The 56,597-nt window shown below is 71.9% G+C and carries 49 protein-coding genes and 1 pseudogene (1 of these 50 only partly in view); 28 read left to right on the top strand and 22 right to left on the bottom strand.

Annotated features, from left to right (window positions below):
* Positions 1-370, bottom strand: the 5' end (the start) of a protein-coding gene (locus ADK54_RS45150) for an AraC family transcriptional regulator (RefSeq protein WP_053728646.1). Its footprint begins 377 nt before the window's first position; 370 of the gene's 747 nt are visible here — the first part of the coding sequence; the start codon lies at positions 368-370; the stop codon falls past the left edge of the window.
* Positions 371-499: 129 nt separating this feature from the next.
* On the opposite strand from ADK54_RS45150, the gene ADK54_RS28795 reads away from it, so the two are divergent.
* Complete coding sequence (locus ADK54_RS28795; RefSeq protein ID WP_053728645.1) at positions 500-1,675, top strand: MFS transporter; 1,176 nt, start codon at positions 500-502, stop codon at positions 1,673-1,675.
* Between the two features lie 6 nt (positions 1,676-1,681).
* Here ADK54_RS28795 and ADK54_RS28790 read toward each other — a convergent pair whose 3' ends face one another.
* The 4 genes from ADK54_RS28790 to ADK54_RS28775 form a co-directional block, all read right to left on the bottom strand.
* Positions 1,682-3,241, bottom strand: coding sequence for a bifunctional phosphatase PAP2/diacylglycerol kinase family protein (locus ADK54_RS28790; RefSeq protein WP_053728644.1), 1,560 nt, complete (start codon positions 3,239-3,241; stop codon positions 1,682-1,684).
* A gap of 51 nt (positions 3,242-3,292) precedes the next feature.
* Complete coding sequence (locus tag ADK54_RS28785; RefSeq protein ID WP_053728643.1) at positions 3,293-3,670, bottom strand: DUF488 domain-containing protein; 378 nt, start codon at positions 3,668-3,670, stop codon at positions 3,293-3,295.
* Positions 3,671-3,815: 145 nt separating this feature from the next.
* Positions 3,816-4,952, bottom strand: a complete 1,137-nt coding sequence (locus tag ADK54_RS28780; protein WP_420717416.1) for a hypothetical protein — start codon at positions 4,950-4,952, stop codon at positions 3,816-3,818.
* A gap of 219 nt (positions 4,953-5,171) precedes the next feature.
* Complete coding sequence (locus tag ADK54_RS28775) at positions 5,172-6,128, bottom strand: TIGR01777 family oxidoreductase (protein ID WP_053728642.1); 957 nt, start codon at positions 6,126-6,128, stop codon at positions 5,172-5,174.
* 184 nt (positions 6,129-6,312) lie between these two features.
* On the opposite strand from ADK54_RS28775, the gene ADK54_RS28770 reads away from it, so the two are divergent.
* The 3 genes from ADK54_RS28770 to thrS all read left to right on the top strand — a co-directional run bounded on the left by ADK54_RS28770 (position 6,313) and on the right by thrS (position 8,625).
* The gene (locus ADK54_RS28770) at positions 6,313-6,825 is read left to right on the top strand and encodes a DUF5709 domain-containing protein (protein ID WP_053728641.1); all 513 of its coding nucleotides are present in this window, start codon (positions 6,313-6,315) and stop codon (positions 6,823-6,825) included.
* A gap of 29 nt (positions 6,826-6,854) precedes the next feature.
* A complete protein-coding gene (locus ADK54_RS28765) occupies positions 6,855-7,103 on the top strand; it encodes a type B 50S ribosomal protein L31 (RefSeq protein WP_053728640.1) in 249 nt (82 codons plus the stop codon).
* 283 nt (positions 7,104-7,386) lie between these two features.
* Positions 7,387-8,625: a threonine--tRNA ligase gene (gene thrS, locus ADK54_RS28760; protein WP_053728639.1), complete on the top strand. Its 1,239-nt coding sequence runs from the start codon at positions 7,387-7,389 to the stop codon at positions 8,623-8,625.
* Here thrS and ADK54_RS28755 read toward each other — a convergent pair.
* The gene (locus tag ADK54_RS28755) at positions 8,618-10,780 is read right to left on the bottom strand and encodes a tetratricopeptide repeat protein (RefSeq protein WP_053728638.1); all 2,163 of its coding nucleotides are present in this window, start codon (positions 10,778-10,780) and stop codon (positions 8,618-8,620) included. The two genes, thrS and ADK54_RS28755, sit on opposite strands and share 8 nt — an antisense overlap.
* Positions 10,777-11,988, bottom strand: a complete 1,212-nt coding sequence (locus ADK54_RS45145; RefSeq protein ID WP_053728637.1) for a hypothetical protein — start codon at positions 11,986-11,988, stop codon at positions 10,777-10,779. The genes ADK54_RS28755 and ADK54_RS45145 overlap by 4 nt, the downstream gene beginning before the upstream one ends.
* An 837-nt stretch (positions 11,989-12,825) precedes the next feature.
* Here ADK54_RS45145 and ADK54_RS28745 point away from each other — a divergent pair.
* From ADK54_RS28745 to ADK54_RS28710, 8 genes are all read left to right on the top strand, one after another.
* Positions 12,826-13,704 (top strand): glycerophosphodiester phosphodiesterase, encoded by an 879-nt coding sequence (locus ADK54_RS28745; RefSeq protein ID WP_053728636.1) that lies wholly within the window; start codon positions 12,826-12,828, stop codon positions 13,702-13,704.
* 96 nt (positions 13,705-13,800) lie between these two features.
* Positions 13,801-14,793 carry a dihydroxyacetone kinase subunit DhaK gene (gene dhaK, locus ADK54_RS28740; protein ID WP_053728684.1) on the top strand — a complete coding sequence of 331 codons (993 nt, stop codon included), beginning with the start codon at positions 13,801-13,803 and terminating at the stop codon, positions 14,791-14,793.
* Positions 14,794-14,815: 22 nt separating this feature from the next.
* On the top strand, positions 14,816-15,412 hold the full coding sequence (dhaL, locus tag ADK54_RS28735; protein ID WP_053728635.1) for a dihydroxyacetone kinase subunit DhaL: 597 nt from the start codon (positions 14,816-14,818) through the stop codon (positions 15,410-15,412).
* Positions 15,409-15,822: a PTS-dependent dihydroxyacetone kinase phosphotransferase subunit DhaM gene (locus ADK54_RS28730; RefSeq protein ID WP_053728634.1), complete on the top strand. Its 414-nt coding sequence runs from the start codon at positions 15,409-15,411 to the stop codon at positions 15,820-15,822. The genes dhaL and ADK54_RS28730 overlap by 4 nt, the downstream gene beginning before the upstream one ends.
* Before the next feature lie 123 nt (positions 15,823-15,945).
* Positions 15,946-16,737 carry a PIG-L deacetylase family protein gene (locus ADK54_RS28725; protein ID WP_053728633.1) on the top strand — a complete coding sequence of 264 codons (792 nt, stop codon included), beginning with the start codon at positions 15,946-15,948 and terminating at the stop codon, positions 16,735-16,737.
* Between the two features lie 90 nt (positions 16,738-16,827).
* Positions 16,828-18,849, top strand: a complete 2,022-nt coding sequence (locus ADK54_RS28720; RefSeq protein WP_053728632.1) for an FAD-dependent oxidoreductase — start codon at positions 16,828-16,830, stop codon at positions 18,847-18,849.
* Between the two features lie 28 nt (positions 18,850-18,877).
* Positions 18,878-19,447, top strand: coding sequence for a PadR family transcriptional regulator (locus ADK54_RS28715; protein ID WP_053728631.1), 570 nt, complete (start codon positions 18,878-18,880; stop codon positions 19,445-19,447).
* Positions 19,448-19,531: 84 nt separating this feature from the next.
* The gene (locus tag ADK54_RS28710) at positions 19,532-19,966 is read left to right on the top strand and encodes a MarR family winged helix-turn-helix transcriptional regulator (RefSeq protein WP_053728630.1); all 435 of its coding nucleotides are present in this window, start codon (positions 19,532-19,534) and stop codon (positions 19,964-19,966) included.
* Positions 19,967-19,979: 13 nt separating this feature from the next.
* On the opposite strand, the gene ADK54_RS28705 is transcribed toward ADK54_RS28710, so the two are convergent.
* Positions 19,980-20,543, bottom strand: a complete 564-nt coding sequence (locus ADK54_RS28705; RefSeq protein ID WP_053728629.1) for a helix-turn-helix domain-containing protein — start codon at positions 20,541-20,543, stop codon at positions 19,980-19,982.
* Between the two features lie 135 nt (positions 20,544-20,678).
* On the opposite strand from ADK54_RS28705, the gene ADK54_RS28700 reads away from it, so the two are divergent.
* From ADK54_RS28700 to ADK54_RS28690, 3 genes are all read left to right on the top strand, one after another.
* Positions 20,679-21,815: an aryl-sulfate sulfotransferase gene (locus ADK54_RS28700; protein ID WP_053728628.1), complete on the top strand. Its 1,137-nt coding sequence runs from the start codon at positions 20,679-20,681 to the stop codon at positions 21,813-21,815.
* A complete protein-coding gene (locus ADK54_RS28695; protein ID WP_234392235.1) occupies positions 21,812-23,143 on the top strand; it encodes a uracil-xanthine permease family protein in 1,332 nt (443 codons plus the stop codon). The genes ADK54_RS28700 and ADK54_RS28695 overlap by 4 nt, the downstream gene beginning before the upstream one ends.
* Before the next feature lie 81 nt (positions 23,144-23,224).
* A complete protein-coding gene (locus ADK54_RS28690; protein ID WP_053728627.1) occupies positions 23,225-25,126 on the top strand; it encodes a potassium channel family protein in 1,902 nt (633 codons plus the stop codon).
* A gap of 7 nt (positions 25,127-25,133) precedes the next feature.
* On the opposite strand, the gene lysA is transcribed toward ADK54_RS28690, so the two are convergent.
* Positions 25,134-26,468, bottom strand: a complete 1,335-nt coding sequence (lysA, locus tag ADK54_RS28685; RefSeq protein WP_053728626.1) for a diaminopimelate decarboxylase — start codon at positions 26,466-26,468, stop codon at positions 25,134-25,136.
* 315 nt (positions 26,469-26,783) lie between these two features.
* Here lysA and ADK54_RS28680 point away from each other — a divergent pair, with 315 nt between their 5' ends.
* The 3 genes from ADK54_RS28680 (at position 26,784) to ADK54_RS28670 (ending at position 28,720) form a co-directional block, all read left to right on the top strand.
* On the top strand, positions 26,784-27,347 hold the full coding sequence (locus ADK54_RS28680) for a universal stress protein (RefSeq protein ID WP_234392234.1): 564 nt from the start codon (positions 26,784-26,786) through the stop codon (positions 27,345-27,347).
* A 115-nt stretch (positions 27,348-27,462) separates the two neighbouring features.
* Positions 27,463-28,239 (top strand): GNAT family N-acetyltransferase, encoded by a 777-nt coding sequence (locus tag ADK54_RS28675; RefSeq protein WP_053728625.1) that lies wholly within the window; start codon positions 27,463-27,465, stop codon positions 28,237-28,239.
* Positions 28,240-28,312: 73 nt separating this feature from the next.
* Positions 28,313-28,720, top strand: a complete 408-nt coding sequence (locus tag ADK54_RS28670) for a VOC family protein (protein WP_053728624.1) — start codon at positions 28,313-28,315, stop codon at positions 28,718-28,720.
* Here ADK54_RS28670 and ADK54_RS28665 read toward each other — a convergent pair.
* Positions 28,717-29,025, bottom strand: a pseudogene (locus ADK54_RS28665) (DUF6328 family protein); the annotation flags it as partial. The gene ADK54_RS28670 and the pseudogene ADK54_RS28665 overlap by 4 nt on opposite strands.
* Positions 29,026-29,082: 57 nt before the next feature.
* On the opposite strand from ADK54_RS28665, the gene ADK54_RS28660 reads away from it, so the two are divergent.
* The 5 genes from ADK54_RS28660 to ADK54_RS28640 all read left to right on the top strand — a co-directional run bounded on the left by ADK54_RS28660 (position 29,083) and on the right by ADK54_RS28640 (position 34,460).
* Complete coding sequence (locus ADK54_RS28660; RefSeq protein WP_053728623.1) at positions 29,083-29,571, top strand: NUDIX domain-containing protein; 489 nt, start codon at positions 29,083-29,085, stop codon at positions 29,569-29,571.
* 151 nt (positions 29,572-29,722) lie between these two features.
* Positions 29,723-31,036 (top strand): ROK family transcriptional regulator, encoded by a 1,314-nt coding sequence (locus ADK54_RS28655; RefSeq protein ID WP_053728622.1) that lies wholly within the window; start codon positions 29,723-29,725, stop codon positions 31,034-31,036.
* Positions 31,037-31,332: 296 nt separating this feature from the next.
* A complete protein-coding gene (locus tag ADK54_RS28650; RefSeq protein WP_053728621.1) occupies positions 31,333-32,703 on the top strand; it encodes a family 2B encapsulin nanocompartment shell protein in 1,371 nt (456 codons plus the stop codon).
* Positions 32,690-33,958, top strand: a complete 1,269-nt coding sequence (locus ADK54_RS28645; protein WP_078966707.1) for a cysteine desulfurase — start codon at positions 32,690-32,692, stop codon at positions 33,956-33,958. The genes ADK54_RS28650 and ADK54_RS28645 overlap by 14 nt, the downstream gene beginning before the upstream one ends.
* 154 nt (positions 33,959-34,112) lie before the next feature.
* Positions 34,113-34,460, top strand: a complete 348-nt coding sequence (locus ADK54_RS28640; protein ID WP_159047926.1) for an SH3 domain-containing protein — start codon at positions 34,113-34,115, stop codon at positions 34,458-34,460.
* Positions 34,461-34,931: 471 nt separating this feature from the next.
* Here the strand turns inward: ADK54_RS28640 and ADK54_RS28635 are convergent, their stop codons facing one another.
* On the bottom strand, positions 34,932-35,288 hold the full coding sequence (locus tag ADK54_RS28635; RefSeq protein ID WP_053728619.1) for a hypothetical protein: 357 nt from the start codon (positions 35,286-35,288) through the stop codon (positions 34,932-34,934).
* Between the two features lie 182 nt (positions 35,289-35,470).
* Here ADK54_RS28635 and ADK54_RS28630 point away from each other — a divergent pair, with 182 nt between their 5' ends.
* Positions 35,471-37,594 (top strand): NPCBM/NEW2 domain-containing protein, encoded by a 2,124-nt coding sequence (locus tag ADK54_RS28630; RefSeq protein ID WP_420717413.1) that lies wholly within the window; start codon positions 35,471-35,473, stop codon positions 37,592-37,594.
* Between the two features lie 101 nt (positions 37,595-37,695).
* On the opposite strand, the gene ADK54_RS28625 is transcribed toward ADK54_RS28630, so the two are convergent.
* Genes ADK54_RS28625 through ADK54_RS28615 form a run of 3 tightly spaced genes read right to left on the bottom strand, consistent with a single transcriptional unit; the run spans position 37,696 to position 40,023 of the window.
* Positions 37,696-38,403 (bottom strand): class I SAM-dependent methyltransferase, encoded by a 708-nt coding sequence (locus ADK54_RS28625; protein WP_053728618.1) that lies wholly within the window; start codon positions 38,401-38,403, stop codon positions 37,696-37,698.
* A gap of 31 nt (positions 38,404-38,434) precedes the next feature.
* Entirely contained in the window at positions 38,435-39,232 is a 798-nt protein-coding gene (locus ADK54_RS28620) for a lysophospholipid acyltransferase family protein (RefSeq protein ID WP_107090640.1), read from the bottom strand.
* Positions 39,229-40,023, bottom strand: coding sequence for a GNAT family N-acetyltransferase (locus ADK54_RS28615; RefSeq protein WP_078966706.1), 795 nt, complete (start codon positions 40,021-40,023; stop codon positions 39,229-39,231). Before ADK54_RS28615 ends, ADK54_RS28620 begins: the two co-directional genes overlap by 4 nt.
* A gap of 326 nt (positions 40,024-40,349) precedes the next feature.
* Here ADK54_RS28615 and ADK54_RS28610 point away from each other — a divergent pair, with 326 nt between their 5' ends.
* Positions 40,350-41,828 carry a peptidoglycan D,D-transpeptidase FtsI family protein gene (locus ADK54_RS28610; protein ID WP_053728617.1) on the top strand — a complete coding sequence of 493 codons (1,479 nt, stop codon included), beginning with the start codon at positions 40,350-40,352 and terminating at the stop codon, positions 41,826-41,828.
* Positions 41,829-41,860: 32 nt separating this feature from the next.
* On the opposite strand, the gene ADK54_RS28605 is transcribed toward ADK54_RS28610, so the two are convergent.
* From ADK54_RS28605 to ADK54_RS28585, 5 genes are all read right to left on the bottom strand, one after another.
* On the bottom strand, positions 41,861-42,880 hold the full coding sequence (locus ADK54_RS28605; RefSeq protein WP_053728616.1) for an alpha/beta fold hydrolase: 1,020 nt from the start codon (positions 42,878-42,880) through the stop codon (positions 41,861-41,863).
* A 252-nt stretch (positions 42,881-43,132) separates the two neighbouring features.
* Positions 43,133-44,320 carry a M6 family metalloprotease domain-containing protein gene (locus ADK54_RS28600; protein WP_053728615.1) on the bottom strand — a complete coding sequence of 396 codons (1,188 nt, stop codon included), beginning with the start codon at positions 44,318-44,320 and terminating at the stop codon, positions 43,133-43,135.
* A gap of 57 nt (positions 44,321-44,377) precedes the next feature.
* A complete protein-coding gene (locus tag ADK54_RS28595) occupies positions 44,378-45,646 on the bottom strand; it encodes an alpha/beta fold hydrolase (RefSeq protein WP_053728614.1) in 1,269 nt (422 codons plus the stop codon).
* A 23-nt stretch (positions 45,647-45,669) separates the two neighbouring features.
* Positions 45,670-47,052 (bottom strand): aldehyde dehydrogenase family protein, encoded by a 1,383-nt coding sequence (locus tag ADK54_RS28590; protein WP_053728613.1) that lies wholly within the window; start codon positions 47,050-47,052, stop codon positions 45,670-45,672.
* 153 nt (positions 47,053-47,205) lie between these two features.
* A complete protein-coding gene (locus ADK54_RS28585; RefSeq protein ID WP_053728612.1) occupies positions 47,206-48,114 on the bottom strand; it encodes a dihydrodipicolinate synthase family protein in 909 nt (302 codons plus the stop codon).
* Positions 48,115-48,504: 390 nt separating this feature from the next.
* Here ADK54_RS28585 and ADK54_RS28580 point away from each other — a divergent pair, with 390 nt between their 5' ends.
* Positions 48,505-49,953 carry a hydrolase gene (locus ADK54_RS28580; protein WP_107090639.1) on the top strand — a complete coding sequence of 483 codons (1,449 nt, stop codon included), beginning with the start codon at positions 48,505-48,507 and terminating at the stop codon, positions 49,951-49,953.
* Positions 49,954-49,993: 40 nt separating this feature from the next.
* Here the strand turns inward: ADK54_RS28580 and ADK54_RS28575 are convergent, their stop codons facing one another.
* Entirely contained in the window at positions 49,994-51,244 is a 1,251-nt protein-coding gene (locus tag ADK54_RS28575; RefSeq protein WP_053728611.1) for a cytochrome P450, read from the bottom strand.
* 316 nt (positions 51,245-51,560) lie between these two features.
* Between ADK54_RS28575 and ADK54_RS28570 the strand changes: the two genes are divergently transcribed.
* Together ADK54_RS28570 and ADK54_RS28565 are read left to right on the top strand one after the other, a co-directional pair.
* Entirely contained in the window at positions 51,561-52,631 is a 1,071-nt protein-coding gene (locus ADK54_RS28570; protein ID WP_053728610.1) for an esterase-like activity of phytase family protein, read from the top strand.
* Between the two features lie 79 nt (positions 52,632-52,710).
* Entirely contained in the window at positions 52,711-53,649 is a 939-nt protein-coding gene (locus tag ADK54_RS28565) for a DUF4436 family protein (protein WP_078966705.1), read from the top strand.
* Between the two features lie 86 nt (positions 53,650-53,735).
* Here the strand turns inward: ADK54_RS28565 and ADK54_RS28560 are convergent, their stop codons facing one another.
* Entirely contained in the window at positions 53,736-55,958 is a 2,223-nt protein-coding gene (locus ADK54_RS28560) for an NADP-dependent isocitrate dehydrogenase (RefSeq protein ID WP_053728608.1), read from the bottom strand.
* Between the two features lie 128 nt (positions 55,959-56,086).
* Positions 56,087-56,293 (bottom strand): cold shock domain-containing protein, encoded by a 207-nt coding sequence (locus ADK54_RS28555; RefSeq protein WP_053728607.1) that lies wholly within the window; start codon positions 56,291-56,293, stop codon positions 56,087-56,089.
* Positions 56,294-56,597 lie beyond the last annotated feature (304 nt).

Below are 56,597 nucleotides of genomic sequence, written 5' to 3'. Positions count from 1 at the left end.
GCAGCCGCTTGCCCTCGGGGCTCTCGTCGTCGGGCGAGCGGGTGTGGGCCAGGAGCAGCTCGCGAAGCAGTGGGCCGACCATGAGCACGGTGGGCGCGTCCAGACCCAGCGGGTTCTCGTGGGCGGCGATGCCCATGAGGTGCAGTTCGAGCCTGCCGTGCGCCCGGTGGGAGTGCACGGTCCCGGCCGGCACCCAGATCGCGCGCGTGGCGGGGGCGACCCACGTCCCGGCCTCGGTCGTGACGGCGAGGACGCCGTGGCTCGCGTAGACGATCTGGTGGTCGTCGTGCCGGTGCGCGTCGATGCTGTCCCCCGGCGCCATCTGCTGGGCGCGGGTGGGGGCGACAGGGGTGTGGCGGATTTTCGGCATTGCTTGGCAATTTATCGGAAGCGGGACAGCGGCGCACCCGGTGATGATCGGGCTGTGCCGAAGAAACAGCAGCGTGGTGAGCGCGTGGGCGGGACGTCCGGGCGGGGTGGGGGGCTGCTCCGCGGTCCGGTGTTCCTGCTGGCGGCGGGGCATTCCTGTGTCGATGTGTATCAGGGTGCCGTCGCGGCCCTGGTGCCCTTCTTCGTCGCCGAACGCGCCTACTCCTACGCCGCCGCGTCCGGCATCGTGCTCGCCGCCTCCCTGCTCTCCTCCGTGGTCCAGCCGCTGTTCGGCGCACTCACCGACCGGTGGGCGCTGCCGTGGCTGCTGCCCGTCAGTACGGCCGTGGCCGGGGCCGGCATCGCGCTGAGCGGCACCGGCGGCGCGTATGCCACGACCTTGGCGATGGTCGCCGTGTCGGGGGTCGGGGTGGCCGCCTATCACCCCGAGTCCGCCCGGGTGGCCCGGCTCGCGAGCGCCGGGAGCCACACCGCGATGGGCTGGTTCTCGCTCGGCGGCAATCTGGGCTTCGCGGCCGCGCCGCTGCTCGTGGCCGGGGTGGTCGGAGTGGGCGGGCTGCGCGCGGCGCCGCTGCTCGTGGTGCCGGCCGCGCTGGGCAGCGTGCTGTGCGTGCTCGCGCTGCGCGCGATACGGGGCACCGGGCAGGCCGCGGCCCGCGGCGTACGGGCGGTGGGCCGCGACGACCGGGCCTCGTTCGTGAAGCTGTGCCTGGCCGTGATCTGCCGCTCCCTGGTCTTCGTGGGCCTGAGCGCGTTCGTCGCGCTGTACGCCCGCCAGCGCGTGAGCAGCGCTCAACTGGCGGGCTCCGCCGCCCTGTTCGTGCTGTACGCGGGTGGCGCGGTGGGCACGGTGGTGGGCGGCGGGCTCGCGGCGCGCTGGGACCGGGTGCGGGTGGTGAACTGGTCGTACGCGGCCGCGGTGCCGGCCGTCGCCGGGGTCGTGTTCGTACCGGGCCCGGCGTTCTACGTCTTCGTCGCGCTGACCTCGGCCGCGCTGTACGTGCCGTTCTCGTTGCAGGTGACGCTGGGTCAGGACTATCTGCCCACCCGGATCGGCACGGCGAGCGGGGTCACCCTCGGCCTGACGGTGAGCGTGGGCGGTGTGGCCAGCCCGCTGATCGGGGCCGCGGCGGACGCGACCTCGCTGGGGACCGCGCTCGCCCCGCTGATCGCCTTCCCGGCCCGGGCCTGGCTGCTCACCCGCACCCTGCCGGAACCCGCACCGCCGGAGCCGGACGCTCCGGCGCCGGGCGTCGCGAAGTCGCTTGTCCCGCACGGCAGTTGACGACCATCAAGGTGCCGTCCTCGCTCCGATCGCGGTGGCTCCGGCGGCGATGGCGGCCGTCGCGGTGCGGGCCCGCTGGGCGATCTCGTCCTGGGGGTCGGCGGGGCTGTACACGACGAGCACCCGGTCCGCCTTGTCGAGGCGCAGGGCGTCCGGCGCGGCCGCGGTCTCGCCGTCGTACGCGAGGGTGTTGACCTCGTCGAGGCCGGTGAGGCGGACCGACCGTACGCGTTCCGCGCGGTAGACGTGCGAGCGGCGCAGCGCGCCCACGAGCGCGCAGACGGCGAGGCGGGTGCGGGCGAGCCGCGCCTCGGCGTCGACGGTCCGCAGGTCGATGAGGCCCTCGTCGAGGCGGGGCCGGTGCGAGGGGGCGAGCCCTTCGGGCTGGTAGTGGCCGTTGCCCGCGAACAGCAGCCACAGCGACCGCGGGCGGCCGTCGATCCGCAGGCGTACAGGGGTGGCGGTGCGCAGCACCCGGACGAGGGCGATGGCGGCGGCCGGCCACTTGCCGATCCGGTCCTCCATGCCTTCGCGCATCCGGACCAGGTCGGGGTAGAGGCCGATGCTGAACGTGTTGAGGAAGGCGGCGACGTCCTGGCCCGCGTCGTCGCGGACCCGGGCCAGGTCGACGCGGATCGCCTCGCCGTGTTCGACGGCGTACACGGTGTCCTCGAAGGCGGCGACGCCCGCGTCGAGGGCGAAGTGGTTGAGGGTGCCGCCGGGGAACACCGCGAGGGCGAGGCCGGCGCGGGCGGCGCGTTCGCAGGCCGCGTTCACGGTGCCGTCGCCGCCGCACACACCGAGCACTCCGGCGAGTTCGCCCGCCCGGGCGACGGCTTCGTCGAGGAGCTCGCCCAGGTCGTCGCCGGGCCCCCGTTCGACGATCTCGGCCTCGGGCAGCAGCAGCCGCAGGTGCTCCGGCGCGGGCAGGCGGCCCGGAACGCCTTTGCCGGAACCGCCGTTGACGACCACGACGAGGCCCTGGCCGCGTTGCAGGGCGGGCGCGGCGGCGCGGGTGTGCAGGGGGTGGAGGGGCTGCGGCCGGGGCGGCCACCAGTAGCAGGTGACGGCGGCCGCGGCCATGCCGAGCGCGCAGCCGGCCAGCACGTCGCCCGGGTAGTGGACGCCGACGTAGACCCGGGAGAACGCCACGGCCGCGGCGAGGGGGGCGAGCAGCGCCCCGTACCGGGTGGACTCCAGGGCGACGCCGGTGGCGAAGGCGGCGGCCGAGGCGGAGTGCCCGGAGGGGAACGAGGTGCTGCTCGGCAGCTTCGCCAGGCGCCGCACCAGCGGGACGGCGTCGATGACCGGGCGGCGACGCCGGGTCGCGTACTTGGCGACGGTGTTGGTGGTGAGCGAGGCCAGCGCCAGCGCGCCGATCCCGCGCCGGGCGGCCCGGCGGGCCGTGGGCCCCCCGGCCACCGTGAGCGCGGCCGCCGCGGCGAACCACAGCCGCCCGTGGTCGGCGGCGTGACTGAGGCGGGGCAGCACCTGCTCGGCGCCGGCCAGCTTCGCGGTGGCCACGCGCTCGAACCAGCGGCGGTCGACGGCACCCATCCGGAACATCGGTGACATGCCCCCTGCCTAGCCCGGATGACACCGGTCCGCCCGCCGGACTCACCCGGACGGGCGGCCCCGCTTCAGGGCCGCCACCAGCGTCGGCACATGGCTGTGGTCGATGTCCTTCACGGCGGTGACCAGGGTGACGGCGCGGCCCTCGGCCAGGTCGCGCAGCCGGTCGAGCGCCTGCACCGGTTCGGGCTCGGCGAGTTCGGCCTCGTACCGCTTCTGGAACTCGGGGTAGCGCGTGCGGTCCTCGTGGTACCAGCGGCGCAGTTCCGTCGAGGGGGTGAGTTCCTTGGGCCACTCGTCGACGGCCGCGCGCTCCTTGGACAGGCCCCTGGGCCACAGCCGGTCCACCAGGACGCGTACTCCGTCGCCGTCCTCGGGCGGGTCGTAGACCCGGCGGACCCGCATCGTGCGCTTTCCCGGCATGGGTGTCTCCTAGGGCGTCGTCTCCCCCGTGCTGCCAACAGCCCAACCCTGTCAACAGCGCACCGATTCGGCGACCGACGACAAAGGCGGCCCGATCGTCTCGGGCCGCCCTGGGAGCCCGTGTCCGATGCCGAGGTGCGCGGCGTCAGACGCCGACGGCCTCTTCGATCTCCTCTTCCTCTTCGGCCTGTTCGGCCTCGTCGGTGAGGGCCGCGGCGGAGGGCGCCACCTCTGCGGCGGGCGCCGTCTCGGCAGGGACGGCGGCCCGGGCCCGGCGGCGTTCGACCAGCCCCGCGACCGCCATCACGGCGAGGCCGAGGACCAGCCAGGTGGCGAGCACCCACACGTCGCGGGCGAGGCCGTGGCCGCCGAAGTAGACCAGGTCGCGGATGCCCTCGACGAGGCCCGCGCCGTTCCAGAAGGCATGCAGAGTGCCGAAGAAGCCGTTCTGCAGCTCGGGCCGGAACAGGCCGCCGGAGCTCGTGAAGTTGAGCATCACGAAGAGCACCATCACGGCGAGCGTGGTCCAGCGCTTGAGGAAGGTGTGGAGCCCGGCGCCGAGGAAGAGGATGCCCGCCGAGTACAGCCAGGACATCGCCCACACTCCCCACAGGCCGTGGTCGACCAGGTGGAACAGCGGTCCCGCGAAGGCCGCGCCGATCACCGAGACCGCGAAGGAGACCCCGGTCACCAGCGCCGCCCGCAGCTTCAGCGAGAGCCCGGCGCCGGCCGCGCCGAGCGCCGCGACGGAGGCGTACGAGCCGATGCTCACGGCGATGAGCAGGAAGAAGATGCCCGAGCCCGTCGGGTCGCCGGAGACCGGCGGTACGACGTCGGTGACCTTCAGGGGGACGCCCTGGGCGCTCGCCACCGGGGTGAAGACCTTCTCGACGGCGGTGGCGCTCATGTCGGAGCCGGCCGAGGCGACGATGAGCTCGGGCGCCTTCGAGTTCAGGACGTAGGCGCCGGAGATGTCCCGGTGCTTGAGCTGGTCGACGGCGGTGCCGCGGTCTGCGACGGTGCGCACGTCGAGCTTGTCGCCCGCCTCGTCCTTCACCGTCTGCGCGAACACCTTGGCCTCGGGGCCCGCCCCGACGACCGCGACCGGCAGGTGGTGCGGCTCGGGGGTGGCGAACGCCCCCAGGTAGGCGAGTCCCATGCCGAGGCACATCAGCAGCGGGGTGATCAGATGCGTGAGGACGTGCCGCAGCGCGGGATTCGACGGCGCCGTACGCGCGTCGCCCGGCGTCGCGACCCGTCCGGCCTTGTGGCCTCCGGACATGACAGGACCCTTCTGATCGGACCCACGGTCGGGACGGCCGCGAACCCAATGGTTGGCTTTTACAACTCCTATGAGTTGTACTATACAATCATTTCCTCGGAGAGGCCACCTCGGTGGCGACCCGGGCCCCGCATCGCCGAGATGAGCCACACCTTCCCAGGGTCTGGCGGTCCTCGCGGGCTTCGCGACGAAGGTCGGCCAAGTACCGCGCAGGACGGGCTAGTTGGCGCTCCGGCGCTCGTCCCGTACCCGCCGGACCAGGTCGGCGGCCGCCCCCGCCCACTCCGCGTGCTCAAAGGTGAACCCCGCCTCCAGGAGGCGCCCCGGCACCACCCGCCGGCTCTTCAACAGCAACTCCGTGTCCGAGCGGAGCGCGAACGCGCCGAGCTCGGCCATCCACTTCGTGGCGGGCAGCCCGACCGGGACGCCCCACGCGCCGCGCAGGGCGCGCATGAAGGCCCGCTGCGGGAGCGGAGCCGGGGCGGCCAGGTTCACGGGGCCGGTGAGGTCGTCGCGCGCGACGAGGAACTCGACCGCCCGCACGAAGTCGCGGTCGTGGATCCAGGACACGTACTGCCTGCCGCCCGCGACCGGGCCGCCGAGCCCGAGCCGCGCCATCTTCAGGAGTACGTCGAAGACGCCCTCGCGGTCGGGGCTCATCACCATCGCGGAGCGCAGGGCGACCTTGCGGGTGTCCGGCGTGCGGGCCTGCTCCTGGGCCGCCTCCCACGCCTTGGCGATCTCGACGCTGAACCCCCAGTAGTCGGGGACGTCCGGCTCGGCGCCGCCCACGATCCCGGTCGCCTCGTCGTTGGCCGCGTCGAAGCGGTGGGCGTACACGGTCGCGGTGCTCATCTGGAGCCACACCTTCGGGGGCCGCGCGGCGGCGCCGATCGCCTCGCCGACGATCCGGGCGGAGCGCACCCGCGAGTCCATCATGGCTCGCAGGTTCGCCTCGGTGTAGCGGCAGCTCACGCTGCGGCCGGCCAGGTTGATCACGACGTCGCTGCCGTCGACGACGTCCACCCATGCGCCGAGCGTCTCGCCGTCCCAGCCCACCTCGCGCTCGCGGCGCGGCCGCCGGGTAAGGATCACGACGTCGTGGCCCGCGGCGGTCAGCGCCCGGTCCAGGATCGCGCCGACCTGCCCGGTTCCGCCGGGAATCACTATCTTCATTGCGCCCCCTCGATCATGAGCGCAACCCTAGCGCACCGACTTGAACGCGTTCAAAGAACCCCTGCGGTCACCCGGGTGGCTCGCGTGCGGTGGTGACGGGAGGCCGGGCGAGCCGAGACTGGAGGCGGCTGCCGGATCCGACCGAGCGGCGTGCGAGCCACTGGTCGCAACCCAGGAGGTAGCCGTGGTCGACAGTGAGGCGTGGGGGGACGACGTCTATCAGCCCGACGGCTCCGAGGTACAGGACGACGAGGGCATCCTGAGCGCCGAGGACACGCTGCTCGACGACGGCCCCGCCGACCCCCTCGACGTGGGCTACTCGCCGCCGGAACGGCCCTGGGCCGTGGAGCGCGACGGGGTGACGGCGGCCGAGCGGCTGCACGGCGAGAGCCTCGACCAGCGCCTGGCCGACGAGGTCCCGGAGGTGTCCGACGCCGACGGCGACGGCATGGGCGACACCTCGGACACCGACGGGGAGCCGCGCGACATCGAGGTCGGCGGCGCCCGCGCCGGACGGCTCGTCGCCCCCGACGAGGGAGCGCACCCGGACGACGAGACCCGGATGCTCGCCAGGGACGTGGGCATCGACGGCGCGGCTTCCTCTGCCGAGGAGGCCGCCATGCACATCGTCGACGAGGACGACCTCGACGACCTCGACGGCTTCGAGGCCCCCGCCCGCACCGAATCGGGCGACTGAAACCCGCTGACCGAAACCCCGGAGCCCCCATGCAGCGTGACAAGCAGCCCTCGTACCAGCCGGTCGTCTTCCGCGACAAGGCCGCCGGGTTCGCCTTCCTGACCCGGTCGACCGCGACGAGCGAGGAGACGATCGACTGGGACGACGGGAACACGTACCCGGTCATCGACGTGGAGATCTCCGCGGAGAGCCACCCCTTCTACACCGGCAAGGCCCGGACGGTGGACACGGAGGGGCGGATCGCCCGCTTCGAGCGCCGTTACGAGGGCAAGGAGTGACCCGAGCGGCCCGGTGCGTCAGGGCCTCCCGCCGCCCGGGACGGCCGCCGGAACGGGGTGTCGATCCCGCTGCCGTGGCGGCACCGGAGAAATAGGGAGGCGCGCGCCCCGCCGGGGCTGTTAGCTTCACCGGCATGAGCAAGCGTGCGGCTGTGCAGTGGACGACGACGCCGGAGAGTGTCCCGGCGCGCTGACAGCTGTGTACGTCAAGAGCCCCGGGGCGAGTGGCCCCGGGGCTCTTCCGTGCGGTCACCCGTCCCACGAAGACCGCGAGGAGCCCCCCGTGCACGACCACCGCAAACTCGGCCGCGAACTCGACCTGTTCGACACCGACCCGCTGATGGGGGCCGGACTGCCGTACTGGCTGCCGGACGGCGCGGCCGTGCGGCATGCCCTGGAGGAGTACGTCCGCGAGACCGAGCGGCGGGCCGGATACCGGCACGTGTACTCGCCGGTGCTCGGCAAGCGCGAGTTGTACGAAATCTCCGGGCACTGGTCGCACTACAGCGAGGACATGTTCCCGCCGATGGACCTGGGCGCGGAGCAGGTGGTGCTGCGCCCGAGCCTGTGCCCCCACCACGCCCTGATCTACCGCTCACGCGCCCACAGCTACCGTGAACTCCCGCTTCGCATGGCCGAGTTGGGCGGGATGTACCGCTCGGAGCTCTCCGGTGTGCTAGGCGGTCTGACCCGGGTGCGGGCGATCCAGCTCAACGACGCCCACATCTTCTGCACCCTGGAGCAGGTCGCCGAGGAGGCGCGGGCCGCGCTCGACCTGATCGGCCGCGCGTACGCGACCCTTGGCATCCGCCCGGCCCGCTACCGCCTCTCGCTGCCCGGCCCGGGCGGCAAGTACGTGGCGGGCGCCGAGATGTGGGAGCGGGCCGCCGCCCTGCTGACCGAGGTGCTCGACGCCAGTGGGGTGCCGTACGAGTCCGTCGAGGGCGAGGCCGCGTTCTACGGCCCGAAGATCGATGTGCAGATCGCCGACGCGGCGGGCCGCGAGGCGACCCTGTCCACCGTGCAGGTCGACTTCCATCAGCCCGAGCGGTTCGATCTGTACTACATCGGGCCGGACGGCGGCAAGCACCGGCCGGTGATGGTCCACCGCAGCATCATCGGCAGCATGGAACGCGCCGTCGCCCATCTCATCGAGCTCCACGGCGGCGCTTTCCCCGCCTGGCTGGCGCCCGTTCAGCTGGTGGTGGTGCCCCTCTCCGAGGCCGAGGTGAACCAGGCCGCCGAGCTCGTGGCGCGGGCCGTCGCCGACGGCCTGCGGGCCGAGCTCGCCGGACCGGAACAGGGCTCCCTGGGCGCCCGCATCCGGGCCGCCCGGCTCGTCCCGTACCAGGCGGTGATCGGCGCCCGGGAGGCTGCGGCGGGCGAGGTCGCCCCGCGGCTGCGCGACGGCCGCCGCCCGGACGCCCTTCCGGCCGCGGAACTCCTCCGGCGCATCGGCGCCTTCGTGGCTGCGCGGAGCCCCGAACTCTGGGACGAGGCGGGCGAGTTGGCCATCAGCTGAGGGCGTCGGTGCGCAACTGGATCTCCTTGGCGTACGGGGAGGTTCCGTCCGGGCCGTAGGCGGCGAGGTGTGCCCGCCAGTCGGCGAGCGCGCCCTCGCCGTCGCGCAGGGCCAGGCGGCTGAGCCCGCGCCGGTAGAGGACGTCGGGGTCCTGTCCGGCGAGGGCCGCCACCGCGATGTCGAGGTCCGCCAGGGCGCGTTCGTGCTCGCCGAGGTCCTGCAGGGCGATGGCGCGGTTGGCCCGTAGTTCGCCGTCGTCCAAGAGCCGGATCGCCTCGTCGAGGTCGGATACGGCCAGCGCGGGGCGGCCCGCCGTGTGGGCGAGGACGGCGCGGTTGGCCCAGGCCGCGACGAAGCCGGGCTCGGTGCGCAGGGCCGCCGAGTAGCTGGCGTAGGCGCCTGCCGTGTCACCGGACTCGGCGAGCAACGAGCCCTGTGCGGCCAGGAGTTGGGAGTTTCCGGGGTCGAGCGCGAGGCCCTGCTCGATGTCGGCGGCGGCCCGCTCGTGCTCGCCGCGCGCCAGGAGCAGGTCGGCGCGGTGCACGAGCGATTCGAGGTGGCTCGGCTCCACTTCGAGCGCGTAGTCCAGGTCCCGCAGCGCCTCCTCGTCCCGGCCGAGTTCGCGCAGCAGGTCGGCGCGGTTGAAGTGGGCCTCGTGGAACGGCGGGGTCAGCCGGATCGCGGCGGCGTAGTCCGCGAGCGCCTCGTGGTGCAGGCCCACGGCGCGGCGCTGCGCGGCCCGCTCGAAGTAGTAGTCGCCGTAGTCCGGGTCGCGGCGGATCACCTCGTCGTAGTCGGCGATCGAGGCGGTGTGGTCGCCGCGCGCGCCACGCACCTGGGCGCGGTTGTACAACAGCACGGAACGGTGCAGGAGTTGCTCGTCGGGCCCGAAGTCGGCGTCGGTGATGGCGATCGCCTCCTCCACGAGGGCGAGCGAACCGTCGACGTTGCCCCGGTGCAGCTCGACGAGGGCGCGCGCGTTGCGCATGAACGCCCTGACCAGGACCCGTCGTTCGGGGTCGGGGTGGACGTCGGCGATCCCGATCGCGGTGTTGACCCAGGCGAGCGCCAGGTCCTCGTCGTGGGCGCCCTTGGGCAGGAAGCGGGTGTAGAGCATCGCCATGAGATAGCTGGTTCCCATGTGCGCGTCGGCGTCGGTGGTCATCCGCCGTATCTCGTCGAAGTAGCCGACGGCCTCGTCGCCGCGCCCCAGATAGGACAGGCAGGCGCCGGTCTTGTGGGTGAGCGTGCGGTACGTCATCGAGTCCTGGCCGACGGGGATGAGCCGGCGGCCGCGCAGCGCGAGCTCGATCACGGCCTCGTAGAAGCCGAGCGCGAAGCAGGAGTTGACGGCTTCGGACAGGGCGGCGAGACCCGCGCCCGCCGGGTCGGTGCCGTGTTCCAGGTGGTACGGGATGGCGCCGTGCCGCAGGGTCGGCTCGTCGAACGCGGCCAGCTCGGCGGCTCGGGCGGTGTGTCGCCGGGCCCGCTCCTCGGGTTCGAGCTTCGCGTACGCGGCGAGGAGCGCGGGGTCGCGGCTTGTGCCGTCGGAGTCGATGAACTGCTGCGCGGCGTCGGCCGTCCCTGTCCGAAGTTCCGCGCGCTCCGGCCGCTTCGGCACCCGGGTCGCATGGTTCTTCAGCGCCCGCCCGAGCGCGTCGTCGGCCGGGCCCTCGTGCTCGACGACCACGGTCAGCTCGGCGGGGTCGCAGCGGCGCAGCAGGACGGCGACGAAGTCGCGGTCGGTGGGGTCGGCCCCGTCCAGGTCGCGGAAGGCGACGACGACTCCCCCGGGATGTTTGACACGGGCCCAGTCCATGAGGAGTTCGGCGGCGCCGTGGGCGAGCCGCAGCGCGCGGGTCGCCGGGTAGAACCGGGTGCGCTCCTTGACGCCCGCGAGGTTGGTGAGGGTCTGCGGCGCCTGAGGGACGAGCGGGGTGACCTCCGGGGCGAGCGCGATGACCTCGGTCGCCCGGCGGGCCACCAACTCACCGTGTTCCGGGATGAGTTCGGGAACAATGTGGCGCAGCAGGGTGCCGCCCGCCGTGTACGGTCCGCGCAGCCGGCGGTGGCAGGGGACGGTGAGGTGCGCGGCAGGCGGTCCGTCGGACGCCGGGGCTTCCGCGTCGGCCCAGTAGTGGCGGGGCGAGGTCATGTCAGTGCTCCTTGGCGTGAGTTCTTCCGGGTCCGGGCACGCCGGTCCCGCAGCGTGACGAAGATCAGCAGGCCGATCTGGAACGAGGTGATGGCCACGAATCCCGCGGCGTCCACGAGGTCGGACGTCGTAGTCAGCGGGTTGGTGAAGCGGTCGACGGCCGTCGACCAGAAGTGCCAGGCGGTAGGGATCGCCGCCCACGCGAGGCTGCCCAGCGAGAAGCCGTAGCCGGACACGAGGACCGGCGCGTACCAGCGCGCCATCGCCCGGTCGCGGTCCGACCATTGCGTGTCCGGCCGGGGCGGTTCGCGGCGCAGCAGCCACCGAAATCCGCTCCGGAGACGGAAGCGGGCGGCGCCCTGCACATCCGTACAGCGCAACGCGTTGTTCAGGACGTAGTAGAGGTCGGTCTCCAGATAGAACATGAGCTGCCAGATGAGCCGCACCACACAGGTGAAGGCGACCGCGAGGCAGAACTTGTGGATCCAGGCGGGAATTCCGTGACCGGCCAGTTCCACCGAAAGAAGAGTGAGCATCGAAAAGAGGACGACGTCGGCGAGCATTCCGGCGAGGAACGGCAGATAGCGTCGGCGCCTTTCGACGCTGAGCAGGGAGTCGAGGCGGGTCTCGGCGACCAGGTAGTAGAGCCGTCGGCCGATCCCGAGCGTGGAGGGGAGCCCGAGCCTGCGCCCTGCGAGGGTATGAAATCCCTCGTGGATCAAAATGCACGGGATCACCGTCACGAACAGCGCGATGGGGATCAGCGAAATGTGGCCGGTGAAGAACAGATTGCGGTACGAGGGCCTCAGTTCCGGCGCCCGGACCATCGCGGCGACGGCGGCCGCCGTCAGCGTGGCGTAGAGGAACCAGGCGGGCCGGGAGAACGCGGCCGCGCCCAGACGCTGCCAGCGGATCGGCCCCAGCACCAATTCCTGTGCCGCCTCGCCGCGCAGAAATCGAAGGTCTTCGAGGGCCGCCAGGAAGTCGGCCATGTCGAGGCGCTCCCCGCAGGTCCGCTCGTACCAGGCGGCGGCGTCGGGGACCGGGACCCCGGCGCCGAGCAGCCGCAGGACCTGCGCGCCTTCTTCGGGAAAGACCGCGTACGAGCCGATGTCGGGCCGCCCGACCATGACGCCGTCGGGCTCGGCCACCATCGTGAGTGTGTGGAGGCGGACCGTGGGGCCGCCGCCGGGAACCAGCGCGCTCATGCGGTGCGCACCCTTCTGTTCTGCTCCGCGAACCGAGGCGGAGCCGGAGCCGGACCCCCGGTGAGGACCCGGCTCCGACCGGATGTCACTGCTGGGCGCACAGGTAGTAGCAGGCGGTCGTCAGGCGGATCGGACCGGCCTTGCGGATCGACATCTTCTTCATGGATTCCCCTCCTCTCATCGGTCGTGGCGCATGGAATCGCGCGAGGCGCCCGCAATGGGGCACGGGTGCGGCGCCGGTAGGGATTTCCCTGGTGGGCACGAGTGAATTGCCATGAATACGCGAATGGCGGATCGGGGCGGTCTCACGAAGTCGTCGACGATTTTCGACGACCAGCCGCCGACGATGCCCGAAGACCAGATTCCCCCGTTCACCGACCCAATCCACAGCATCCGGTGGGTACTTGACGGTGTCAACCAGGGAACGGGAACGTCCGCATTTTCGCCCGACCGGGCCTTTTGGATAAATGCGTGGTCCGTATCAACACCAGCTGCCGAAATGCCAAGGCGCGGAACGTTTTCGGGCAGCGTGGAAACAGACGCCACTTCCGAATGCGCCGGGCCGTTCGGTCCGGGGCTGCGGGTGCCCCCGTTTTCCGGGCCCTGCCGCGATCGCGGCCGTCGGGGCCCTCGCCGTCCCATACGGACCGGCGGGCCGTGCCGTTCAGCGAAACGTCCGCTCAGATGCTCGCACTTGGGCCTCCTGGCCGAACGGAAGCCACCCGCACCGGGGAACGCGTCCCCGTTCTTGGTCAGCTCCTCATGGCAACGGCGCTGTGGGGGGCGGCCGGCTGGCACCCTCGCGGAGATCGATCCGAGCCGTCGTGAGGAATGCGCATGCAGCACCGCACCGCTGTGTCCACCGTCGTCAGCGCGCTCTGCGGGGCCCTCGCCCTCGCCCTGCCCGCCCAAGCGGCGTCGGCCCGCCAGGCGGGGCACATCATCGTCTTCGGCCACCGGGGGGCTTCGGCGTACGCCCCGGAGAACACGCTCGACTCCGTACAGCGAGCCGCCGACCTCGGCGTCGACTGGGTGGAGAACGACGTCCAGCGCACCCGCGACGGCGCGCTCGTCGTCATCCACGACACGACACTGGCCCGCACCACCAACGTCGAGCAGCGCTACCCCGACCGGGCGCCCTGGTCCGTGGGTTCGTTCTCGCTCGCCGAGATCAAGCAGCTCGACGCGGGCAGCTGGTTCGGCCCGGACTTCCGGGGCGAGCGCATCCCCACCCTTCAGGAGTACCTGGACCTGCTCGACGACACCGGCCAGGGCCTGCTGCTCGAACTGAAGCAGCCCGAGCTGTACCCGGGCATCGAGCGCCAGACCCTGGACGTCCTGGACCGGGCCGACTGGCTCGACCGGCCGCACCTCGCCCGGCGCCTGATCGTGCAGAGCTTCAGCGCCCCCGCGCTGCGCACCACGCACCGGCTCCGCCCCGAGGTCCGCACCGGCTTCCTCGGCAATCCGCCGGTCTCCCAGCTCAAGCAGTACGCCGCCTTCACCGACGAGATCAACGCGGAGCAGCATTCGGTGACCGCCGCGTACGTCAAGGCGGTGCACGGGATGAAGGGGGCCCATAGCAAGGCGATGCGCATCAACACCTGGACCGTCGACAACGCGCCCGCCGCCACCAAGCTGGTGAGGATGGGGGTCGACGGGATCATCACCGACCGTCCCGACCTCATCGAGAGCGCGACGCGGCGGCGCACGTAGCCGCCACCCTGATGGCACGTCAACTGCCGTGACCGACGAGCTGTCGCGTGATACTGGAGGCCGTCACACTCCGCACGCCTCGCCCTGGAGGTCATGGTGAACATGCTCATCAACGTGCCCGAGACCGTCGTAGCGGACGCGCTGCGCGGGATCGCCGCCGCGCATCCCGCGCTCACGGTCGACGTCGAAAACCGGCTGGTCGTGCGGCGTGACGCACCCGTGGCCGGGCAGGTGGGCCTCGTCTCGGGCGGCGGGTCCGGGCACGAGCCGCTGCACGCGGGCTTCGTGGGGCCGGGCATGCTGTCCGCGGCGTGCCCCGGCGAGGTGTTCACGTCGCCCGTGCCGGATCAGATGGTACGGGCCGCGGCGGCCGTGGACGGCGGCGCCGGGGTGCTGTTCGTCGTCAAGAACTACACCGGCGACGTACTCAACTTCGACATGGCGGCCGAGCTCGCCGAGGACGAGGGCGTGACGATCGCCAAGGTCCTCGTGGACGACGACGTCGCGGTGACCGACAGCCTCTACACGGCGGGGCGGCGCGGCACCGGCGCGACGCTGTTCGTCGAGAAGATCGCCGGGGCGGCCGCCGCGGAGGGCCGGCCCTTGGAGCGGGTCGAGGCGATCGCCCGGCAGGTGAACGCGAACTCGCGCAGTTTCGGGGTGGCCCTGACCGCCTGTTCCACCCCCGCCAAGGGCAGCCCGACCTTCGAACTTCCGCCGGGTGAGCTGGAGTTGGGGGTCGGCATCCACGGCGAGCCGGGGCGGGAGCGGCGGGCGATGATGACCTCGCGGGAGATCGCGGACTACGCCGTGGACGTCGTCCTGGAGGATCTGCGGCCGACGAGCCCCGTGCTGCTCCTCGTCAACGGGATGGGCGCCACGCCCCTGCTCGAACTGTACGGATTCAACGCCGAGGTGCACCGGGTCCTGGCCGAGCGGGGCGTGCCGGTGGCCCGTACGCTCGTGGGGAACTACGTGACCTCGCTCGACATGGCGGGCTGCTCGGTGACGCTCTGTCAGGTCGACGAGGAGCTGCTGCGGTTGTGGGACGCCCCCGTCGACACGGCCGCGCTGCGGTGGGGATGCTGAACCGATGCCTGAAGGAGGGCTTGTGCTCGACGCCGCGTTCATGTGCCGCTGGATGACCGCCACCGCCGCCGCGGTGGACCGGGAGGCGGACCGGCTCACCGATCTCGACTCGGCGATCGGCGACGCCGACCACGGGGCGAACCTGCAGCGCGGCTTCACCGCCGTGACGGCGGTGCTCGACAAGGAGGCGCCCGCCACTCCGGGGGCCGTACTCGCCCTGGCCGGGCGGCAGTTGATTTCCACGGTCGGGGGTGCTTCGGGGCCGCTGTACGGGACGCTGCTTCGCCGCGCCGGCAAGGCCCTCGGGGACGCCGCCGAGGTCACGAGGGAGCAGTTGGCCGAGGCGCTCGGCGCCGGGGTCGCGGCGGTCGCCCAGCTGGGCGGGGCGGCGGCCGGGGACAAGACGATGCTGGACGCGCTGCTGCCGGCGGTCGAGGCGCTCGGCGAGTCCTTCGGCGCGGCGGCGGAGGCGGCCGACGCGGGGGCGCTCGCGACCGTACCGCTGCGTGCCCGCAAGGGCCGGGCCAGTTATCTCGGGGAGCGCTCCGTGGGCCATCAGGATCCGGGGGCGACGTCGTCGGCGCTGCTCATCGGCGCGCTGGCCGAGGCCGCCGCGTGAGCGGGCCGGGCCCGCTGGTCGGGGTGGTGCTCGTCTCGCACAGCGCGGCGGTGGCGGCGTCCGTCGCCGAACTCGCCGAGGGCCTCGCGGGCGGCGGCCCCACCACGCCCGTCGCCCCGGCGGGCGGCCTGCCCGACGGGGGCCTGGGCACCAGTGAGGAACTCATCGTGCGGGCGGCCGAGTCCGTGGACCGCGGCGCGGGCGTGGCCGTCCTGGTGGACCTGGGCAGCGCGGTCCTCACGGTCAAGGCCCTGCTGGCCGAGGGCGACGAACTCCCGCCCGGAACAAGGCTGTTGGATGCCCCGTTCGTGGAGGGCGCGGTGGCCGCGGTCGTCAGCGCGTCGGCGGGCGCGGACCTGGACGCGGTGGAGGCGGCGGCCGCGGAGGCGTACGACTACCGGAAGGTGTGAGGGGCGGAACGCGGCGTGCCGGGCGACTGCGGCACGCCCGGCCCGGGACGTGCGGCTCGCCCGGTTCGAACCGGGCACGTCATCCTGCTGTCGCGCGTCCTCGCCCGGCGCCATCATGAGGACATGAGTGCCTTCAACGACTTGGGCGGCACCGGCGGGCCGCGGCTCGCCCCGCTGCCGGAGGACTGGACCCGTGCGCTGGCCGTCGTGGCGCATCCGGACGACATCGAGTACGGCACAGCGTCGGCGGTCGCCCGCTGGACCGCGCAGGGCAAACAGGTCGGCTATGTCCTGGCGACGCGCGGGGAGGCGGGGATCGACGGGATGCATCCGGACCGGGCCGCGCCGCTGCGCGAGGCCGAGGAGCGGGCCGGGGCGCGCGAGGTCGGGGTCAGTGATGTGGAGTTCCTCGGCCACCGGGACGGGGTGGTGGAGTACGGGATCGAGCTGCGGCGCGACATCACGCGGGCCATCCGCAGGTTCCGGCCGGAGGTGATCTTCTCCGGCGCGTACACGATCCGGATGATCGGCGGGCTGATCAACCAGGCCGACCACCGGGCGGTCGGGCTCGCGGCGCTGGACGCGGCGCGGGACGCCGGGAACCGGTGGGTCTTCCCGGAGCTGACCGAGGAAGGGCTCGAACCGTGGCCCGGGGTGCGTTTCGTCGCGTTCGCGGGGTCGGACCGGCCCACGCACGGGGTGGAGGTGACCGGCGACCCGCTGGAGCGCGGCATCGCCTCCCTCGCCGCGCACGTCGAGTACACCAAGGGGCTCGGCGCGGACGCCGACGCCTTCGCTCCACGCCCCTTCCTGACCTGGATCGCGCGTTCGTCGGGTCCGGCCATGGGAGTGGAGGCCGCCGTGCTCTTCGACGTCCACCGGCTGGCCCCCGAGGGGCCGCCGCCCTGGGTGTGAGCGCCGCCTCAGTGTTATGCAACTTGTTGCATAAGCGGGTTCCGCTGGTCTACAACTGGAGGCGACGACACCCCACCCGGAGGCGCCCCCATGACCGCGTACCCCCATCTGCTGAGCCCCCTCGACCTCGGGTTCACCACCCTGCCCAACCGGGTGCTGATGGGCTCGATGCACATCGGGCTCGAAGAGGCCGAGAACGGCTTCGAGCGGATGGCAGCGTTCTACGCCGAGCGGGCCCGCGGCGGGGTCGGCCTTATGGTCACCGGCGGCATCGCGCCCAACGACGCGGGCCGGCCCTACCCGGGCGGCGCGAAGCTGACCAACGAGGCGGAGGCCGAGCAGCACCGGACCGTCACCGAAGCGGTGCACCGCGAGGGCGGCCGGATCGCGATGCAGATCCTGCACTTCGGCCGGTACGCCTACCACCAGGACCTGGTCGCGCCGAGCGCGCTCCAGGCGCCGATCAGCCCGTTCGTGCCGAATGAGCTGAGCGACGAGCAGGTCGAGCAGACCGTGGCGGACTTCGTGCGGGCGGCCGAGCTCGCGAAGTCCGCCGGGTACGACGGCGTCGAGATCATGGGCTCCGAGGGCTACCTCATCAACGAGTTCGTCGCGGGGGCCACCAACCAGCGCACCGACCGCTGGGGCGGCTCCTACGAGAACCGGATGCGCTTCCCGGTCGAGATCGTGCGCCGCACGCGCGAGCGCCTGGGCACCGACTTCATCCTCATCTACCGACTCTCCATGCTGGACCTGGTGCCCGGCGGCTCGACGCTGGAGGAGGTCATCACCCTCGCGCGGGCCATCGAGGCGGCCGGGGCGACGATCATCAACACCGGCATCGGCTGGCACGAGGCGCGCATCCCGACGATCGCGACCTCGGTGCCCCGGGGCGCCTACACCTGGGTGACGAAGAAGCTCATGGGGTCGGTGTCGATCCCTCTGATCACCAGCAACCGCATCAACACCCCGGAAGTCGCCGAGCAGTTGCTCGCCGATGGCCGGGCGGACATGGTGTCGATGGCACGGCCCTTCCTCGCCGACCCGGAGTTCGTCGCCAAGGCGGGCGCGGGCCGCGCCGAGACCATCAACACCTGCATCGGCTGCAACCAGGCGTGCCTCGACCACACCTTCAGCGGCAAGATCACCTCCTGTCTGGTCAACCCGCGCGCCTGCCACGAGACCGAGCTGGTCCTCTCCCCCACCAAGCTGCGCAAGCGCCTCGCGGTGGTCGGCGCGGGCCCGGCCGGGCTCGCCTTCGCCGTCTCGGCGGCCGGGCGCGGGCACGCCGTCACCCTCTTCGACGCCTCCGACCGGATCGGCGGCCAGCTGAACATCGCCAAGCGGGTGCCCGGCAAGGAGGAGTTCGACGAGACGCTGCGCTACTTCCGTACGCAGCTCGAACTGCACGGCGTGGACGTCCGGTTGAACACCGAGGTGGCCGCGGCCGACCTCGACGACGGCTCGTACGACGAGATCGTGATCGCGACCGGCGTCACCCCGCGCACCCCCGAGATCCCGGGCTCGAACCACCCGAGCGTCGTCACCTACCTCGACGTGCTGCGCGACGGGGCGCCGGTCGGCGAGCGGGTCGCGGTCGTCGGCGCGGGCGGCATCGGCTTCGACGTCGCCGAGTTCCTCACCGACGGCGGCGACGCGGCCGGCCTGGACGCCGAGACGTACTTCCGGCAGTGGGGCGTCGACACCACGTACGGCTCGCGCGGCGGGCTGCGCAAGGCCGAGCGGCCCAAGCCGCCGCGCCAGGTGCACCTGCTCCAGCGCAAGACGACGAAGGTCGGCGCGGGCCTCGGCAAGACGACGGGCTGGATCCACCGCACCGAGCTCAAGCACCGCGGCGTCACCATGGTCCCGGGCGTGCGCTACGACCGGATCGACGACGCGGGCCTGCACATCACCGTGGACGGCGAGTCGACCGTGCTGCCCGTCGACACGGTCGTGCTGTGCGCGGGCCAGGAGTCGCGGCGCGGCCTGTACGAGGAGCTCAGCGCGGCCGGCGCGACGGTGCACCTGATCGGCGGCGCCGACGTGGCCGCCGAACTGGACGCCAAGCGCGCCATCGACCAGGGCACCCGGCTGGCCGCCACGCTCTGAGGCGAGCGGCCGAACCTAGGATGCGGTCATGTCCCTCCCGCACGCGATCCTGACCGCACTGCTCGAAAAGCCCTCCTCGGGGCTTGAGCTGACCCGCCGCTTCGACAAGTCGATCGGCTACTTCTGGTCGGCCACGCATCAGCAGATCTATCGCGAACTGGGAAAGCTGGAGCAGTCCGGGTTCATCCGCGCGCTGCCGTCCGCCGCCCCGGCCCGCGGGCAGAAGAAGGAGTACGAGGTGCTGCCCGCGGGCCGGGCCGAGCTCGCCCAGTGGGCGGCGGCCGGCCAGGCCCCGAAGCCGATGCGGGACCCGCTGCTGCTGCGGATGCGGGCGGCGGCGGTGATCGGCACGGGCGGCCTGCGGGCCGAGCTGGAGCGCCATCTCGCCCTGCACCACGCCCAATTGACGACGTATCACGGGATCGAGGAGAAGGACTTCCCGCCGGAGCGGGACAGCGAGCAGGACCGGCTGCGGCATCTGGTGCTGCGCGGCGGCATCGAGCTGGAGACGTTCTGGATCGGCTGGCTGACCGAGGCGCTCGGCACCCTGGGCGAGGAGCCGCCGGAGTCCCTGGGCGAAGGGCTGCCCGAGAAGTGAGGCGAAGCATCCGGCGCGGCGTTCCCCGCATCCATCAAGGCGTTGTATTCTACAACCCGCCATGGAGACGAAAGGGGATCAGTCGTGCTCAGCCGAGACCAGTCGGTCATCACCATTCAGCGTGAGCTGACCGCGTTCGCCCGGCGCGCCCGGGCCGCCGCCGCCCGGATGCACCCGGAGCTCTCGCTCGTCTCGTTCACCCTGCTCTCCCATCTGGAGGACCAGCAGGGCTGCCGGGCGACCGATCTGGCCGCCTACTACATGCTCGACAAGTCGACGATCAGCCGTCAGATCGCGGGGCTCGAAAAGCTCGGCTTCGTCGAGCGCATCAGCGACCCCGACGACCACCGCATCCAGGTGCTCCAGCTGACCCCGGCGGGCACCGCCAAGCTCGCCGAGGCGGCGGAACTGCGCCGCCAGGCCTTCCACGACCGGCTCGCCGACTGGGCACCTCAGGACCTGGACCGGTTCGCTGAGTACCTGCTGCGCTACAACAGCCTTGCGGAGAGCGGCAGTTGAGACTCTCCTGACCTCAGGATCCCCGGACGTGGTCGGAGACGGCGACGACGAGGACCCGGGTGCCGGGCAGCGTCGCACGCCAGCGGTGGCGCACCCCGCCGGTGAGATACAGGGTGTCGCCCTTCGACAGGGTGTAGCCGCGCCCTTCCGCCTCGACCTCGGCGGCGCCGTCCGCCACATACATCAACTCGTCGTTGTGGTGCAGGAATTCGCGGTCCGCCGCCCGCTCGCCGGTGAACTCCAGGGCGTGCATCTGATGGCGGCCCCGCACCAGCGGGCGCACCCCGGCGTCGCGTGACAGGCCCGCGTCGTCGTCGGCGCGTACGACGTCGACCGTGCGGTCCGTCGCATCGGCGGCGGCGAGCAGTTCCACGGCCGTCGTGTTCAGGGCGTCCGCCATGCGCTGGAGGGAGCGCATGCTGGGGCGGGCCCGCTCGTTCTCGATCTGGCTGAGGAACGGTACGGACAGGCCGCTGCGTTCCGCGACGGCCGCGAGCGTGAGGTCGAGCGCCCGCCGCCGACGGCGCACCGCGCCCCCCAGGCGCGGCCCCGCACCCGTCCCACCTGTGTCGTTCATCCGCACTGCCCTCCCTCGGGATCACCTTACGCACCGCGCGGGACGGTTTCGTACGCCCGTCACACCGCCGACACACAACGCCTCTACCTTCGAAGCTGTTTGAGGACATCAAAGAAACTTTGAAGGAGTGTCGTCGTGACCACTCGCCCGACCGTCGTCGACCAGAACCAGCGCCGCCGGCGCGGCACCGGTCTCATCGCGCTCGACCCGGACGCGGCCTGCCCGGGCTTCACGCTGTATGCGCCGCTGACCGGGGGCGGCGAGGTGTATCTGGTGGACCTGCGCGGCGAGGCCGTCCACACCTGGCACCTCCCCTACCGGCCGGGGCGGCACGCCCGGATCCTCGGCAACGGAAACCTCGCCTACAACGGCGTACTGCCGGGCCAGGAGGCGCTGTTCCCGATGTGGCACAAGTACCGTGGCGGCGTAATGCTGGAGGCCACGCCGGACGGCACGGTCGTGCGCGAGCACCGCGATCCCCTCCAGCACCACGACGCCCACCACCTCGACGACGGCCGCATCCTCTACACCGGGCTCGAACCGCTGCGCGGCGCCGAGGCGGCCGGGGTCCTCGGCGGGGTGGCCGGTTCCGAGGCCGCCGGAGGAACGGTGTGGGCCGACACCATCAGGGAGGTCGGACCCGACGGCGGCGAGCTGTGGTCCTGGCGGGCCGCCGACCACCTAGACCGGGCCGAGTACGCGCTGCACCTCGACTACGCGCGTGAGCACTGGCCGCTCATCAACAGCGTCACCCCGCTTGCCGACGGGAACGTCCTGGCCAGTCTGCGCAGCGTGTCCGCGGTGGTCGTCATCAGCCGGGACACCGGCGAGATCCTGTGGCGCACCGGCCCCGGCACGGTCTCCCAGCAGCACCATCCCACCGAGCTGGCCGGCGGCAACGTCCTGGTCTTCGACAACGGCGTCTTCCGGCCGGGCCACGACGTGCCGTATTCGCGCGTCGTCGAGATCGAACGCGCCGGCGGCCGGGTCGTGTGGGAGTACCACGACCCGGCCCGCGAATCGTTCTTCGCCCCCTTCATGGGATCGGCCCAGCGGCTGCCCAACGGCAACACGCTGGTCACCGACTCCCCCGCGGGCCGCCTCTTCGAAGTGACCCAACAGGGCTATTTGTGCTGGGAGTTCATCGTGCCGCAGTTCGGCGGCTACGAGGAGTCCGAGGTGCGGCGGCTCTTCCCGGCCGAGCCGAACGCGGTGTTCCGCGCCTACCGGTACGCGGCCGAGGAGCTGCCCTGGCTGGAGGCGCGCCCATGACGTCGCCCGTCGACGAGCGGGTCCCGCTCGGACGGCTCGCCCCGCTCGCCGTGCAGCATGTGCTCGCCATGGTCGCGGCGCCCGTCTCCACCGTCTTCCTCACCGCGGCGGCCCTGCGGCTGCCGCCCGACCGGACCGCCTCGCTGCTCAGCGCGGTCCTGGTGCTGTGCGGTGCGGGGTCGCTCCTCCAGTCGCTCGGCTTCTGGGCCTTCGGGGCCCGGCTGCCGTTCGTGATGCTGCCGGGCGGGGCGGCCGCCGCGCTGTTCCTCCAGATCGCCCATGACCACGGCCCCGCCGTGGCGAGCGGCTCGGTGCTGCTCGCGGCGGCGCTGCTCCTCGCCGTGCTGCCGCTGTACGCCCGCGTGGTGCGGCTCTTCCCGCCGCTGGTGATGGGCGTGACCGTGCTCCTGATCGGGATCTCCATGATCCGGGTCGCAGCCCAGCTCGTCACGGGCCCCGGCGGCACGGCGGCGCCGCGTGCCGTCGCCCTGGCCGCGGCGACCGTGGCGGCGACGGTCCTGGCCCATCTCGTGCTGCGCGGGGTGTGGCGGCGTACGGCCGTGCTCATCGGCATGGCTGTGGGCACGCTCGTCGCGGTGACGACGGGGCTCGGCGCGGTCACCCCGGCCGCGGGCTCCGGCTTCTCGCTGCCGGGCCTCTTGCCTTACGGCGCTCCGGAGTTCGACCCGGTGGCGGCCCTGCCGCTGCTCGTGTTCAGCCTCACCACGCTGGCCGAGATCACCGGCCAGAGCGTGCTGAGCAGCGAGACCGCGGGGCGCGTGCCCGACCCGGGCCGCGACGTGCCGAGGATGGCCCGCGCCGACGCCCTCGTCTCGCTCGTCGGCGGCCTCTTCGGTACGTCGCTGATGGTGACCAGCGCCGAGAACATCGGGATCGGCCGCCTCACCGGGGTCCGCAGCCGGTACGTGACGGCAGGCGCGGGCGGCCTGCTGGTCCTGGCCGGGCTGCTCTCCCCCCTCTCGCGTCTCGTGGCGGGGCTGCCGACCGCGGTCGTCGGCGGCTCGGCCCTCGTCGTATACGCGGTCATCGCCGTCATGGGCGTCGAGATGCTGGCCCGCGCGGAACTCGGCGAGCGCTCGCACTCCCTGGTGGCAGCGCTCGCACTCGCGGTAGGTCTGCTACCCCTGCTCGCCCCCGGCCTCTACGACGGATTCCCCGGCTGGTTCCGCACGGTCGCGGGCAGCGGGGTGGTCGCCGGGACGCTCGCAGCGGTCCTTCTGCACGCCCTGTTCACAACGTCCGCCGTCCACAGGGACGTTCGGGCGCCGCGCCCCGAACCGGCCGCCCGTCGACGCGACGCCACCTGATGGGGCAAGGTCTGGGGTGTGCCTTCACTTCCTCAGCAGCCGCTCCCGTCCCAGCCCTGGGCGGGGCCGCCCGTCGGACACATGGTCGTCAGCGGGGACGACGCGCTCGCCCACCGGCTCGCCGGTGAGCTGCGCGAGGTGTACGGCGAGCGCGTCGTCCTCGTCGTGCCGCCGGAGAACGTGACCCGCTCGGCCCAACTCCCCGCGGGCGGCCGGGCCAGGGCCTCGGCGCTGTTCGGCCGCATGTCGTCCGCGATGCTCCGCACCCCCGTGCCCGGCTCCGAGCGGGCGAGCGACTCCCGGCTCGTCGAGGCGGTGGAGCCGAACGACGGGGCGCTCATCGAGGCCGGCATCGAGCAGGCCGCCGCGCTCGCGCTGGTGCACGGCGACGACGAGACGAACATCCGGGCCGCATTGATCGCCCGGCGTCTCAACCCGCGCGTCCGGCTCGTCATCCGGCTCTACAACCGCAAACTCGGCCAGTATCTCCAGGAGTTGCTCGACCAGGCGGCGGCTCTCGCGGCGCCGGATCCCGGCGCGGCCGCGTCCGAGACGTCCACCACCGTGCTGTCCGATGCCGACACCGCCGCGCCCGCACTGGCCGCCACCGCCCTCGCGGGCACCAGCAAGGTCGTGCACGCCGACGGGGTGCTGCTGCGGGCCGGGCAGCGCCCGCCGCCGCGCCGCGGCGAAGTCACCGACCCGGGGCTGTGCACGCTGGCCCTGCTCTCGTCGACCACCAACGACCCTGCGGGCGCGGAGGGTTCGGACCGCAGCGGCTCGGAAGGACCCCGCCTGCTGCCCGACGAGCGGTCGATGGACGAGGCCGACCGGCGCGGCCGGGTCGTCCTGGAGACCGTCACCTACACCGGCCCCGCCCAGCCCCCGGGCCGCCTCACCGATCTCGGCGCGCCGCTGGGCCGGCTGTTCTCGCGCAGGCTGCGCTGGTCGCTCGCCGGGATCGTCGCCTCGGTGATCGCCCTTGCCATCGCGACCTGGCTCACCACCGGCGACGATCCGCTGCACGCCGCCTATCTGACCCTGCTCGACATCTTCGCCATCGACGACCCGGCCATCGACCAGCCCGTGGGCCGCCAGATCCTCCAACTGCTGTCAGGACTGACCGGGTTGCTGTTGCTGCCGGTCCTGATCGCCGCCGTCCTGGAAGGGCTCGGCACTTTCCGCAACGCCTCCGCGCTGCCCCGCCCCTCGCGTGGACTCTCCGGGCACGTGGTGCTGCTCGGCATGGGCAAGATCGGCGCCCGGGTCCTGGTGCGCCTGCGCGAGCTCGACATCCCCGTCGTGTGCGTGGAGTCCGACCCGGAGGCCCGCGGCATCGCGCTCGCCCGGCGGCTGCGCGTGCCCACCGTCATCGGCGACGTCACCCAGGAGGGCATCCTGGAGTCGGCCCGCATCCACCGGGCCGACGCCCTGCTCGCGCTGACCAGCTCGGACACCACCAACCTGGAAGCCGCCCTGTACGCCCGCTCGGTGAAGCCCGATCTGCGGGTCGTGATGCGGCTGTACGACGACGACTTCGCGACCGCCGTCTACCGCACCCTGCGCGCCGCCCACCCGCAGGCCATGACCCGCAGCCGCAGCGTCTCGCACCTGGCGGCGCCCGCCTTCGCCGGAGCCATGATGGGCCGTCAGATCCTGGGCGCCATACCGGTGGAGCGCAAGGTACTGCTCTTCGCGGCCGTCGACGTGGCGGGCCATCCGCAACTGGAGGGCCGTACCGTCGAGGAGGCGTTCCGCGAAGGCGCCTGGCGGGTGCTCGCGCTCGACACGTCCTCGCCCGCCGACCGGGTCCCCGACCTGGGCGCCGCCCGCCGCCGGGGCGGGGGCGCCCCGGGCGACCTGGTGTGGCAGCTGCCGCCCGGGTACGTGCTGCGGCCCGAGGACCGGATCGTGCTCGCCGCGACCCGGCGGGGCCTGGCCGAACTCCTCGGCCGCCGCCCCTCCTCGCGAGTGGCCCCGTGAGGGCGGCCTACAGCCCGACGTCGCGGCTGCGGAAGTCCTCCAGGGACTCGCGGCGCACCAGGAGCCGGGCGTGCCCGTCGGCGACGGCGACCACCGGCGGGCGGCCCACCATGTTGTAGCCGGACGCCATGGACAGCTGGTAGGCGCCCGCCACCGGCACGGCGAGCAGGTCGCCGGGGTGGACGTCGCCGGGCAGGTCCACCGCGGAGGCGAGCACGTCGCCCGCCTCGCAGTGCCGGCCGACGACGGTCGCCTTGCAGGTCTTGGCGGTTGAGGCCCGCCCGATCAGCCGGGGTGCGTAGCGCACTCCGTACAGGGCGGGCCGCGGGTTGTCGCTCATGCCGCCGTCGACGGCGACGAAGAGGTTGTCGCCGGTGCGTTTGACGGCGAGTACGCGGTAGAGCGCGACGCCCGCGGGGCCGACGACCGCACGGCCCGGTTCGACGAGCAGCCGGGGCACGTCGAGGCCGGCCGCCGCGCAGCTCTCGGCGAGCTCGGCGCGCATGCGGCGGGCCAGCGTCGTGATGTCGAGCCCGTCCTCGCCGGGCCGGTAGGCGACGCCGTGCCCGCCGCCCATGTCGAGCTCGGGCAGCACGATGCCGTGGACGTCCCGGAGCCGGGCCATCAGGCCGACCATGCGGCGCACCGCCGACAGGTACGGCTTGACGGTGGTGATCTGTGATCCCAAGTGGCAGTGCAGTCCGGTCAGTTCGAGCTGGGGCTGGCCGAGGATGCGGGCGATGGCGTGCTGGGCGTGGCCGTCGGTGAGGGAGAGGCCGAACTTCTGGTCGTCCGTACCGGTACGGATCTTGTCGTGGCCGCCCGCGCTGATCCCGGGCACCACCCGGACCATCACCTTCTGGTGGCCGTGCGGCCCGACGGCGGCGGCGAGCCGGGCGATCTCGGACGGGCTGTCGATGACGATGCGGCCGACGCCGAGGCGCAGCGCGGCCTCGATGTCGTGCGGGGACTTGGCGTTGCCGTGCAGCACGATCCGTTCGGCCGGGAATCCGGCGGTGACGGCGAGTTCGAGCTCGCCCGCGGAGCACACGTCGAGGCCGAGCCCTTCCTCGTCGACCCAGTGCGCCATGGCCCGGCACAGGAACGCCTTGGCGGCGTAGAGGACTTCGGCCTCGGGGAACGCGCTGCGGTAGGTGCGGCAGCGCTCGCGGACCTCGCCCTCGTCGAGGACGTAGGCGGGGGTGCCGAAGCGTTCGGCGATCTCGGCGAGCGGGACGGCGCCCACCGCGAGGCCGCCGTGGCCGAGCCGCGCGGTGGAGGCCGGCCACACCGACAGGTCGTCGGCGGACGTCAGGCCGGTCGGCAGGTTCATGGTGGTCATGGGCTGCTTACTCCTTCTCGCTCCTGCTCAGCCGATCCACAGGGCGAGCGCGTCGGCGACGACGGCGGCTCCGGTCACGGTGGTTGGTGCGGCCCCGGCACGGGGAGGCGGGCCGGGGCACGTCGGCGACGCTACGCCCGCGGGGCCCGGCCGACCGGCGCCCTGACGCGATGCTGACGGGAAGGGGAGGTGTGCTGACGGGATGCTGACGCGGCGGCAGTCCCGGCGTCATGAGCCCGTCAGTTTCTCCCGCCCGCTCGTCAGGAAAGCGCCAACGCGCGCTGCGATCAGCCGTCCAGGGGCTTTGCTCAACGGATGAGCGGAAGGCGATACGAGTACGAGGTGGACGTCATGGACCGGGCCGGCGGGCGACGGGTTGTGGCCGGGGTCAGCGGCTCGCTGGGCAGTCTGACGGCGCTGCACCGCGCGGCGCGGGAGGCGGAGCTCGGTGGGGGCACGCTGATGGCGGTCCTCGCCTGGGCTCCGCCCGGCGGCGAACTCGGCCACCGGGGCTCGCCGGATCCGGGGCTGCTCGCCGAGTGGCGCAAGCTGGCGGGCGAACAACTCGTCCAGGCCCTCGACACGGCTTTCGGCCCGGCCGGGCCGTCCGTGCCGCTCGAAGCGATGGTCGTACGGGGCACGCCGGGGGCCGTTCTGGTGGAGGCCGCGCGGGAGCCCGAGCACCTGCTCGTCCTCGGCGCCGGCACCCGCGGCCGGCTCCGCCGTGCGCTGCGTCCTTCGGTGGCCCGCTACTGCCTCGCGCACGCCACCTGCCCGGTCCTCGCCGTGCCGCCCTCCCCCTTGGAGCACGAACTGGCGGCCCTTCACCGGCTCGTCGCGTGGCGACGCCCCCTGGACCCGAGCGAGCTGGCGAAGTGAACGCCGCCCGCCACAGGGCCGTCGAGGAGGGCCGCGTTCTCCTGACGTCCGAGCCAGCTCGCCTCGCTCCTCATCGGCCCCGAGGCCTTACCCCCGCCCCCGAACGGAGCTCGTCGTGATCGAACTTCGCCCCTACCAACTCGCCGCCCACACCCGCTGGTTGTGCGCCGCCGAGCCGGGCCCGGCGGCCCTGGCCGAGCACGTACTGACCACCGGGAACGGACACGGGTGGGCCGACCGCGCCGTACAACCGCGCGCGATCGCCCTCGACTGCGCGGGCCACGTGCTGCTGCGCGGCGACCCGGGCGCGCTCGATCCGGCGGGCCTGGCACCGCTGGCACACCGCTACGTCGAGGCACCCGGCCGCTTCCTGCCGGTCCTCGGCGCTTCCTTCGACCGGGTCGTGCCGCGGGAGCGGATGGTGTACGTGCAGCGGGAGCCGGCCGCTGCCCCGCGTCCCCCGCGCGGCGTGACGATCCGCCCGCTGACCTCGGCCGACGCGCCCGCACTCGTCAGGATCGCACCCGACTCGGCCTGGATTCACGCCAGTTGGGGCGGACCGTCGGGGCTCGGCCGTTCCGGACACGCCTGGGGCGCCTTCCGCCAAGGGGCCCTCCTCGCCGTCGCCTGCACCTACTTCCGGGGCAGCTCGTACGAGGACATCGCGGTGGTCACCGCCCCGGACCAGCGCCGCCAGCAGCTCGCCCTGGGCTGCGTGGTCGCGCTGAGCCGCGACACAGCGGCGCGCGGCCGCACCGCGAGCTGGACCTGCTCCCGCTACGACCGGGCGAGCCGGCTCCTCGCCTGGACGGCCGGATTCCGGCTGGTGCGCGAGTACGTCCACTACGCGACGGGCGCGCCGAGCGTGCAGGGCGCCCGCATCCCGGCGTGACCGGGCCGCCCCGCACCCCTGGCAGGTGCGGTGCCCGGCGTTAGACCGGCGCCCGTACGGGCACTCGGCCCGCATGAGCGTTTCCAAGACCAGCATCCTCGTTCTGGACTGTGCCGAACCCATCGAACTCGCCGAGTTCTACGCCAAGTTGCTCGGCGGCGAGATCCGCACCGCCTGCGATCCGGACTTCGTCGAGATCGTCGGCGGGGACGGCGTCCATCTCGCGATCCGCCGCGACCACGGGTACGCGCCGCCCAGTTGGCCGCGCCCCGACGACTCCCAGCAGGCACACCTGAGGATCGTCGTGGCGTACGGCGACATGGACGCCGCCGAGCGCGAGGCCATCACCCTCGGCGCGATGCCCGTCGACACCAAGGACAACAACGGGCCGCGCGACGAGCGCGTCTACGCCGACCCGGCGGGGCACTCCTTCACGCTCGCTGTCTGGGCCAAGCGCTCCGAGCAGGAGGAAGCCTCCTAGGAGGGCTGGTCGTGGTGGCGCCTGCGGGCCAGGGCCGGCAGCACGAACCAGCAGCAGACGTACCAGCAGACGACGCCCGCGACCAGCCGGGGTGCCAGCGCGCTGTGCAGGGCGACGCGCAGGATGAGCAGCAGGGAGCTGGCCACCGTGCACAGGAGGAGAACGAGGCCGACGACGGTGAGCCGGGACGCCCAGGTCACCGTCTGCGGCTTCAGCCGTCGCCCGGCCAGCATCCGGTGGAAGGAGACGGGGCCGATCAGCGCCCCGGTCGTCGTCGCGCCGAGGACCACCGTCACCACGTAGATGCCCCCCGGTACCGCCGCCCCGTGGCGCCGCGCCCGGCGGACCCGCAGACTGGCGGCATGGCCGGAAAACGCAGCGCCGGGCTCCTGCTGTACCGCAGGGTGGGGGACGGCATCGAGGTGCTCGTGGGGCACATGGGCGGGCCGTTCTTCGCGGGGCGGGACGCGGGCGCCTGGTCGGTCCCCAAGGGTGAGTACGACGCCGAGGAGGCGCCCGAGGCCGCGGCGCGGCGCGAGTTCGAGGAGGAGCTGGGGCTGCCGCCGTCCGAGGGCCCGCTCGTGCCGCTGGGCGAGATCGTCCAGCGCGGCGGCAAGACCGTGACGGTGTGGGCGGTCGAGGCGGATCTGGATCCGGCCGACGCGGTGCCGGGCACGTTCACCATGGAGTGGCCGCGGGGGTCGGGCACGGTGCGCGAGTTCCCCGAGATGGACCGCTTCGCCTGGCTCTCCCCCGATGCCGCGGCCGCCCTGCTCGTCCAGGGCCAGCAGGCGTTCCTCGAACGCCTCGTCGCGCACGCGGGCGGCAAGCCTCCGGATCCGATCAACTAGCCCTGACAGAAGGTCAGTTGGGGCTTACGCGGCTCTCTCATGCCTACCTCATGCCTACCTCATGCCTTAATCTATGGCCTGAGTTAAGACGCAGGACAAGAGCGCGGCACAGGCTCTCGCACCGGTATGTTGCACGCAGGGAGGGAGCCACATGGCCACACCGAACAGCAGGACCGTCCGCGACCTGCGTCGGGACAACCGGGGCGCGGTATTGCGACGGCTGTACTTCGACGGCCCGATGAGCCGCCAGGCACTCGGCCCCGCCACCGGGCTGAGCTCGGGTTCCATCAGCAATGTCGTGGCGGAGCTCGCCGCCGACGGCCTCCTTGAGGATGCCGGGGTGGTGGACTCCGACGGCGGCAGGCCGCGCACCCTGCTGCGGGTCGCCCCGGACAGCGGCCATCTGATCGGTGTGGACGTCGGCGAGACCCGGGTCAGGGTGGAGCTGTTCGACCTCGCCCTGCGCGAACTCGCCCGTACCGAGCTGTCGTTGGACGCGGGTGGCTACGACGTCGGACACATCGTCGGCCGCATCCGCGAGGGCGTGGCCGCCGTGCTGGGCGAGAGCGGCCTCGATCCGCGGCGGCTGCTCGGCGTGGGCGTCGGCGTGCCGGGCATCGTCGACCGGAGCTCCCCGGCGGGGGCCGTGGTGCACGGCCAGACCATCGGCTGGGACGCGGTGCCGCTGGAGTCCCTGCTGCGCGAATCCCTCCACCTTCCGCCCAGCACAAGGTATTTCATCGAGAACGGCGCCAAGACGCTCGGCCAGGCCGAGATGTGGTTCGGCGGCGGCCGGGGCGCATCCGACGCGGTGATCGTCCTGTTCGGCTCCGGCGTCGGCGCCTGCATCGTGACGGGCGGCGCGATCTACGGCGGCGCGCACAGCAGCGCCGCCGAGTGGGGCCACACCACCGTGCGTGTCCGCGGCCGGCGCTGCCGGTGCGGGGCGCTCGGCTGCCTGGAGGCGTACGCGGGCGCCGAGGCGATCATCCAGCGCTGGCAGGAAGCAGGGGCCGAACTGCCGCCCGGGACCGCCGAGGAGACAGCGGTGACGGCCCTCCTCGCGGCCGCGTACCCCGAGGAGAAGGGGGTCGCCGCCAGCCCGGTCGCCCTCGCCGTCCTTGAGGAGACCGCCGAATACCTGGGCGCGGGCCTGTCCGACCTGATCAACCTCTACAACCCGGAGCGCATCCTGATCGGCGGCTGGGCCGGGCTCCAACTCGGACCGCACATCCTGGAGTCGGTGCGCCGGCACGCCACCGCTTACGCCCTGCGCCACCCGGCGGAACGCGTCACCATCGAACTCGGCCGGCTCGGCCCGGACGCCGTCACGGTGGGCGCGGCCACCCTCCCCCTCGCCGGCTTCTTCGCCCGCGGCGGCCGCCGCGCACCCGCGGCCGAACCGGAGACGCCCACCGAAAGAGCGGGCTGGCGCACCTCGGTGGAGGAACGCGCGGCCCGCTGATCCTTTCTCCGGCGAATTCTCGCCGCAGGCCCCAGAATTCGACCGGATTCAGCATTCCATAAGCAGGGCTTTCAGGATCTAATAGCAGGTACAACCAGTTTGAATTGAGTCTCTTATGCCGTGAGCCGGATCCGCCCCGACCTGCGCCGGGGCGGTTTTTCGCGGCCTATTCAGCGCCATTTCCGGCCTGCCGCTGGCACATGCCCCTTGTGGTGCCGTTATTCCAGGAACACGATCGGTCCTCGTCCAGCCCCATCGAGGAGGTACCGGTGAACGTTCCCGTGAATAACCAGCGGATGAGTCTCAGCCCGGACACGGCGCGCCAACTCGCCACCGCCACCAAGACCGTTCCGCAAATGCGCGGGATCACCCCGCGTTATCTGCTGCGCGCCCTGCCCTGGGTGGATGTCGAATCCGGCGTCTACCGGGTCAACCGCCGCCGCTCGTTCGTCCTGGGCGACGACCGGATCAGCACGTACGACGAGGGCGGAACCCCGCGCGTCATGCCGGGCGACCTTCGCGAGCTGCCCTACTTGTGCGACTGCGAGGACGCGCTGCTCGGCGAACTCGCGGGTGCCTTCACGCCGGTGACGTTCGACGCGGGCCAGGTCCTCATGCAGGAGGGCGACCCGGCCGACCGGCTGTGGATCCTGGTGCAGGGCCGCGCGGAGAAGCGCGTCACCGGCCGGTACGGCGAGGACGCACTGCTCGAAGTCGCGGGCGACGGCCAGTTCTTCGACCTCGACGCGTGGACCCGCGGCGAGCCGATGCCGTACCGCGTCAAGGCGCTCACCCCCGGCACCGCCCTGTGCGCCGACCGCGCCGCGCTCGCCCAACTCGCCGACCGCAGCGAGCAGTTGCGCACCGCCGTGGACGCGTTCACCTCGGGCGACGGAGTCAAGCCGGGCTCGGAGGCGCCCATCGACCTCAGCTCCGGGCACGTCGGCGAGGTCGATCTGCCCGGCACGTACGTCGACTACGAGGACGCGCCGCGCGAGTACCACATGACATTGGCCCAAACAGTGTTGCGCGTCCACACCCGGGTCGCCGACCTCTACAACGGGCCGATCGACCAGACCCGCGCCCAGTCCAACCTGACGGTGCAGGCGCTGCGCGAGCGGCAGGAGGCGGCCCTGCTCAACCACCCCGAGTTCGGCCTTCTGAACAACGTGTCCGCAGGTCAGCGCGTGCAGTCCCGCACCGGGTCGCCGACCCCCGACGACCTCGACGAGCTGCTCGCCAAGGTGTGGAAGCAGCCGGGGTTCTTCGTCGCGCACCCGAAGGCGATAGCCGCGTTCGGCCGCGAGTGCACCCGGCGGGGTGTGCCGCCGGTGACCGACACCCGCTTCGGCAGCCCGCTGCTCACCTGGCGCGGGGTGCCGCTGCTGCCCTCCGACAAGGTCAGGTTCTCCGGCGGCGGCAGCGTCGGCACCACGGAGATCCTGCTCATGCGCACCGGCGAGGCCGAGCAGGGCGTGGTCGGACTGCGCCCGGCCGGGGTGCCCGACGAGGTCGAACCGGGCCTGTCCATGCGGAACATGGGGGTCGACCAGAAGGGCATCACCTCGTACCTGATGACCGCGTACTTCAACACGGCCGTCCTGGTGGAGGACGCGATCGCGGTGCTGCAGAACGTCGAGGTGTCCAACTACCATGACTACTCCTGACGTCACGGAACGGACCGCTCTGCCGGGCCGCCAACCGGGCGGGTTCACACCGGAGTCTGCGCGCAAGGACTTCCCGATCCTGCACCGCACGGTCAACGGGCATCCGCTGGTCTGGCTCGACAACGCGGCCACCACCCAGAAACCCCGCCAGGTCATCGAGGCGCTCGCCGGCTACTACAGCGCGTCGAACTCCAACATCCACCGGGGCGCGCACACCATGGCCCGCGAGGCCACCGAGATGTACGAGGCGGGCCGGGCGGCCGTCGCGGACTTCCTGGGCGCGCCGTCCCCCGATTCCATCGTGTTCGTACGGGGCACGACGGAGGCCGTCAACCTGGTCGCGCAGAGCTGGGGGCGGGCGAATCTGGGCCCCGGCGACGACATCCTCGTACCGGTCCTTGAGCACCATTCGGACATCGTCCCTTGGCAGTTGATCGCCAAGGAGACCCGGGCACGGGTCGTCCCGGTCCCGCTCCTCCCGGACGGGCAGATCGACCAGAACGCGTACGCCGACCTGCTCTCCTCGCGCACCCAGCTCGTCGCGATCAGCCAGGCCTCGAACGTGCTCGGCACGGTTCCGCCGGTGCGCGAGATGACCGCGCTCGCACACCGCTACGGGGCGAAGGTGCTGGTCGACGGCGCGCAGGCGGTCGCCCACATGCCCGTCGACGTGACGGACCTGGACGCCGACTTCTACGCCTTCTCCGGACACAAGCTGTACGCCCCGACGGGCATCGGCGCGCTCTACGTCAAGCCGGAGGTCCTCGCGGGTCTGCGGCCCTGGCAGGGCGGCGGCAACATGATCGACTCGGTGTCCTTCGAGCGCACCACCTTCGCCCCGGTCCCGCACCTCATGGAGGCCGGCACCGGCAACATCGCGGGGGTGGTCGGGCTGCTCGCCGCGCTGAACTGGTTCACGTCCTTCGACCGGGCCGCGGTCGCGGCGTACGAGGACGGGCTCACGGCGTACGCGCAGCAGGCCATGGCGATGGTGCCGGGTCTGGAGATCCTGGGGTCGGCGCCCGGCCGGATCGCGGTGCTCACGTTCACCATGGCGGGCCACGACCCGGCGGCGATCGCCTCCTGGCTGGACCGCGACGGCATCGCGATCCGGGCCGGCCACCACTGCGCGCAGCCGGCCCTGGCCCACTACGGCCTGGAGTCGGCGGCCCGCGCCTCCTTCGCCCTGTACAACACCCCGGAGGAGGTGGACGAGCTGGTGACGTCGCTGCTGAGCCTCCAGGAGTCGGCCTGACGTTCCGCACCGGCGCATCCCACGGCCCCGTACCGCTGCGGTACGGGGCCGTGGACCTTAAGGGGTGGGCGCTCGGGTCGCATCCCGCGTGGACCGGGTGTGTGATGGAAGGACGCGTCGATCCCAGGGGCGGAAGTGACTAAGGGAGTCGCCCATGCACACCGGACGCACACGTCGAGCGGTGGCCGCGGGCCTGCTCGCCTGCGGCCTTTCCGTGGGCAGCATCGCCGTGGCGGTCACCGCCGCCGCGGCCCCGGCCCACCATGACGGCGGGCCCGTGTGGGGCACGGTGACCTCACGCATCGAACTGAACATCCGCGACGAGCCGAACCTGCGCGCCGATGTGGCGACGAGCCTGTCACCAGGCGACCAGGACCGCCTTGAGTGCAAGACACACGGCCAGAACGTGCACGGCACGACTTGGTGGTACTGGCTGCGTGGCGCCCGGGGCTGGGCGAACGCGGCGTACGTCGACGCGGAGGGGCACGTGCGGGACTGCTGACCGACCCCTTGGCGGGGCCAGGCGCCAGCCTCCTCGGGGCTGCGCCTCGAACCCCCAACGCCGCTTCAGTCTGCGGACCTTGGGTAGTACTCGCGCAGTTCCCCGCGCCCCTAGGCGGCGTCGAATGCCAGCTCCCCCGGGGCTACGCCCCGAACCCCCGCCGCTTCAGTCTGCGGACCGTGCGTGGCTGGGCGCGCCCATCGCGGCGGAGCCGCACAATGTCACAATCCCGCGCCCCTAACAGGACCTGTGCCGGCCAGTACTGGCATCTTCAGCCCGTCATGGGGGTCCCCCCTGGCCCTTAAGGCCTTGGGGGAGTTTGAGGACGAGCGCCCTTCAGGCGCGAACGGGGTCTGGGGCGGAGCCCCAGGAAACGGACCCTCACTTCTCTCCCCACCCCCGGAGGGTTTCGGGGAGGGGCGGGGTGGGGGAAACAAGCCACCCGCCGGGGCACCGCGATCTGACGCCCTGTCAACCCCGCAGACACTCCTCAAGGAAACCCAGCACCTTGAGGTGATAGGCCCGGGCAGCCCAGCCGAGGCTCAGGTTGTGCCCCGCGGCCGGCTGCCGCTCCATGAGGACCCGGGGCGCCCCGCCGAGCAGGGCCGAGAGATCGGCCAGATCCTCGTCCCCGTGCCGCCACCACGCCTCGTGCTCCGCGAAGGTGAGCCGGACCGGGATCCGTATGCGGGCCAGCACTTCGTCGCAGGTGCGGGTCCACCCGATGATCGCGGCCAGTTCGCGCACCGGCATGGGCGAGAGGGCCGCCTGGGTGGCGCGGAAGGTGCCCGGCGGATACAGCTGAGGCGGGCCCCAGTTGCGCAGCATGCGGTTCACGGACGGCCGCCGATGGAGCCCGCGCGCCCGCGCGGGACCCGCCGAGCGAGGAGGGGCACTTTCACGACTCCCCGTCCGCTTCTCTTGACATGCACTTGTCCGACCGCTGAGATGTGGTTGCTTTCGTTCGACACCGTTCGTTTGTGCGCCAATTACCCTCACCGGAGCCGCACTTGACTGCCGAACTGCACAACTTCAGACAGCGCCTGACCGCCACTCTGGGCACCCTCGCTCTCGTCGCGGGCGGTGTGACGGTCGCCGTGGAGGTCGCGGCCGCGCCACCGGCCGCGGCCGTGGACAACGGTCTGGCGCGTACCCCGCAGATGGGGTTCAACAACTGGAACTCCACGCACTGCCGTGCCGAGTTCAACGAGTCGATGGTCGAGGGCATCGCGGACGCCTTCGTCGCGCAGGGCCTGAAAGACGTCGGCTACACCTACGTCAACATCGACGACTGCTGGGCGCTGCCCAACCGCGACGCCTCCGGCAACCTCGTCCCCGACCCGGTGCGCTTCCCGCACGGCATCAAGGCGGTCGCGGACTACGTGCACGCCAAGGGCCTCAAATTCGGGCTCTACTCCAGCGCGGGCACCAAGACGTGCGACACCCAGGGCTTCCCCGGCGGTCTGGGCCACGAGCAGCAGGACGCCGACCTGTGGGCGTCGTGGGGCGTCGACTACCTCAAGTACGACAACTGCAACAACACCGGCGCTGACGCCAAGCAGCGCTACAAGGCCATGGGCGACGCGCTCAAGGCCACCGGCCGTCCCATCCTCTACAGCATCTGCGAGTGGGGCTCCAACCAGCCCTGGAACTGGGCGTCCGGCACCGGCAACTCCTGGCGCACCACGGGCGACATCAGCGACTCCTGGTCGAGCATGATCGGCATCGCGCACCAGAACCAGTCGCTCGCCCCGTACGCCGCCCCCGGCGGCTGGAACGACCCGGACATGCTGGAGGTCGGCAACGGTGGCATGACGGACACCGAGTACCGCACGCACTTCAGCCTGTGGTCGCAGATGGCGGCGCCGCTGCTCATCGGCAGCGATCTGCGCAACCCGGGCGCGGCCACGCTCGCCATCCTCAAGAACACCGACGTCATCGCGGTCGACCAGGACCCGCTCGGCAAGCAGGGCACGGTGGTGTCGAGCTCCGGCGGCCTGGTCGTGATGTCCAAACCCCTTGCGGACGGCGGTCGTTCGGTCACCCTCACCAACGAGAACACGTCGGCCCAGACCGTCTCGACGACGGTCGACGCCCTCGGTATCGGCGGCGCGTCCTCGTACGCGCTCAAGGACCTGTGGTCCAAGCAGACGAGCAGCACCACGGGCGCCATCAGCGCGTCGGTGCCCGCGCACGGCACCGTGATGTACCGGGTGACGCCGGGCACGCCGGTGCCGCCGCCGACCGGGCTCAACCAGCTCAGCGACCTGCCGTGGACATCGGCCGTGAACGGCTGGGGCCCGGTCGAGCGCGACCACAGCAACGGCGAACAGGCCGCGGGCGACGGCAGAACCCTCACCATCGGCGGCACCACGTACCCCAAGGGCCTCGGCACCCACGCGGCGTCGGACATCACGTACTACCTGGGCGGCCGCTGCCGCTCGCTGGGTGTTGACGTGGGCGTGGACGACGAGTCCACGGCGGGCGGTTCGGTCGTCTTCCGGATCTACCGCGACGGCACGCTCGTGGCCGACAGCGGGCTGCGGACCGCGAGCGATCCGCCCAAGCATCTGACGGCGGACCTCGGCGGCGGCGCCAAGCTGCGGCTCGTCGTCACCGATGGCGGCGACGGCATCACCTACGACCACGCCGACTGGGCGAACCCCCAACTGGCCTGCGGCCAGGGCCCATCGGCGGGCACGCACGCGCTCAGCGACCTGACGTGGACCTCGGCGGTCAACGGCTGGGGACCCGTCGAGCGCAACCACAGCAACGGCGAACAGGCCGCGGGCGACGGCAAGACCCTCACCATCGGCGGCACCACGTACCCCAAGGGCCTCGGCACCCACGCGGCGTCCACGGTGACGTACTACCTCGGCGGCACCTGCACCGCGTTCAAGGCGAGCGTGGGCGTCGACGACGAGGTGGGCGCGAAGGGCTCGGTCGACTTCCAGGTGTACCGGGACGGTGCACTCGCCACCGACAGCGGCAGGGTCACCGGCGCGGACGCGGCCAAGGCGATCAGTGCCGACGTCAGTGGCGCGAACGAACTGAAGCTGGTCGTGACGGACTCCGGCGACGGGGTCGACTACGACCACGCGGACTGGGCCGTGCCTCAACTCACCTGTTCCTGAGGGTGGTTGGGGCGAGATAGGGAAAACGGTTCGGGGTCTCGTCCGCGCGGGCGAGGCCCCTTCTTTCTTGGGCCCCATAGGGTCGCGTTCTTTCTCGGGCCCTATTTGGTCGCGATCACGAGCCGGGCGCGCGGGCTGCCGTCCCGGCGGCGGCCGAGCTCCTCCAGGGCGTACAGCTCCACACCGAAGCCGGCGGCCGCGAGTTCCTGCCGTACGTCCGAGAGGCGGAATCCGCGGTAGTACATGACGAACGGGGGACGCCACAGGGCATTGCGCACCCGCATCGCCGAGTCGAAGCCGAGCAGGGCGAGGTGGCCGGGACTGCCGGGCCGGAACGGGGCCACCACCGGGAACGCGAACCGGCCGCCCGGCCGCAGCGCCGCGTACGCCCGGGCGAACAGGTTCGGCCGCTCCTTGGGCAGGAAGTGCCCGAACGCCCCGAAGCTGACGGCCAGATCGAACCCGTCGCGCAGCGGCAATGCCCGCGCGTCGGCCCGCACCAAGGTGGCCTCCGGGTGCGCGCGGGCGGCGACCGCCAGCATCCCGGCGCTGATGTCGACCCCGGTGACGCCCTCCCGGCACACCTTGCCGAGCACGTCGAGGCCCGCGCCGGTGCCGCAGCACAGGTCGAGGCCCCGGCCGAAGGGGCCGAGCCCGTCGAGCACGCCGGCCACGGAGGCGAGGATCACTTCCGGCGTGCGGAACGGGGTGTGGTCGAACTTCGGCGCCAGGAGGTCGTAGCCGTGCTCGACGGACGACAGCGCCTGGACGGCGAGCTCACGGAGGGTCGGGCCCTGGGGTGCGAACATGGCTGCCCAGCTTAGAGGCCCGCTGGATTGTTCAGGCGAGTACGTACGGCTCGGCGTGGGCGGGTGGACGGGTGCCGCGGACCGCCGCGCGGGCCTCGGCGGCCAGGGTGCGGCGGTCGGTGCCGCGCAGCTCCGGATGTGCGGTGACCCGTACGCTCAGGCCGCGCGCGGCGGCGACCCGGCGCAGGGAGGTCGTGAAGTCGTCGCCGCCGAGGAAGGCCGCGACGGTGCTGGGGGCGCCTCGCTGGAGGTAGTCGACGGTCATCGGCCGCACCGGAGCGCCCGCGTCGACGGCCGCCTGGAACGCGGCCCGCCGGAACCGGCCGCCCGAGACGGTGCACCAGGTCGTCGCCTGCGGGAAGACGAGCACGGACCGGCCCGAACGCAGAGTGGCCGCCAACTCGGCGACGACGGACGGGAGTTCGCGTACGGCGCCCCGGTCGATGAAGCGGGTGCCGATCCGGCGGGCGAGCGTACCGACCACCGGCCACTGGCCCACTTCCCGTTTGGCGAGCACGGTGACCGGCTCGACGGCGAGGAGTGCGACGGCGTCGAGCCAGGAGATGTGGTTGGCGACGAGTAGCGCCCCACGTGTGTGCTCGCGCGGCGCCGGCCCGGATTCGAGCCGTACGCCCAGGGCGTCCAGGACGGCGCGGGCCTGGGCGCGCAGGGTGTGCGGGTCGGCGATCCGCTCCCCCATCGCCACGGTGCGGATCAGCGTGTGGGTGAGCACCGCGTACCGGCGGGCGCTCTCGGTCAGCGGCACCCGCGGCGACGTGTCGCGCACGCAGTCCGGGGTGCAGGGCGCCTCCACCGACCAGGGGTTCATCGGGTGTCCCCCAGGAAGTAGCGGCGGTAGCGGTCGCCGAGCCGGTCCATGTCGAGCAGCACGAAGAAGTCGGCCACATTGAACTCGGGGTCGTATGTGGGCGCCCCACACATCCAGGCGCCGAGCCGGAAGTAGCCGCGCAGGAGCGGCGGCAGGTCGGCATAGCTGGGGCGGCCCTCCGCCGGTCCTGCGGGCAGCCAGGGACGGTGGGGGTGTACGCGCAGCTCGGGCGGTGAGGAGTGCTTGGCGTTGCCGAGCAGCCAGGCACTGGAGGCGGCGGCGCCCCCGTCGGCGAGCGGCACGGACGCGCAGCCCGCCAGATAGCGGTGGCCCGAGAGCAGGACGTAGCGGGCGAGCGCCGACCACATCAGGTTGATGACCGCACCCGAACGGTGGTCGGGGTGCACACAGGAACGCCCCGCCTCGATCATCGAGGGACGCAGTGCGTCGAGCGCCCCGAGGTCGAACTCGCCCTCGCTGTACGAGCGTTGGGTCCGTCCGGGAGACAGCAGCCGGTACGTCCCGACCACGTCGCCGGTCGAGGTGTCGGTGACGATCAGGTGGTCGGCGTACGCGTCGAAGGCGTCGATGTCGTGGCCGGGCAGCGGGGTGGTGAGGGTGGCGCCCATCTCCTCGCCGAAGACGCGGTACCGCAGCCGCTGGGCGGCCCGGATCTGTTCCTCGGAGTCCGCGATGGAGGTGACGTAGGAGCCGGTGGCCGTGGGTGCGGTGGATATCGAGAGCATGGGTGTGGCGTTCTCCGCGACGTGGTGCACAGTCGAATCCCTCATGTGGTTTCCGCATGGGCTTCCGCGCAGTGAGTATGGGATCGCCATATGTGCTCCGGGTGAATTGCACACGACGCCGCGTCGGGCATTGCCCGGCTCGAAGGCGCCCGGAATCCGGCCGGCCCCGGTGGACACGATGACCACTTTATGACCCTTCCGTAACAGCCGCACCGCCGGGATTTACCCGCCATACGCTCGTGACCTGCACCGATAGGTGGATCGCTATGGCGTTGGCGCGCTGAACGCTCTTGGACACCGGGGTGCCGTACCTGTTCTGCTGATCACTACATGTCCGGTTCAACCCCATTCGGTACGTCTCTGGGAGCGTGATGAACAAGCCGCTGCGGCACATAGCCGTCTTCTGCGGGGTGCTGGTGCTCGCCCTGCTGGTCCGGGCGACGTGGGTCCAGTTCGTGAAGAGCGACACCCTGGCCAATGACTCCAACAACCGGCGGGTGGGGATCGACGCGTTCTCGCAGCCGCGCGGCGACATCGTCGTCGGCGGGCAGCCGATCACGGGGTCGGTGGAGACCCCGGGTTCCGACTTCAAGTACAAGCGGACCTACAAGGACGGCCCGATGTACGCGCCGGTCACCGGCTACCTCTCCCAGGCACAGGGCGCGACCTTCCTGGAGGGCGTGCACGCGAAGGTGATGAACGGCAAGGACGACCGGCTGTTCTTCGACCGGGCCAAGTCCCTGTTCACCGGCGAGACCCCGCGCGGCGGCGATGTGATCACCACCATCGACCCGGCCGCGCAGAAGGCCGCGTACAAGGGGCTGACGGACCTCAAGGCGAAGGGCGCCGTGGTCGCCCTCGATCCCCGCTCCGGCAAGATCCTCGCGATGGTGAGCACGCCCTCGTACGATCCCTCGGTCTTCGCCGGGATCTCGTCGAAGGAGGGCAAGGAGTTCAAGAAGCTCGACGCCGACAAGAACAAGCCGCTCAACAACCGGGCGATCCGCGAGGTGTACCCGCCTGGCTCGACCTTCAAGATCCTCACCGCGGCCGCCGCCATCGAGCACGGCGTCGTGACGGACATCAACGCCCCCATGCCGGACGCCCCGGCCCCCTACACCCTGCCGCTCAGCTCCACCCAGGTCGGCAACGACGTGGACAACTCGCTGTGCAACAAGGTGTCCATGAAGACCGGCATGCAGTGGTCATGCAACAACGTGTTCCTTGAGGCCGCGCTCAAGACGGGCAAGGACAAGATGCGCGAGACGGCGGAGAAGTTCGGCTTCAACCACGAGCAGTTCACGCCGGTCAGGACCGCGAAGAGCGGCTACCCCGACAAGCTCGACAAGCCGCAGACCGCGCTGACCGGCATGGGCCAGGGCAGCCTCACCAGCACCCCGCTCCAGATGGCCATGGTGACCGCGGGCATCGCCAACGACGGCAAGGTCATGAAGCCGTACATGGTCGACGAACTGCGCGGCCCCGACCTCGCCACCTTGGAGAAGGCCAAGCCCGAGGTCCTCAACCAGGCCGTCTCGGAGAGCACCGCGAAGAAGGTGCAGGAGATGATGGAGTTCACCGCGAGCGACGGCACCGCGCAGAAGGTCAAGATGGCGGGCGTCACCGTCGGGGGCAAGACCGGCACCGCCCAACACGGCGCCGATGTGCGCGAGCAGCGCCCGTACGCCTGGTTCGTCTCGTACGCCAAGCAGAGCGACGGCACCTCGCCGGTGGCGGTGGCGGTCTTCGTCGACCCGTCGGACATGGACATCCAGCGCTCCGAGATCGCGGGTGGCAAGTTGGGCGCGCCGATCGCGAAGTCGGTGATGGAGGCGGTCATGAAGAAGTGACGGGGCGGCGCCCGCGAGGGCGGATGGCGAAGCTATGTCGCGCTGCGCTCGCTCTCCACCCTCAACTCCCTTTCCACCACGGCCTCGTAGGCGGGGTCGGGCGCGGCGACAGCGGTACCGAACCGCCCCGCGCGCAGCAGGGCGTGCCAGCGTTCGGCGCTCCAGTCGGCGGGCGGGGTCGTTTCGATGAAGTCCTCGACGAGGGCGAGGAAGCGGGCCGGGTCGGTGTGGAAGGGGAAGTGCCCGGCCCCTTCGAATATTTCGAGCCGGCTGCCCGGCATCGCCGCGTGCGCGCGGTGGGCGTGCGTGTCCGGGACGACGCTGTCGCGCGAGCCCCAGATCAGCATCGTGGGCATGCCCTGGGTCAGATAGCAGCGGTCCAGCATGGTGACGACCTGGCCGCGCCAGTCGACGACCGCACGCAGGGTACGGACGAAGACGCTGCGGGACCGGGCGTCGGGCAGCGCGTCCACCAGGCCGAGGAGGTCCGGGGCGTCCTGTCCGAGGTCGCTGTCGAGCAGCCGCATCAGCTCGATGACGAGCCGGGCAGGCCGGCGCATCGCGGGCCGGGAGAGCAGCGCGAGCATCAGCTCGGCGCCGGGCAGCGCCGCGGCGCGCAGGACCGGGTTGACCTCACGACCCACTCCCCCGGCGCCGACCAGGACGAGGCGTTCGGTCAACTCCGGGTACTGGTAGGCGAATTGCATGGCCACGCCGCCGCCGAGCGAGTGCCCGACGAGGGTGGCCCGTTCGATGCCGAGGACGCCGAGCAGATCGCGGACGCCGTTGGCGTAGGCGGCCACCGAGTAGTCGGCGCGCGGTTTGTCGGAGGCGCCGTGGCCGAGCAGGTCGGGCGCGAGGACGGTGTAGCGGCGGGCGAGGCCGGGGATCAGCTCGGCCCAGGTGGCCGAGGAGTCGCCGATGCCGTGGATCAGCACGACGGGCGGCCCCTCGCCCGTGATGCGGTACGCCCGGCGGTATCCGTGCACCACGCGGTGGCGCAGTCGCACGTCCTGGTCGCCCACCGGGCGCAGCCTTGTGCCAGTAGCCATCGACAACCTCCCCGATCACGCCCGCACCGCGTCCCCGTGCGCGCTCCCCGTCAGCGTTCCCCGTAACGAGCGTAGAACCAGTGGCGCCTGCTCGATTACCAGCAGATTTCGCCACGGACAAGCCCCACCCTCGCACCTTTCCGCCATGCGCGCTTCAGCGGCGCGCCGAGCGGGCGTCCGTACAACTGCCTTATGCCTAAGGCGAGTTGGCGCACCCGCCACTTTTCACCCGGCCTTGCCCCCGCCCTTCCGTTACCTCCTGCTGATGCTCACGGTGTCCCCCAGCCCGCCTCCCGCGAGGACGTCGACGCGGGCGCCGGTGTCGGGGTCGGTGAAGGCCTGGCCGGGCTTGTACGCGGCCAGGTCGAGCTGGGTGCAGCCGGCGGGCGGGGTGGCCGTCGGGTTCGCGTTCATGATCCTCAGCGGCCCGTCACCTGTCTGCGCGGCGGAGTCGACCTTGTAGATGAGCACGCCGGTCGAGCAGGCGGAGCTGTCGTTGCCCTCGGCCCGGCGGGACTCCGCGACGTACGCCGTCGTCGCGCCGGTGCGCAGGACGGCGATCTTGGTGCCGCCGGGCCGTTCCACCGGGGTCAGCCGTACGGTGCGGCGACCGGCCGCGGGGAGGCAGGCCACCTGGTCGTCGCGGGTCCAGCCGAGCTTCCAGGACTGCCAGCCGAGGTACTGCGGCGCGGGTCCGGCGATGTTGCCCATGACGTCCCAGCCGCCGACGTACTGGTGGGTGGCGCCGGTGAAGGAGTACAGGTCCGGGAGACCGAAGGTGTGGGAGGTCTCGTGGTCGGCGACCTTCGGGCCCCAGTGCCACATGTCCTGGCCGAAGGTGACCGCCCACTTGAGCCGGACGCCGTCGGCGGTGACGCCGGGTGTGGTCGGATCGTAGAGGTACGTCGGCGAGAAGGAGATCGCGGCCGCCGCCTTGGTGGGGACGACATAGACCATGTCGTAGTGGGAGAAGTCCGCGTACGGATCGGCGGCGCCGATCGCGTCCCGTACGTACTTCTCATGGGCCTCGAAGGTGAGGCCGCGCGCGAATCCGTACGAGGTCGAATCGGCCGGCATCCGGATCCAGCGGTTCAACGAGCTGATCGCGAGGCGGGAGCGGCCGTAGCTGGCCTTGGCCATCCAGTGGGCGGCGGGGGCGAGTTGGGCGGCGTAGGCGGCCGTGGAGTCGGTGGCCGGCGCGTCCGGGAAGTCTACGAACAGCGTCAGTACGCGGTGGGTGCCGGTGGCGGGCTGGAACTGGACGCGGTCGGTGCCGTGCCCCTCGTCCGTCCAGCCGGTTTGGCCCGGAAGCGCACAACTCGCGCCGGAATGAGGAGAGTTGGTTGGCGCTGCCGCGGTCGCCGTCGCGGGGGCGGCGAGGCACGGGAGGAGCGCGAAGGCCACGGCGAGCGGGCGCAGACGGGGCGGCAGGGCAGGCATGAGTCTCCCATCGGGGGGTGTCCCATCGGGGGGGGTGGGGGTGCGGGGCGTGGTGGTTCAGGCTCGGCCCGCGGCCAGGTCCATGAGGCGGGCGAGCACGCGGCCCCCGGAGGCCGAGACGCCGTCGTGCTCCCACTCGTTGGTGACCCAGACGCGGGTGGCGCCGACCTCGCGTGCGGTGCGCAGGGAGAGCCCGGCGTCCACGTACATGTCGCCGTGGTAGACGACCGCGGCGACGGGGACCTCGTTGGCGGCGAGCCGGTCCGGCTCGTACAGGGGACGCCAGTCGGTGCGGGCGGCCAGCAGGTCCGCGGCGTCCCCGAAGGGGCGCAGGCCCGCGATCTCCCGGACCATCCAGGGGTACATCATCTCGCCGGTGAGCAGCAGCGGGTCCGCGTCCTCGGCGAACTCGGGGAAGCCGACGAGCGCGCGGTCGGCCGCCCAGCCAGTCGGGCCGCCCGCCCCCTGCGCGAAGAGCGACTCCTGCATGACGACGAACAGGGGGTTGTCGGCGAAGCCGGTCAGGCCCATCACCTGGTGGAGGAAGGTGGAGGTCAACTCGCCCTCCGCGTCGAGGGATTCGTCGAGGAGCCAGTGCAGCCGCTCGAACCCGTCGCCCATGCCCAGGGCGAGGCCGAGGGTGCGCAGGCGGCGGACGGTGAGCCTGTCCCCGTCGGGCAGCCGGACGTCGGTCGCGGCGAGCAGGTCCGCGATCTCGCGAAGGCGCGTGGCGTCGTCCGGATAGCGGGCGTAGAAGTCGAGGACGCGGTCGCGCACGCGGGGGTAGGTGCGCGCGTACACGTCGTCGGCGGTGGCGGCCAGGCCGGGCAGACCGCCGGTCACGTAGCACGCCCGCAGCCCTTCGGGCGCCTGCGACAGGTAGGTGAGGGTGATGAAGCCGCCGTAGCTCTGGCCGAGCGTCTCCCAGGGTTCGCCGTCGCACAGTTCCCGGCGGATCAGCTCGGCGTCCGCCACGATCGCGTCGGCACGGAAGTGACCGAGGTACGTGGCGAGTTGGGCGGGCGAGGCGAAGCGGGCGGCCGCCCGGGCGGTGACGGGGGTGGAGCGGCCGGTACCGCGCTGGTCGAGGAGGAGCACCCGGTGGGTCTTGAGCGCCTGGGGAAGCCAGCCGGGCGAACCCGCAGAGGGGCGGGGCGACTTGCCGCCGGGGCCGCCCTGAAGGTAGAGCAGCCAGGGCAGGCGCTCGCCCGCCCGGCTGCGGTCGGCGACCTCGCGGGCGAAGACCTCGATGGTCGGGCCGTGCGGGGCCGCGTGGTCCAGCGGGACGGTGAAGACGTGGTCGACAGTCGCGTACGCGGGGTTCATGGATTCCTCGCCGTCATCCGATGTCACATGGGTTTCGCAGGGGAGAGGGTGTAGGTGCGGCTGGAGGTGTAGAACTCCAGGGCCGCGCGGCCCTGTTCGCGCGGCCCGTGGCTGGATGCCTTGGCGCCCCCGAACGGAAGGTGGAAGTCGACTCCGGTGGACGGGGCGTTGATCCGGATCATGCCGGTGTCGATCCGGTCCAGTCCTCCCAGCGCCGTGTCCAGATCCGCGGTGTGCACCGAGGTGACCAGGCCGTACGGGACCGAGTTGGTGATCCTGACCGCATGGGCGAGATCGTCGGCGGGCAGCAGCGCGGCCACCGGCCCGAACACCTCCTCCCGCAGCAGCCGATGCCCCGCGGGGACCTGCTCGACCAGGGTCGGGGCCGCGTACCAGCCGGGCCCCTGAGGGACCGTGCCGCCCGTCGTGGCACGTAGTCCATGCCAGGCCTCGGCGACCTGATCACGCGCGTATTCGCTGATGAGCGGCCCGCACACGGTGGTGGGGTCGGCCGGGTCGCCCACCGGGAGGTCTCGCAGCGCTTCGGTGAGCGCCTCGCGCAGCGGGGCGTGCGCGGCGCCGACCGCGATCACTCGGCTGGTGGCGGTGCACTTCTGGCCCGCGAATCCGGCGATCGCGGCGGCGATGTGGGCCGCGGCCCGGTCGATGTCCGCGTCCGGCAGGACGAGGGCCGCGTTCAGACCTCCCATCTCGGCCTGGACCGGGACGCCGCGAGCGGTGGCGACGCGCACGACCGCCTGACCGGCACCGGTCGACCCGGTGAAGGAGACGACGTCGGCCGCCGAGACCAGCGCGTTGCCTTCGCCGGCTCCGCCGGGAAGGACCGTGAACACCCCGGCAGGTAGGGCCTGTCGGACGATCTCGCCGAGACGCAGGGCGCACGCCGTCGCCTCGGGGGCGGGCTTGAGGACGACCGCGTTGCCGGCGGCGAGCGCCGGGGCGGCCTTCCAGCTCGGGATGGCGAGCGGAAAGTTCCAGGGCGTGATGAGCCCGGCCACTCCGTGCGGGCGGCGGCGGCTCAGCAACAGCCCGGCGCCTGCGGCGGGTTCGTGGACGCTGCCGGTGGGCTCGTACGGGGCCTGGGCGTAGTACCGCCAGATCGCGGCGGTCCGCGCGACCTCGGCCCTGGCCTCGGCGAGCGGCTTGCCGACCTCGCGCACGGCGAGAGCGGCGAGCTCGTCGGCGGCGGCCTCGACGGCGGCCGCGACCGCGCCGAGCGAGGCCGAGCGCGCGGCAGCACCGCCGGTGAGCCAGCCGGCCTGGGCCGCGCGGGCCCGCTCCACGGCGTCCGCCACGGCGAAGGCGCCGGGAGAGGGGGTCGAGACGAGTACGTCCGTGGGGTCGGCCGGATTGCGGGAGGTGAGGAAGGAGACGGCGGTGGTCATGGGAGGAAACCTCCGGGGAAGGGGTCGTGCGGGTCTGGGAGGTGCGATGAACGGGCCGGTCGGGCGTGGCGCCGATCCCGGTCGGCCGGCGGTACGCCGCCCGGCAGCCACCACCCGGCCGTGGTGCACCGGGGATCGTCCTGGGCCGACGGGTCAGAGGTGACCGTTGGCGACGGCCTTCTCGGTGGCGGCTCGCACCTCGGCCTCGATCTCGCCGGTGAGCGGGAAGCGCGGCGGACGGGTGGGGCCGCCACGGCGGCCGACGAGGTCCATCGACAGCTTGATGGACTGCACGAACTCGGTCTTGGAGTCCCAGCGCAGCAGCGAGTGCAGGGACTTGTACAGCGGCAGCGCGGTCTTCAGATCACCGGCGACGGCCGCGTGGTAGAGCTCGGCGCAGGTGGTGGGGAAGGCGTTGGGGTAGCCGGCGATCCAGCCCACCGCACCGGCCGTCGCGAGTTCGAGCAGGACGTCGTCGGCGCCGATCAACAGGTCGAGGTCCGGGGCGAGTTCACCGATCTCGTACGCCCTGCGCACGTCACCGCTGAACTCCTTGACGGCGACGACGCTGCCGTCCTGGTGGAGGCGGGCCAGCAGCCCGGGGTTCAGGTCGACCTTGGTGTCGATGGGGTTGTTGTAGGCGACGACGGGCACCCCGGCCTTGGCGACCTCCGCGTAGTGGGCGCGGACGGCCGTCTCGTCGGCCCGGTAGGCGTTGGGCGGCAGCAGCAACACCGAGCCGCAGCCCGCCTCCCCCGCCTGCTCGGCCCAGCGCCTCGCTTCGGCACTGCCGTAGGCGGCGACGCCGGGCATCACCCGCGCGCCGTCGCCCGCCGCGTCGACGGCGGTGCGGACCACCAGGGCGCGCTCCTCGTCGGTGAGGGTCTGGTACTCGCCGAGCGAGCCGTTCGGAACGACCCCGTCGCAGCCGTTGTCGATCAGCCGGCGGACATGCTCGGCGTACGCGTCGTAGTCGACGGACAGGTCGTCGCGCAGCGGCAGCACGGTGGCGACCATGATGCCGCGCCAGGGGCGGGTGGTGTTCCAGGTGGTGGCGGTCACGACGGAAGCCCTTTCTGGGGTGTGACATTTCACTGATGCGTGTGCCGTGCCCACGGGAACACACAGGTCAACTGCCGTCCTCGGCGCCGGAATCGGCGTCGGCCGCACCTTCGGCGCCGACGACGAGACGTCCGGAGAATTCCCCGTGAGGGCAGCAGTAATATTTCACATTGCACTTTCGCTGCCAAGAGGCTCCCACGAGGCGGCCCTGACACAGTCGCGGCGCGGGCCCGACTCACCACAGGGAAGCGGTCCGAGGGCTTGCCTCAGGCCCCTTCTTGCCATGTACCGTTCAGTCGCCCGTGGCGTGGACGTTCAGCGAACAACCATCTACGCGCGAAGACTTGGCGCCGCACCGCCTCTCCCCCCTCATACCTGGAGGTACGCCGGATGCTCGGAACGAGCAGGTTCCCCCGCCCCAGATCCCGCCGCCGCATCATCGGCGGTCTGGCCCTCTCCGCCTCCCTGATCGCGGGGACCGCCATCCAGGCGGGCGCCGCGCCCGCCGTCGCCGCGGCCACTCCCCACCGCGTCCTGTTCGACAACTCCAAGGCGGAGACCGCCGGCAACGCCGACTGGATCATCAGCACCAGCCAGCCCGACCCGCTGGGCCAGAACCCCTCGCCTTCGGCCGAGAAGGACTGGACCGGCGCGCTGTCCTCGTGGGGCGTGGCGTTGCAGAAGACCGGCGACTACGCCCTGAAGACGCTGCCCTCGGGCGGCACGATCACGTACGGCACGTCGTCGGCGACGGACCTGAAGAACTTCGACACGTTCGTGATGCCGGAGCCGAACGTGCTGCTCAGCGCAGCCGAGAAGACCGCCGTGATGCAGTTCGTGCAGAACGGCGGCGGGCTCTTCCTCATCTCGGACCACACCGGCTCCGACCGCAACAACGACGGCGCGGACGCGGTGAAGGTCATCAACGACCTGATGTCCAACAACAGCGTGGACAGCGCGGATCCGTTCGGCTTCTCCGTGGACGCCCTCAACATCGCCACCGACAATCCGAGGGCCATCAGCGACTCCGCCGACCCGGTCCTGAACGGCTCGTTCGGCAAGGTGACCGGCAGCATCATCCGCAACGGCACCACCGTGACCCTCAAGCCGTCCGACAACCCGGCCGCCAAGGGCCTGGTCTACCGCACCGGTTCCTCCGGCGACACGGGCGCCTTCTTCGCCACCAGCACCTTCGGCAGCGGCCGCGTCGCGTTCTGGGGCGACAGCTCGCCCATCGACGACGGCACCGGCCAGTCGGGCAACACCCTGTACGACGGCTGGAACGACCCGGCGGGCACCGATGCCGCGCTCGCGCTGAACGCCACCGAATGGCTCTCGGGTGCGGCCGGCAGCGGCGGCAACCCCACGCCGTGCACCGCGGCCCAGCTGCTCGCCAACCCCGGCTTCGAATCCGGGAGTTCGGGCTGGACGGCCACCAGCGGCATCATCAACACCAGCAGCGGCGAGCCCGCCCGCACCGGTGCGTACAAGGCCTGGCTCGGCGGCAAGGGCAGCGCGCACACCGACACCCTGGCCCAGACGGTGACGATCCCGGCGGGCTGCGCGGCGTCGCTCGCCTTCCAGCTGCACATCGACACGGCCGAGACGTCGAGCACGGCGTACGACACCCTCAAGGTCCAGGTGCTGAACGGCAGCGGGACGGTTCTGGGCACCCTCGCCACGTACTCCAACGTGAACGCGGCGAGCGGCTACGCCCCGCGCACCTTCGACCTCGGGGCCTACGCGGGGCAGACGGTGACCCTCAAGTTCACCGCCACCGAGGGGTCCAAGCTCCAGACGTCGTTCGTCGTCGACGACACCGCGCTCACAGTCGGCTGAACCGGTCGCGCGCGCCCGGCCTTCGGCCCGGTCGCGCGCGTCAGCCCCGCAGCCGTACCGGCAGCGACTCGACCCCGTACACGATCGACAGCTTGCGGAAGGCGAGTTCCTCCGCCGGTACGGCCAGGCGCATCTCGGGGAAGCGGCGGACGAGGGCGGGGAAGGCGGCGCGCAGTTCCATGCGAGCCAGTTCCGCGCCGATGCAGCGGTGGATGCCGTAGCCGAAGGCGAGATGGCCGCTCGCCTTGCGGTGCGCGTCGAAGCGGCCGCCGTCCGGGGTGAACGCGGCGTCGCGGTTGGCGCCGCTGAGCGAGCACAGCACCATGTCGCCCTTGGGGATGAGCACGCCCGCGATCTCGACGTCCTCGCGGGCGAAGCGCGGGAAGGCCAGCTGGACGACAGTGAGGTAGCGCAGCGCCTCCTCGACGAACGTCGCGGCGGCCGCCTCGTCGTGCGCTATTCGCGCGAAGGCGTCCGGGTCCTGGAGCAGGACGAGGGAGCCGAGCGCCAGCATGCTCGCGGTGGTCTCGAATCCGCCGGTGAGCACGCCGTCGGCGAGGCCCGCGAGTTCGTCGTCGCCGACGCTGTCGCCGTGCTCCTTGACGATCATGCCGATGAGGCCGTCGCCCGGGTTCTCGCGCTGCTTCTTGACCACGTCCCGGAAGTAGGACAAAGAGGCGGACATCGCTCCGAGCGGAGCGGTCGCCCCGCCGAACAGGTCGAAGCGCTCCATGGCGAGCTGCTGGAAGTCGTGCCGGTCCTCGTAGGGCACGCCGAGCAGCTCGCAGATGGTCAGCGAGGGGATGGGCAGCGCGAACGCCTCCACCAGGTCGACGGGTCCTTCCGCGGCCTCCATCGCGTCGAGCCGCTCCTCGACGAGGGCGTCGATGCGCGGGGTCAGCCGGCGAAGGCGTCGCATAGTGAACTCGGGTGTCAGGATGCGGCGCAGCCGGGTGTGCACCGGCGGATCGCTGAACCCGAGCCCGCCGGGGTGCTGCTCCTCGACGACGCCCGCGTTGCCCGCGAGGTGGGTGAAGTCGTTGCTGAACCCGTCGGTGGAGCCGAGCACGGCCTTGACGGCGTCGTGGCCGGTGACGACCCAGGCGTCCATCCCGAAGGGCAGCGGGACCTTGCTGACCGGCTCCTCGGCCTGCCGTGCGGTCAGCTCGGGAACCGGGTCGAGTCCGTCCCGGCGCAGCGGCATGAGCAGCGCGTCGGGCAGCAGCGAGATCGTGCCGGGGCCGATACCGCGCTTCTGGATCCTGGCAAGGTAGGTGCGCCCGAGCCACATGGTGACTCGGGAACGGAGATTTACCCTCAAGGCGGACTCCAAGGACAAGTTGTGCGGCCAGGACACCGGGTTCGGGCTGAGTGGCTCAGGATAAGTGGCTCAGCGGCCCTCCCGAGCCGCCAGGGGCCCAGCTCACGAGCAGTTTGCGGCCGTGACCGGCCCGCCCCCGCTGATCCCCCGAAGGCGGAATGGCCGTTCCGGTCCCCGATTCGAGCGGCGGTCCAGCGTTCCCGCGCAGGATGGCGGAACTCAACTCGCCCGTCACACAAGCCGATCTACGGTGGCGGCACCACTGCACCCGACTTGGGAGGAACCCGTGCGTCTGCGCACCGCCGTCACCGCCGCGACCGCATCGTTGGCCGTCGCCGCCTCAGTGACCGTCACCGATGCGACCGCCGCAGAAAGGGCGCCCGCGAGCGCCCCGCACGCCTGCTCCTCGTCGACGGCCGTCGACGGCTTCTACGACGGCCTGGACAAAACTCTCTTTCAGGGCACGGCCGTCGGCAATCTGTCCGGTCTGGCCGTGGACACCGACGGCACCGTCGCGGCCCTGTCCGACCGTTCGCAACTGTTCAACCTCAAGGTGGGCACGGGCCCGGTGGCCGCTCCCGTCCGGGTCGTGCCGCTCGCCGACGAACAGGGCAGGCAACTCGACTCGGAGGCCGTGGTCGTCGAGCGCGACGGCACCCGCCTGATCACCTCCGAGATCGAGCCGTCCATACGCCGCTACGACCGCGACGGCAAGCTCCTCGGCCGCCTGCCCGTCCCGGACGCGCTGCGCGTCGCCCCGGCCGGACGTGCCGTCTCCAACGCAACGTTCGAGGGCCTCGCCCTCCAGCCCGGCGGCCACACCCTGATCGCCTCCATGGAGGCCCCCCTGTCAGGTGACGGCAAGGACGCGGCCGGTCATTCGCTCGTACGGTTCCAGACCTGGCACCGGGGCGGCCCGAAGGGCGAGTTCGCGCTCGCCGGGCAGTACGCCTACCCCGTCGATCCGAACGCGGGCGTGTCCGAGATCACCGTGACGGGCGACGGCCGACTGCTCGTCCTGGAGCGCGGCTTCACCGCGGGCGTCGGCAATTCGGTAGGCCTCTTCCTCGCCGACCCGCGGGGCGCGAGCGATGTGAGCGGGGTCGAGAACCTGCCGGGCCCGGCCAAGGTCATGCGCAAGACGCTGCTCGCCGACCTCGCCGCCTGCCCCTCGTTGGGCGCGACAGCCAAGCAGCCGCAGCCCAACCCGCTGCTCGACAACATCGAGGGCGTGGCCGTCACCGGCCGCACCTGGGACGGCCGCCTGCGGCTGCTCCTGGTCAGCGACGACAACGAGAACCCGGCGCAGACCACCCGCCTCTACTCGCTGACGGTCCGGCTGCCGCGTCGCGTGTGAGAGCTTGGGCGGGGCCGGCCGCGCTCGCTCGGCCCCGCGTCCGGCGAACCAGTACACCTTGGGGTGTATTCATTCGCCTATGGCACGTTTTCGACCGGGAAAATACTTCGTACGTCACCTCATTTCGCTCCTCGTGATCCTGCTGGCCGCGGTCGTGGGGGTGCTGCTGTATTTCAACGAGCGTGACGTGCGCCAGCAGGAGCACACGCTGGGCGACCCGCGGGCGACGAACGGCGTGTACGTCGACACCAGCATCCAGAAGGTCGACCCGGTCGCCCGGGAGCTGACGCTGCGGGTCCTGGTGCTCCCCCGGGGCACGTTGCGCGAGCAGGGCGACCCGTACACCCCGGCGGTCGACCTGCGGGTGGAGACGTCCTCGCTGATCCGGGGCGGCCTCGACTTCAAGGCCGGCCGACAGGTCTCGTACCAGGACGTGAAGGTGAGCCTGGACGGCGGTTCCGTCTCGGACTACCCCTTCGACCGGTACTCGACCTCCATCGGCTTCGCCGCCGAGGCGGCCGGAAAGGAGGTGCCGGTCGCCGTCTCGCTGCGCGACGTCGACGCGTTCTTCAAGCCGACGATCATCAGCCGCAGCCAGGACCACGGGTTCGCGTCGTTCGAGATCCGGGTCAGCCGCTCGCGGGCCACGTTCATCTGGGCCTGGTTCATGATGTTCATCATGTGGGGGCTCGCCCTGGCGGTGCTCGGCGCCAGCTGGGTGATCATCGACCAGCGCCGGGGGCTCGTGTGGCCGGCGATGGCCTGGATGGCGGCCACGCTGTTCGCCCTGGCCGGGTTCCGCAACGCGGCCCCGGGCGGCCCGCCGGTGGGCTGCCTGCTCGACTACGCGGCGTTCCTGTGGGCCGAGGCGATCATCTCCGCCTGCCTGGTGGCGGTAGCGGTGACCGGCATCCTCTCCGAAACACACCGCAGAACGGACGAGGCGCCGGAGGTACACCCGGACCACCACACGGACAGCCATGCCGCGGGGGACGCGGGGGACGGGGGCGGGCACTGAGGGAGCGCAATGCCGCCGCCCCGGCCGGAAGGGATCCGGCCGGGGCGGCGGTGTGCTCAACTGGCGTTCCCCATGGGGAAGTTGGGTCAGGCGAGGGTGGCGATGGCCTGGTTCAGGGTCTTCGAGGGGCGCATGACCGCGGAGGCCTTGGCAGCGTCCGGCCGGTAGTAGCCGCCGATGTCGACCGGCGAGCCCTGCACCGCGATGAGCTCGTCGACGATGGTCGACTCCTGCTCGGACAGCGTCTTGGCCAGGGCCGCGAACGCCTGCGCGAGCTGCGCGTCCTCGGTCTGCTTGGCCAGCTCCTGCGCCCAGTACAGGGCGAGGTAGAAGTGGCTGCCGCGGTTGTCGATGCCGCCCAGCTTGCGGCTCGGCGACTTGTCCTCGTTGAGGAAGGTGCCGGTGGCGCGGTCGAGGGTGTCGGCGAGGATCTGGGCGCGCGCGTTGCCCGTGGTCGCCGCGAGGTGCTCGAAGCTGACCGCGAGCGCGAGGAACTCACCCAGGCTGTCCCAGCGCAGGTAGTTCTCCTTGACCAGCTGCTGGACGTGCTTGGGGGCGGAGCCGCCGGCGCCCGTCTCGAAGAGGCCGCCGCCGTTCATCAGCGGGACCACCGAGAGCATCTTGGCGCTGGTGCCCAGCTCCAGGATCGGGAACAGGTCGGTCAGGTAGTCGCGCAGCACGTTGCCGGTGACCGAGATGGTGTTCTCGCCGCGGCGGATGCGCTCCAGGGAGAACGCGGTCGCCTCGACCGGCGACATGATCTCGATCCGCAGGCCCTCGGTGTCGTGCTCGGCGAGGTAGGTGCGGACCTTCTCGATGAGGACGGCGTCGTGCGCGCGGCCCTCGTCGAGCCAGAACACGGCCGGGTCGCCGGTGGCGCGGGCGCGGGTGACGGCGAGCTTGACCCAGTCCTGGATGGGCAGGTCCTTGGTCTGGCAGGCGCGGAAGATGTCGCCCTCGGCGACCTCCTGCTCCAGGACCACGTTGCCCGCGGCGTCCACGAGGCGGACGACGCCTGCGGCCGGGATCTCGAAGGTCTTGTCGTGGCTGCCGTACTCCTCGGCCTTCTGCGCCATCAGGCCGACGTTGGGCACGGAGCCCATCGTGGCCGGGTCGAAGGCGCCGTGCGCGCGGCAGTCGTCGATGACGACCTGGTACACGCCCGAGTAGCTGCTGTCCGGAAGCACCGCGAGGGTGTCGGCCTCGGCGCCGTCCGGGCCCCACATGTGGCCGGAGGTACGGATCATGGCCGGCATCGAGGCGTCGACGATGACGTCGGACGGCACGTGCAGGTTGGTGATGCCGCGGTCGGAGTCGACCATCGCGAGGGCCGGGCCCTCGGTGAGCTCGGCCTCGAAGGCCGCCTTGATCTCGGCGCCGATGTGCGGCACGCCGTCGAGGCCCTTGAGGATCGCGCCGAGGCCGTCGTTCGGGGACAGGCCGGCGGCGACGAGCACGTCACCGTACTTGTCGAACGTCTTCGGGAAGAAGGCGCGCACCACGTGGCCGAAGACGATCGGGTCGGAGACCTTCATCATCGTGGCCTTGAGGTGCACCGAGAACAGCACGCCCTCGGCCTTGGCGCGGGCGATCTGCGCGGTGAGGAACTCGCGCAGCTGGGCCACGCGCATCACGGAGGCGTCGACGACCTCGCCCGCGAGGACCGGTACGGACTCGCGCAGCACGGTGGTGGTGCCGTCCGCGGCGGCCAGCTCGATACGCAGCGAGCCGGCCTCGGCGACGACCGCGGACTTCTCGGTGGACCGGAAGTCGTTTTCGCCCATGGTGGCGACGTTCGTCTTCGAGTCGGAGGTCCACTTGCCCATGCGGTGCGGGTGGGCCTTGGCGTAGTTCTTGACCGACGCGGGAGCGCGGCGGTCGGAGTTGCCCTCACGCAGGACCGGGTTGACGGCGCTGCCCTTGATCTTGTCGTAGCGCGCGCGGACGTCCTTGTCCTGGTCGCTCTTCGGGTCGTCCGGGTAGTCCGGCAGCGCGTAGCCCTGGCCCTGCAGCTCGGCGACGGCGGCCTTGAGCTGCGGGATGGAGGCCGACACGTTCGGCAGCTTGATGATGTTCGCGCCGGGCGTCTTCGCCAGCTCGCCGAGCTCGGCGAGCGCGTCGTCGATCCGCTGGCTCTCCTCGAGGAACTCGGGGAAGCTCGCGATGATGCGCCCCGCGAGGGAGATGTCACGGGTCTCCACAGTGACACCGGCGGTCGAGGCGTACGCCTGGATCACGGGCAGGAACGAATGCGTCGCCAGGGCCGGCGCCTCGTCAGTGTGGGTGTAGATGATGGTCGAGTCAGTCACCGGGTGCTCCGCTCCACGTCTGCAACATTGCTCGACATCAAGATATCTCGTGATCGCCCCGGGTCACGACGGGCCCCCGGCCCGAGCCCCCGGCGAAGAGGGCGCGGCAGGGACTCCGGGCCACCGGCTCACGGGCGTACGGCACGCGCCTCGAAGCGGCCCCGGCCCAGCTCTATGACGAAGGAGACCTGCTGACCCTCGGACAGCGTGCGGGTCTCCCCCTCGATGTCCTCCCGCCGCACGTAGATGGCGTCGTGCTGCCCGATCGGCACGACGAATCCGTAGCCCTTCCCACGGTCGAAGTACTGGACGATCCCCTCGCACCTCTCGCTCATGGCCTCACTCCTCGGGTGATCACTTTCACGGCCCCCGAGGGGTCGGGAAAGGGGGGAACCGGCTGAGTTCACAAAAAGGATCCGGGTTCACAAGGATAAGGATGAGGACGGGACGCGGCCTCCCGCGCCGGAACAGGCACTGCCCGCGCGGGGGCTCCTGCCGTCCTGGAAAGAGAACTGTCCACGCCCGTCCACGGCGCCGACCGCAGCCGGGCCACCGCCGAAGCGGACAAGTTCCTTACCGGTAGGTATACCGCTGTACCGCGCATTTGATACCTGCCGGACGGTGCTGCCGGGATGCCGG

It is taken from the genome of Streptomyces sp. WM6378 (genome assembly GCF_001279695.1).
In the GTDB taxonomy this organism is placed as follows: domain Bacteria; phylum Actinomycetota; class Actinomycetes; order Streptomycetales; family Streptomycetaceae; genus Streptomyces.
Note: the sequence above shows the minus strand (reverse complement) of the source record. Positions and strands in the feature narration are given on the sequence as shown.

What these genes read in the sequence shown, in the direction of transcription:
- ADK54_RS28785 (WP_053728643.1), bottom strand. Translation starts at nt 3,670, where the DNA reads ATGCCGGGAAAGCGCACGATGCGGGTCCGCCGGGTCTACGACCCGCCC.
- ADK54_RS28575 (WP_053728611.1), bottom strand. Translation starts at nt 51,244, where the DNA reads ATGTGGCTCGGGCGCACCTACCTTGCCAGGATCCAGAAGCGCGGTATC.
- ADK54_RS28615 (WP_078966706.1), bottom strand. Translation starts at nt 40,023, where the DNA reads ATGAGGGATTCGACTGTGCACCACGTCGCGGAGAACGCCACACCCATG.
- ADK54_RS28620 (WP_107090640.1), bottom strand. Translation starts at nt 39,232, where the DNA reads ATGAACCCCTGGTCGGTGGAGGCGCCCTGCACCCCGGACTGCGTGCGC.
- ADK54_RS28590 (WP_053728613.1), bottom strand. Translation starts at nt 47,052, where the DNA reads ATGACCACCGCCGTCTCCTTCCTCACCTCCCGCAATCCGGCCGACCCC.
- ADK54_RS28580 (WP_107090639.1), top strand. Translation starts at nt 48,505, where the DNA reads ATGCTCGGAACGAGCAGGTTCCCCCGCCCCAGATCCCGCCGCCGCATC.
- ADK54_RS28640 (WP_159047926.1), top strand. Translation starts at nt 34,113, where the DNA reads ATGCACACCGGACGCACACGTCGAGCGGTGGCCGCGGGCCTGCTCGCC.
- ADK54_RS28595 (WP_053728614.1), bottom strand. Translation starts at nt 45,646, where the DNA reads ATGAACCCCGCGTACGCGACTGTCGACCACGTCTTCACCGTCCCGCTG.
- ADK54_RS28645 (WP_078966707.1), top strand. Translation starts at nt 32,690, where the DNA reads ATGACTACTCCTGACGTCACGGAACGGACCGCTCTGCCGGGCCGCCAA.
- ADK54_RS28650 (WP_053728621.1), top strand. Translation starts at nt 31,333, where the DNA reads ATGAGTCTCAGCCCGGACACGGCGCGCCAACTCGCCACCGCCACCAAG.
- ADK54_RS28690 (WP_053728627.1), top strand. Translation starts at nt 23,225, where the DNA reads ATGGTCGTCAGCGGGGACGACGCGCTCGCCCACCGGCTCGCCGGTGAG.
- ADK54_RS28695 (WP_234392235.1), top strand. Translation starts at nt 21,812, where the DNA reads ATGACGTCGCCCGTCGACGAGCGGGTCCCGCTCGGACGGCTCGCCCCG.
- ADK54_RS28605 (WP_053728616.1), bottom strand. Translation starts at nt 42,880, where the DNA reads ATGGCTACTGGCACAAGGCTGCGCCCGGTGGGCGACCAGGACGTGCGA.
- ADK54_RS28715 (WP_053728631.1), top strand. Translation starts at nt 18,878, where the DNA reads ATGTCCCTCCCGCACGCGATCCTGACCGCACTGCTCGAAAAGCCCTCC.
- ADK54_RS28565 (WP_078966705.1), top strand. Translation starts at nt 52,711, where the DNA reads ATGGCACGTTTTCGACCGGGAAAATACTTCGTACGTCACCTCATTTCG.
- ADK54_RS28765 (WP_053728640.1), top strand. Translation starts at nt 6,855, where the DNA reads ATGCAGCGTGACAAGCAGCCCTCGTACCAGCCGGTCGTCTTCCGCGAC.
- ADK54_RS28705 (WP_053728629.1), bottom strand. Translation starts at nt 20,543, where the DNA reads ATGAACGACACAGGTGGGACGGGTGCGGGGCCGCGCCTGGGGGGCGCG.
- ADK54_RS45145 (WP_053728637.1), bottom strand. Translation starts at nt 11,988, where the DNA reads ATGAGCGCGCTGGTTCCCGGCGGCGGCCCCACGGTCCGCCTCCACACA.
- ADK54_RS28655 (WP_053728622.1), top strand. Translation starts at nt 29,723, where the DNA reads ATGGCCACACCGAACAGCAGGACCGTCCGCGACCTGCGTCGGGACAAC.
- ADK54_RS28725 (WP_053728633.1), top strand. Translation starts at nt 15,946, where the DNA reads ATGAGTGCCTTCAACGACTTGGGCGGCACCGGCGGGCCGCGGCTCGCC.
- ADK54_RS28660 (WP_053728623.1), top strand. Translation starts at nt 29,083, where the DNA reads ATGGCCGGAAAACGCAGCGCCGGGCTCCTGCTGTACCGCAGGGTGGGG.
- ADK54_RS28780 (WP_420717416.1), bottom strand. Translation starts at nt 4,952, where the DNA reads ATGTCCGGAGGCCACAAGGCCGGACGGGTCGCGACGCCGGGCGACGCG.
- ADK54_RS28555 (WP_053728607.1), bottom strand. Translation starts at nt 56,293, where the DNA reads ATGAGCGAGAGGTGCGAGGGGATCGTCCAGTACTTCGACCGTGGGAAG.
- ADK54_RS28755 (WP_053728638.1), bottom strand. Translation starts at nt 10,780, where the DNA reads ATGACCTCGCCCCGCCACTACTGGGCCGACGCGGAAGCCCCGGCGTCC.
- ADK54_RS28635 (WP_053728619.1), bottom strand. Translation starts at nt 35,288, where the DNA reads ATGCTGCGCAACTGGGGCCCGCCTCAGCTGTATCCGCCGGGCACCTTC.
- ADK54_RS28625 (WP_053728618.1), bottom strand. Translation starts at nt 38,403, where the DNA reads ATGTTCGCACCCCAGGGCCCGACCCTCCGTGAGCTCGCCGTCCAGGCG.
- ADK54_RS28600 (WP_053728615.1), bottom strand. Translation starts at nt 44,320, where the DNA reads ATGCCTGCCCTGCCGCCCCGTCTGCGCCCGCTCGCCGTGGCCTTCGCG.
- ADK54_RS28720 (WP_053728632.1), top strand. Translation starts at nt 16,828, where the DNA reads ATGACCGCGTACCCCCATCTGCTGAGCCCCCTCGACCTCGGGTTCACC.
- ADK54_RS28790 (WP_053728644.1), bottom strand. Translation starts at nt 3,241, where the DNA reads ATGTTCCGGATGGGTGCCGTCGACCGCCGCTGGTTCGAGCGCGTGGCC.
- lysA (WP_053728626.1), bottom strand. Translation starts at nt 26,468, where the DNA reads ATGACCACCATGAACCTGCCGACCGGCCTGACGTCCGCCGACGACCTG.
- ADK54_RS28670 (WP_053728624.1), top strand. Translation starts at nt 28,313, where the DNA reads ATGAGCGTTTCCAAGACCAGCATCCTCGTTCTGGACTGTGCCGAACCC.
- ADK54_RS28775 (WP_053728642.1), bottom strand. Translation starts at nt 6,128, where the DNA reads ATGAAGATAGTGATTCCCGGCGGAACCGGGCAGGTCGGCGCGATCCTG.
- ADK54_RS28680 (WP_234392234.1), top strand. Translation starts at nt 26,784, where the DNA reads ATGAGCGGAAGGCGATACGAGTACGAGGTGGACGTCATGGACCGGGCC.
- ADK54_RS28610 (WP_053728617.1), top strand. Translation starts at nt 40,350, where the DNA reads ATGAACAAGCCGCTGCGGCACATAGCCGTCTTCTGCGGGGTGCTGGTG.
- ADK54_RS28745 (WP_053728636.1), top strand. Translation starts at nt 12,826, where the DNA reads ATGCAGCACCGCACCGCTGTGTCCACCGTCGTCAGCGCGCTCTGCGGG.